The sequence below is a fragment of the Devosia lacusdianchii genome (genome assembly GCF_022429625.1).
GTDB classification, from domain to species: domain Bacteria; phylum Pseudomonadota; class Alphaproteobacteria; order Rhizobiales; family Devosiaceae; genus Devosia; species Devosia lacusdianchii.
This window is the reverse complement of record NZ_CP092483.1, coordinates 2,322,138-2,377,622: the sequence shown is the minus strand read 5'-3', so window position 1 is coordinate 2,377,622 and position 55,485 is coordinate 2,322,138. Positions and strand designations below refer to the sequence as shown.

At 62.2% G+C, this 55,485-nt stretch carries 58 protein-coding genes and 2 tRNA genes (2 of these 60 running past the window's edge); 21 read left to right on the top strand and 39 right to left on the bottom strand.

Translation table 11 applies throughout. The annotated features are described in order from the left end of the window. The 3 genes in view from MF606_RS11655 to MF606_RS11645 are tightly spaced (at most 48 nt apart) and all read left to right on the top strand, a layout consistent with a single transcriptional unit that may run on beyond the window. Window positions 1–159, top strand: partial view of a TetR/AcrR family transcriptional regulator gene (locus tag MF606_RS11655; protein WP_240229406.1) — the 3' portion only. The gene continues 450 nt to the left of window position 1, outside the view; 159 of the gene's 609 nt are visible here — the last part of the coding sequence; the start codon falls outside the window, past its left edge; it ends in the stop codon at window positions 157–159. Window positions 160–182: 23 nt separating this feature from the next. Beyond that, the gene (locus MF606_RS11650; protein WP_240229405.1) at window positions 183–911 is read left to right on the top strand and encodes an alpha/beta fold hydrolase; all 729 of its coding nucleotides are present in this window, start codon (window positions 183–185) and stop codon (window positions 909–911) included. A gap of 48 nt (window positions 912–959) precedes the next feature. After that, the gene (locus tag MF606_RS11645) at window positions 960–1,955 is read left to right on the top strand and encodes a methyltransferase family protein (protein ID WP_240229404.1); all 996 of its coding nucleotides are present in this window, start codon (window positions 960–962) and stop codon (window positions 1,953–1,955) included. Window positions 1,956–1,990: 35 nt separating this feature from the next. Here MF606_RS11645 and MF606_RS11640 read toward each other — a convergent pair whose 3' ends face one another. Further along, window positions 1,991–3,400 (bottom strand): amidohydrolase, encoded by a 1,410-nt coding sequence (locus MF606_RS11640; protein WP_240229403.1) that lies wholly within the window; start codon window positions 3,398–3,400, stop codon window positions 1,991–1,993. Window positions 3,401–3,586: 186 nt separating this feature from the next. Between MF606_RS11640 and MF606_RS11635 the strand changes: the two genes are divergently transcribed. Genes MF606_RS11635 through MF606_RS11625 form a run of 3 tightly spaced genes read left to right on the top strand, consistent with a single transcriptional unit; the run spans window position 3,587 to window position 5,583 of the window. Beyond that, the gene (locus tag MF606_RS11635) at window positions 3,587–4,375 is read left to right on the top strand and encodes an SDR family NAD(P)-dependent oxidoreductase (protein ID WP_240229402.1); all 789 of its coding nucleotides are present in this window, start codon (window positions 3,587–3,589) and stop codon (window positions 4,373–4,375) included. A 17-nt stretch (window positions 4,376–4,392) separates the two neighbouring features. After that, complete coding sequence (locus MF606_RS11630) at window positions 4,393–5,181, top strand: MoaF C-terminal domain-containing protein (RefSeq protein ID WP_240229401.1); 789 nt, start codon at window positions 4,393–4,395, stop codon at window positions 5,179–5,181. 12 nt (window positions 5,182–5,193) lie between these two features. Then, entirely contained in the window at window positions 5,194–5,583 is a 390-nt protein-coding gene (locus MF606_RS11625) for a nuclear transport factor 2 family protein (protein WP_240229400.1), read from the top strand. A gap of 13 nt (window positions 5,584–5,596) precedes the next feature. On the opposite strand, the gene MF606_RS11620 is transcribed toward MF606_RS11625, so the two are convergent. The 8 genes from MF606_RS11620 to MF606_RS11585 all read right to left on the bottom strand — a co-directional run bounded on the left by MF606_RS11620 (window position 5,597) and on the right by MF606_RS11585 (window position 15,107). Further along, complete coding sequence (locus tag MF606_RS11620) at window positions 5,597–6,535, bottom strand: AraC family transcriptional regulator (protein WP_240229399.1); 939 nt, start codon at window positions 6,533–6,535, stop codon at window positions 5,597–5,599. A gap of 17 nt (window positions 6,536–6,552) precedes the next feature. Further along, the gene (locus MF606_RS11615) at window positions 6,553–8,148 is read right to left on the bottom strand and encodes a GMC family oxidoreductase (RefSeq protein WP_240229398.1); all 1,596 of its coding nucleotides are present in this window, start codon (window positions 8,146–8,148) and stop codon (window positions 6,553–6,555) included. A 2-nt stretch (window positions 8,149–8,150) separates the two neighbouring features. Continuing rightward, the gene (locus MF606_RS11610) at window positions 8,151–9,557 is read right to left on the bottom strand and encodes an aldehyde dehydrogenase family protein (protein ID WP_240229397.1); all 1,407 of its coding nucleotides are present in this window, start codon (window positions 9,555–9,557) and stop codon (window positions 8,151–8,153) included. Window positions 9,558–9,658: 101 nt separating this feature from the next. Continuing rightward, complete coding sequence (locus MF606_RS11605) at window positions 9,659–10,612, bottom strand: helix-turn-helix domain-containing protein (protein ID WP_240229396.1); 954 nt, start codon at window positions 10,610–10,612, stop codon at window positions 9,659–9,661. A gap of 64 nt (window positions 10,613–10,676) precedes the next feature. Next, window positions 10,677–11,450 (bottom strand): SDR family NAD(P)-dependent oxidoreductase, encoded by a 774-nt coding sequence (locus MF606_RS11600; RefSeq protein WP_240229395.1) that lies wholly within the window; start codon window positions 11,448–11,450, stop codon window positions 10,677–10,679. Beyond that, window positions 11,447–12,241 carry an SDR family oxidoreductase gene (locus tag MF606_RS11595; protein ID WP_240229394.1) on the bottom strand — a complete coding sequence of 265 codons (795 nt, stop codon included), beginning with the start codon at window positions 12,239–12,241 and terminating at the stop codon, window positions 11,447–11,449. Before MF606_RS11595 ends, MF606_RS11600 begins: the two co-directional genes overlap by 4 nt. Next, entirely contained in the window at window positions 12,241–13,626 is a 1,386-nt protein-coding gene (locus tag MF606_RS11590; RefSeq protein ID WP_240229393.1) for a transaminase, read from the bottom strand. The genes MF606_RS11595 and MF606_RS11590 overlap by 1 nt, the downstream gene beginning before the upstream one ends. Next, window positions 13,623–15,107 (bottom strand): aldehyde dehydrogenase, encoded by a 1,485-nt coding sequence (locus tag MF606_RS11585; RefSeq protein WP_240229392.1) that lies wholly within the window; start codon window positions 15,105–15,107, stop codon window positions 13,623–13,625. Before MF606_RS11585 ends, MF606_RS11590 begins: the two co-directional genes overlap by 4 nt. 182 nt (window positions 15,108–15,289) lie before the next feature. On the opposite strand from MF606_RS11585, the gene MF606_RS11580 reads away from it, so the two are divergent. The 4 genes from MF606_RS11580 to MF606_RS11565 are packed head-to-tail and all read left to right on the top strand — an operon-like array spanning window position 15,290 to window position 19,335. Further along, the gene (locus MF606_RS11580; RefSeq protein WP_240229391.1) at window positions 15,290–16,060 is read left to right on the top strand and encodes an IclR family transcriptional regulator; all 771 of its coding nucleotides are present in this window, start codon (window positions 15,290–15,292) and stop codon (window positions 16,058–16,060) included. Beyond that, a complete protein-coding gene (locus MF606_RS11575; protein ID WP_240229390.1) occupies window positions 16,057–17,313 on the top strand; it encodes a Tm-1-like ATP-binding domain-containing protein in 1,257 nt (418 codons plus the stop codon). The genes MF606_RS11580 and MF606_RS11575 overlap by 4 nt, the downstream gene beginning before the upstream one ends. Further along, the gene (locus tag MF606_RS11570; protein ID WP_240229389.1) at window positions 17,310–17,975 is read left to right on the top strand and encodes an HAD-IA family hydrolase; all 666 of its coding nucleotides are present in this window, start codon (window positions 17,310–17,312) and stop codon (window positions 17,973–17,975) included. The genes MF606_RS11575 and MF606_RS11570 overlap by 4 nt, the downstream gene beginning before the upstream one ends. Before the next feature lie 10 nt (window positions 17,976–17,985). Further along, window positions 17,986–19,335 carry an aminotransferase class III-fold pyridoxal phosphate-dependent enzyme gene (locus MF606_RS11565; RefSeq protein ID WP_240229388.1) on the top strand — a complete coding sequence of 450 codons (1,350 nt, stop codon included), beginning with the start codon at window positions 17,986–17,988 and terminating at the stop codon, window positions 19,333–19,335. A 68-nt stretch (window positions 19,336–19,403) separates the two neighbouring features. Here the strand turns inward: MF606_RS11565 and MF606_RS11560 are convergent, their stop codons facing one another. The 13 genes from MF606_RS11560 to MF606_RS11500 form a co-directional block, all read right to left on the bottom strand. After that, window positions 19,404–20,132: an ABC transporter ATP-binding protein gene (locus MF606_RS11560; RefSeq protein ID WP_240229387.1), complete on the bottom strand. Its 729-nt coding sequence runs from the start codon at window positions 20,130–20,132 to the stop codon at window positions 19,404–19,406. Next, window positions 20,129–21,844: a branched-chain amino acid ABC transporter ATP-binding protein/permease gene (locus MF606_RS11555; protein WP_240229386.1), complete on the bottom strand. Its 1,716-nt coding sequence runs from the start codon at window positions 21,842–21,844 to the stop codon at window positions 20,129–20,131. The genes MF606_RS11560 and MF606_RS11555 overlap by 4 nt, the downstream gene beginning before the upstream one ends. After that, the gene (locus MF606_RS11550) at window positions 21,831–22,700 is read right to left on the bottom strand and encodes a branched-chain amino acid ABC transporter permease (protein ID WP_240229385.1); all 870 of its coding nucleotides are present in this window, start codon (window positions 22,698–22,700) and stop codon (window positions 21,831–21,833) included. Before MF606_RS11550 ends, MF606_RS11555 begins: the two co-directional genes overlap by 14 nt. Before the next feature lie 83 nt (window positions 22,701–22,783). Continuing rightward, window positions 22,784–23,959 (bottom strand): ABC transporter substrate-binding protein, encoded by a 1,176-nt coding sequence (locus tag MF606_RS11545; protein WP_240229384.1) that lies wholly within the window; start codon window positions 23,957–23,959, stop codon window positions 22,784–22,786. A gap of 34 nt (window positions 23,960–23,993) precedes the next feature. Further along, window positions 23,994–25,028, bottom strand: a complete 1,035-nt coding sequence (locus tag MF606_RS11540) for a CobW family GTP-binding protein (protein WP_240229383.1) — start codon at window positions 25,026–25,028, stop codon at window positions 23,994–23,996. Window positions 25,029–25,031: 3 nt separating this feature from the next. Beyond that, the gene (locus tag MF606_RS11535; protein WP_240229382.1) at window positions 25,032–26,690 is read right to left on the bottom strand and encodes an amidohydrolase; all 1,659 of its coding nucleotides are present in this window, start codon (window positions 26,688–26,690) and stop codon (window positions 25,032–25,034) included. A gap of 134 nt (window positions 26,691–26,824) precedes the next feature. Continuing rightward, on the bottom strand, window positions 26,825–27,628 hold the full coding sequence (gene hpaI / locus MF606_RS11530) for a 4-hydroxy-2-oxoheptanedioate aldolase (RefSeq protein ID WP_240229381.1): 804 nt from the start codon (window positions 27,626–27,628) through the stop codon (window positions 26,825–26,827). A 10-nt stretch (window positions 27,629–27,638) separates the two neighbouring features. Further along, window positions 27,639–28,439, bottom strand: coding sequence for a 2-oxo-hept-4-ene-1,7-dioate hydratase (gene hpaH / locus MF606_RS11525; protein WP_240229380.1), 801 nt, complete (start codon window positions 28,437–28,439; stop codon window positions 27,639–27,641). Further along, window positions 28,436–29,314, bottom strand: a complete 879-nt coding sequence (locus tag MF606_RS11520; protein WP_240229379.1) for a fumarylacetoacetate hydrolase family protein — start codon at window positions 29,312–29,314, stop codon at window positions 28,436–28,438. Before MF606_RS11520 ends, hpaH begins: the two co-directional genes overlap by 4 nt. Continuing rightward, the gene (gene gabD, locus MF606_RS11515) at window positions 29,314–30,783 is read right to left on the bottom strand and encodes an NADP-dependent succinate-semialdehyde dehydrogenase (protein ID WP_240229378.1); all 1,470 of its coding nucleotides are present in this window, start codon (window positions 30,781–30,783) and stop codon (window positions 29,314–29,316) included. The genes MF606_RS11520 and gabD overlap by 1 nt, the downstream gene beginning before the upstream one ends. Before the next feature lie 9 nt (window positions 30,784–30,792). Beyond that, window positions 30,793–31,773: a 3,4-dihydroxyphenylacetate 2,3-dioxygenase gene (gene hpaD / locus MF606_RS11510; protein WP_240229377.1), complete on the bottom strand. Its 981-nt coding sequence runs from the start codon at window positions 31,771–31,773 to the stop codon at window positions 30,793–30,795. Window positions 31,774–31,847: 74 nt separating this feature from the next. After that, entirely contained in the window at window positions 31,848–33,365 is a 1,518-nt protein-coding gene (gene hpaE / locus MF606_RS11505; RefSeq protein WP_240229376.1) for a 5-carboxymethyl-2-hydroxymuconate semialdehyde dehydrogenase, read from the bottom strand. Window positions 33,366–33,375: 10 nt separating this feature from the next. Further along, complete coding sequence (locus MF606_RS11500) at window positions 33,376–33,762, bottom strand: 5-carboxymethyl-2-hydroxymuconate Delta-isomerase (protein WP_240229375.1); 387 nt, start codon at window positions 33,760–33,762, stop codon at window positions 33,376–33,378. A gap of 181 nt (window positions 33,763–33,943) precedes the next feature. On the opposite strand from MF606_RS11500, the gene hpaR reads away from it, so the two are divergent. After that, window positions 33,944–34,393, top strand: a complete 450-nt coding sequence (hpaR, locus tag MF606_RS11495) for a homoprotocatechuate degradation operon regulator HpaR (protein ID WP_240229374.1) — start codon at window positions 33,944–33,946, stop codon at window positions 34,391–34,393. Window positions 34,394–34,447: 54 nt separating this feature from the next. Here the strand turns inward: hpaR and ugpC are convergent, their stop codons facing one another. From ugpC to MF606_RS11465, 6 genes are all read right to left on the bottom strand, one after another. Further along, entirely contained in the window at window positions 34,448–35,575 is a 1,128-nt protein-coding gene (gene ugpC / locus MF606_RS11490; RefSeq protein WP_240229373.1) for a sn-glycerol-3-phosphate ABC transporter ATP-binding protein UgpC, read from the bottom strand. 2 nt (window positions 35,576–35,577) lie between these two features. Then, window positions 35,578–36,312 (bottom strand): tyrosine-protein phosphatase, encoded by a 735-nt coding sequence (locus tag MF606_RS11485; RefSeq protein WP_240229372.1) that lies wholly within the window; start codon window positions 36,310–36,312, stop codon window positions 35,578–35,580. Next, window positions 36,312–37,187: a carbohydrate ABC transporter permease gene (locus tag MF606_RS11480; protein WP_240229371.1), complete on the bottom strand. Its 876-nt coding sequence runs from the start codon at window positions 37,185–37,187 to the stop codon at window positions 36,312–36,314. Before MF606_RS11480 ends, MF606_RS11485 begins: the two co-directional genes overlap by 1 nt. Next, window positions 37,177–38,058, bottom strand: a complete 882-nt coding sequence (locus MF606_RS11475) for a carbohydrate ABC transporter permease (RefSeq protein WP_240229370.1) — start codon at window positions 38,056–38,058, stop codon at window positions 37,177–37,179. The genes MF606_RS11480 and MF606_RS11475 overlap by 11 nt, the downstream gene beginning before the upstream one ends. Before the next feature lie 101 nt (window positions 38,059–38,159). Continuing rightward, window positions 38,160–39,449: an ABC transporter substrate-binding protein gene (locus tag MF606_RS11470; RefSeq protein ID WP_240229369.1), complete on the bottom strand. Its 1,290-nt coding sequence runs from the start codon at window positions 39,447–39,449 to the stop codon at window positions 38,160–38,162. Window positions 39,450–39,466: 17 nt separating this feature from the next. Further along, entirely contained in the window at window positions 39,467–40,342 is an 876-nt protein-coding gene (locus MF606_RS11465; protein WP_240229368.1) for a metallophosphoesterase, read from the bottom strand. A 148-nt stretch (window positions 40,343–40,490) separates the two neighbouring features. Here MF606_RS11465 and MF606_RS11460 point away from each other — a divergent pair, with 148 nt between their 5' ends. Next, the gene (locus MF606_RS11460) at window positions 40,491–41,060 is read left to right on the top strand and encodes a TetR/AcrR family transcriptional regulator (RefSeq protein ID WP_240229367.1); all 570 of its coding nucleotides are present in this window, start codon (window positions 40,491–40,493) and stop codon (window positions 41,058–41,060) included. A gap of 5 nt (window positions 41,061–41,065) precedes the next feature. Here MF606_RS11460 and MF606_RS11455 read toward each other — a convergent pair whose 3' ends face one another. From MF606_RS11455 to MF606_RS11430, 6 genes are all read right to left on the bottom strand, one after another. After that, window positions 41,066–41,800, bottom strand: coding sequence for a tyrosine-protein phosphatase (locus tag MF606_RS11455; protein WP_240229366.1), 735 nt, complete (start codon window positions 41,798–41,800; stop codon window positions 41,066–41,068). 55 nt (window positions 41,801–41,855) lie between these two features. Next, window positions 41,856–43,154 carry an ABC transporter substrate-binding protein gene (locus MF606_RS11450; RefSeq protein WP_240229365.1) on the bottom strand — a complete coding sequence of 433 codons (1,299 nt, stop codon included), beginning with the start codon at window positions 43,152–43,154 and terminating at the stop codon, window positions 41,856–41,858. 17 nt (window positions 43,155–43,171) lie between these two features. After that, a complete protein-coding gene (locus MF606_RS11445; protein ID WP_240229364.1) occupies window positions 43,172–44,026 on the bottom strand; it encodes a metallophosphoesterase in 855 nt (284 codons plus the stop codon). Window positions 44,027–44,070: 44 nt separating this feature from the next. Then, window positions 44,071–44,754, bottom strand: coding sequence for a TetR/AcrR family transcriptional regulator (locus MF606_RS11440; protein WP_240229363.1), 684 nt, complete (start codon window positions 44,752–44,754; stop codon window positions 44,071–44,073). A 108-nt stretch (window positions 44,755–44,862) separates the two neighbouring features. Next, window positions 44,863–44,936, bottom strand: a tRNA-Gly gene (locus tag MF606_RS11435). 82 nt (window positions 44,937–45,018) lie between these two features. Next, entirely contained in the window at window positions 45,019–45,606 is a 588-nt protein-coding gene (locus MF606_RS11430; RefSeq protein ID WP_240229362.1) for a HupE/UreJ family protein, read from the bottom strand. A gap of 200 nt (window positions 45,607–45,806) precedes the next feature. On the opposite strand from MF606_RS11430, the gene MF606_RS11425 reads away from it, so the two are divergent. After that, entirely contained in the window at window positions 45,807–46,199 is a 393-nt protein-coding gene (locus MF606_RS11425) for an MAPEG family protein (RefSeq protein ID WP_240229361.1), read from the top strand. 57 nt (window positions 46,200–46,256) lie between these two features. Beyond that, window positions 46,257–46,332, top strand: a tRNA-Trp gene (locus MF606_RS11420). A 40-nt stretch (window positions 46,333–46,372) separates the two neighbouring features. On the opposite strand, the gene MF606_RS11415 is transcribed toward MF606_RS11420, so the two are convergent. From MF606_RS11415 to MF606_RS11395, 5 genes are all read right to left on the bottom strand, one after another. Further along, on the bottom strand, window positions 46,373–46,732 hold the full coding sequence (locus MF606_RS11415) for a hypothetical protein (protein WP_240229360.1): 360 nt from the start codon (window positions 46,730–46,732) through the stop codon (window positions 46,373–46,375). A gap of 459 nt (window positions 46,733–47,191) precedes the next feature. Further along, window positions 47,192–47,419: a hypothetical protein gene (locus MF606_RS11410; RefSeq protein WP_240229359.1), complete on the bottom strand. Its 228-nt coding sequence runs from the start codon at window positions 47,417–47,419 to the stop codon at window positions 47,192–47,194. Window positions 47,420–47,490: 71 nt separating this feature from the next. Then, complete coding sequence (locus MF606_RS11405) at window positions 47,491–48,756, bottom strand: serine hydrolase domain-containing protein (protein ID WP_240229358.1); 1,266 nt, start codon at window positions 48,754–48,756, stop codon at window positions 47,491–47,493. 145 nt (window positions 48,757–48,901) lie between these two features. Beyond that, window positions 48,902–49,162, bottom strand: a complete 261-nt coding sequence (locus MF606_RS11400; RefSeq protein WP_240229357.1) for a hypothetical protein — start codon at window positions 49,160–49,162, stop codon at window positions 48,902–48,904. Window positions 49,163–49,226: 64 nt separating this feature from the next. Continuing rightward, the gene (locus MF606_RS11395) at window positions 49,227–49,508 is read right to left on the bottom strand and encodes a hypothetical protein (protein WP_240229356.1); all 282 of its coding nucleotides are present in this window, start codon (window positions 49,506–49,508) and stop codon (window positions 49,227–49,229) included. Between the two features lie 257 nt (window positions 49,509–49,765). Between MF606_RS11395 and secE the strand changes: the two genes are divergently transcribed. From secE to rpoB, 7 genes are all read left to right on the top strand, one after another. After that, entirely contained in the window at window positions 49,766–49,963 is a 198-nt protein-coding gene (gene secE, locus MF606_RS11390; RefSeq protein ID WP_240229355.1) for a preprotein translocase subunit SecE, read from the top strand. A 38-nt stretch (window positions 49,964–50,001) separates the two neighbouring features. After that, window positions 50,002–50,532, top strand: coding sequence for a transcription termination/antitermination protein NusG (gene nusG, locus MF606_RS11385; protein ID WP_108459080.1), 531 nt, complete (start codon window positions 50,002–50,004; stop codon window positions 50,530–50,532). Between the two features lie 197 nt (window positions 50,533–50,729). Beyond that, entirely contained in the window at window positions 50,730–51,158 is a 429-nt protein-coding gene (gene rplK / locus MF606_RS11380; protein ID WP_137152205.1) for a 50S ribosomal protein L11, read from the top strand. Between the two features lie 4 nt (window positions 51,159–51,162). Further along, the gene (gene rplA / locus MF606_RS11375) at window positions 51,163–51,855 is read left to right on the top strand and encodes a 50S ribosomal protein L1 (RefSeq protein WP_240229354.1); all 693 of its coding nucleotides are present in this window, start codon (window positions 51,163–51,165) and stop codon (window positions 51,853–51,855) included. 309 nt (window positions 51,856–52,164) lie between these two features. Further along, window positions 52,165–52,686: a 50S ribosomal protein L10 gene (gene rplJ / locus MF606_RS11370; protein ID WP_240229353.1), complete on the top strand. Its 522-nt coding sequence runs from the start codon at window positions 52,165–52,167 to the stop codon at window positions 52,684–52,686. Between the two features lie 65 nt (window positions 52,687–52,751). Beyond that, window positions 52,752–53,129, top strand: a complete 378-nt coding sequence (rplL, locus tag MF606_RS11365; RefSeq protein ID WP_240229352.1) for a 50S ribosomal protein L7/L12 — start codon at window positions 52,752–52,754, stop codon at window positions 53,127–53,129. Window positions 53,130–53,478: 349 nt separating this feature from the next. After that, window positions 53,479–55,485: the 5' end (the start) of a DNA-directed RNA polymerase subunit beta gene (gene rpoB, locus MF606_RS11360; protein WP_240229351.1), read on the top strand. 2,136 nt of this gene lie beyond the right edge of the window; 2,007 of the gene's 4,143 nt are visible here — the first part of the coding sequence; the start codon lies at window positions 53,479–53,481; its stop codon lies off the right edge, out of view.

Below are 55,485 nucleotides of genomic sequence, written 5' to 3'. Positions count from 1 at the left end.
GCGCTAAGCCAGGCCGATCTGACCCGCTATGCGCTTGAAATCCGTTCCATGGTCATCGGCGCCAATGTGGTCAACCTAATGCATCCCGACGGGCAGCACATCGCCACTTACGGCGCCTATCTCGACGACATCATCCGGCGCGTCACCAGTCCGACCTAGCGCCTTCCACTGAGAGAACCACCTTGCCCACACAAGCAAATCTTCTCGCCTTCCAGCACTTCCGCAGCGCCGCGCCAAAATATGCTCCCGTCCTACTCCTGCATGGTTTCATGTCGAGCGGCGCGACCGATTGGCCCGAGGCTGTCTGGGGGGCCTCGTTGCTGGCCGCGGGGCGCGATGTGATCGTGGTCGATCTGCCCGGCCATGGCGCCAGTGCGCGGGTCGAGAATGTCGAGGCCGCGCGCCCCTCGCGCATCGTCGATGGCCTGGCCGATATTCTGGCGGCAACGGTCACACCGGTTGATGTCATCGGCTATTCCTTGGGCGCCCGCATCGCCTGGTCATTGGCCGCGCAGCGCGCAGACCTCGTGGGCAAACTCGTTCTCGGTGGTCTTGCTCCTAATGAACCATTTGCCGCGCTCGATTTCTCGGCGGCGCGCCGGCTGGTGGACGAGGGTATCGCCCCGGCCGACCCACTGACCGGCTTCATCGCCGCCATGGTCGCGCGTGCGCCCGATCCACATTCGCTGCTCAATCTTGCGGAAGGCCTTGCCGCCGAGGCGTTCGACCCGGCGAAGGAAGCGCCAGCCAAAAACGTTCTCTTCCTGGCCGGCACCGAAGATCCCATGGCCGGCGCCGTAGATGCGCTCGAGCCGTTCATTCCTGGATCTCGCACCCTGCGCGTGCCCGGCGATCACATGGGGGCGCTCGGCTCCGAGGCGTTTCGCCGCGAGGCTCTGGCCTTCCTCTGAAGGCCCAGCCCGATCCTTCCAAGACAGCCAACCCAGAGAGGGAATCCCATGTCTGTTTCCACCCCGGCCACTGCCGATCCCAGCCGCATTCTCGATATCGCCACCGGCTATATGGGCGCGCAGCAATTGTTCGCCGCCAGCCGCATTGGCCTCTTTGCCGCGCTTGCCGAGGGCGACCGCAAGGCTGCCGATCTTGCCAAGACCACCGGCGTCAGTGAGCGGATGGCGCGCATCCTGGCCGACGCCATGGCAGGCCTTGGCCTGCTGACGCGCCGCGACGGCTCCTATTCATTGACGTCCAGTTCAGCCGCCTATCTCACCGGTGGCAAGGCTCAGCTCGATCTCGCACCCTTTCTGACCTTCCTTGCCGAGATCAGCTATCCGCACTGGCTGCAATTCCCCAAAACGGTCGATACCGACCAGCCGGGCGATCTGGGCATGACCGAGGCACGCTGGGCGACCTTCATGGCCGGCGTCATGACCTATAACAAGCTCCATGCCGACATGTTCGTCGGCGCACTGGATTTCTCCGCCTATCGGAAGGCGCTCGATCTTGGCGGCCTCGCGCCCAATTTCGCCATTCGGGCCATGGAAGCCAGTCCCAACCTGCGCACCACCTTCGTCTATGCGCCTGACTTCATCGAATCCGTGCGTCAGGCCGTAACCGGTGCGGGTCTCGCCGACCGCGTCGAACTGATTGGGGCGGCAACCGAAACGGCCGAGCCCAGGGGCGCGTTCGATCTGGTTTTCGTCAACCACGTCGTCCACCGCTTCACCGCGGAACAGAACCGCGCCATCTTCCGGCATGCTCGCGCAGCCGCCGTGCCGGGGGCGCGTCTCGCCGTGCTCGATTTCTATCTCGATGACAATGCCGAACAGCGCGCCATCGACGCGCTCCATGCCGCAGAATATCTGGTGATCGACGGTACGGTCGTATTCCCCGAAGCCGAGGTCCGGTCCTGGCTGGCTGAGGCCGGTTGGCGTCCGCTTGAAACCGTGGCTCTGCCCGGCAGTCCGCGCGTACTGCTCGCTGAAGCAGTCTAGCCAGATAGCGAGGGCCCTGCGGCCCTTGCACTTTTTCAGGCGATGACACTGTCAGTTTGATCAGCCGATGCACCAGACCTGTCAAAGACCACTCGACCGTCGACAACCGTCAGGTCGATATCGATCTCGGGCAGGTTGGCAGCGCCGAGAGCATATGGGTTGGCGCTCAGCACGCATAGGTCGCCGACCTTGCCTGCTTCGAGCGTGCCCTTCCAGCGTTCGGCACCATCCTGCTCGGCCGGAATGCTCGTATACATGCGCAGCAAACGGGTGAGTTCCGCTTCGCCCACGGTGACGTCGCGCTGTTCCAGCAATGCCGCGGCTGACGCGATGACGCGGCGCCAGTCGAAGCTCGCGATCGGCGCATCCGAGCTCAAGACGGCGCGCAGGCCGTCTTCGAGCATCAGATGGATCGGCCAGGCTGATGCGGCCGTTTCCGGGCTTACCGCCCCAGCGAGCCAGCTGGCCGTGTGGTCGGCAATGAGCGGTTGTAGCGCCAGGCCAATGCCGGCTGCGGTCATGCGGCACAATTGCTCGCCTGAGACCAGATCGGCGTGGATGAGGTAATGCCGCCGGTCACCTGCGCCGCCGAGCTTTTCTACGATGCGGACAAATTCCTCGATTGTTCGATCGCCCGTGGCGTGGACACCAATTTGCAGGTCCATGCTATGGGCCAGTTCGACCATGGCGGTGAACTCAGCGAGCCGTTCGGCTTCATCACCCGTGCCCGTCATCAACCCGCCGTGGCCGCCCTTGGGGTAGGGCGTGCGGGTCCAGGCGCTGTGCATAGGCGGAATGCCGTCGGCGAAAATCTTCACCCCGGGAACAGCAAGCCAGCGCGGATCGGTTTTTGGGGCAGGGGCGCTCAGGCCGCCGCGCATGTCGGCAAAAGTGCTGGCGCCATCGAGAAAACCGAAAAGCCGCAGCATGGTCACCCGCGCTGTCTGCGCAGGCGTGCCGGCCAGCTCGGCATAAGTGTCGAGCATGGCGGTGCCAAAACAGCCGGTTTCACCCTGGTCCTCGCCCGGCCCGATACCCGGCTCGGTATAGCTGGTAATGCCATGGGCCGCGAGCAGTGCCCAGGTCTTTCGCAGGGCGGTGCGACGCTCTTCGACGCTATTCAGCAGAAGGCCATCATGTCCGTTATCGCCGCCGCCGAAGAACAGGCGCGGCCAGCGCGCGCCCAGCCAACTGCCATGCAGATGCGCGTCATTGATTCCCGGAAGAACGGCCCGTCCGTCAAGTTCGACCACCTCTGTCTTCGACCCCTTGAGCGCCGAAATATCCGCCGCGCTGCCGACCGCTATGATCTCGCCACCTCGGATCGCCAGCGCCTCCACCACGCTATTGGCCGCATCGAGCGTGATGATCGGACCGCCGCGCAGGATCAGGTCGGCCGGCCCCCCGATGGGAACGCTGCGTGTCGCTTGCGGGGCGGTGGTCATGGTCAAATCCTGAAGTGTGTTCTATATTCCACCAATGTAGAAGAAAAAATCCGACTGGGATAGGGAGCAATGCCAAAAGCTGGCGCGAAGGCGGGGTGAGTTCGCTTTCAGTCAAGTTTCAATTCGCTCCCAGACGAGACAAGCGAGCCGTTTGCGGCCACCTTTTGCATAACCAGGGAGGGTTTCATGCGTTTCGCAGGTAAGACGGCGTTGATAACGGGCGGGGGCACGGGTATTGGCGCTGCCGTGGCGCGGCGGATCAGGAGCGAAGGGGGCGATGTCGCCCTGGTCGGCCGCCGCCGCGAACCCTTGCAGGCCGTGGCCGATGAAATCGGCGCTGCGGTCTTTGCCGCCGATGCTTCCGATGGCGCCAGCATGAAGGCCGCAGTGGCGGGCATTATCGAACAATTTGGTGGGCTCGATATTCTCATCGCCAATGCCGGCGGGCATGGCGTCGGTCCAACCATTTCCATGAGCGATGAGACCTGGGCGTTGGCAGTGCAGCTCAATCTCAACACGGCCTTTGTCAGCGCGCGAGAATCCTTGCCCGCTCTTATCGAGCGCAAGGGCAATATCGTCGTGTTGGCCTCGATTGCCGGGCTTTTTGCCGGGCCGGATGCTGCCGGCTACGTCACCATGAAACATGGCTGTATCGGCCTCGCGAAATCCCTGGCCCGCGACTATGGCCGTTTTGGTGTGCGTACCAATACGGTCTGTCCCGGCTGGGTCACGACGGCCATGGCCGACGACCAGATGGCGGCCCTCGCCAAGATGCGCGGCCTTGCCAGTATCGAAGAGGCTTATGCTCTCGTGACCAAGGACGTGCCGCTCGGCCGCCCGGCCGACGCCGAAGACGTATCCAATGTCGTGTGCTTTCTCGCCTCGGGCGAGGCGGCAATGGTCAATGGCGCGGTGGTGACGGTGGATGGCGGTGCGGGCACCGTCGATCTGCCCACGCTCGCCTTCGTTCAATAAGTCTGGAGGAGATAATTATGGCGGTCGAAAACCCCAAGGATTGGAAAACCTACGATCAGTTCGCCTATGGCATCGACACCAATCGGTTGCCGGCGAGCGACGCGCTGGTTGGCGCCAGCCATACAGTGACCTTCGAGGATGGGCGCGTGCTCAGCCTCGGCTTTGCCAAGGGCAAGGTCACATGGTCCGATGGCGGCGCGAGCGCCGAGGATACCTGCGAAGTCGTCGCGGTCGCTCCAAGCACCTATTTCGTCGAGATCATCTTCGCCGCCCGCCCCACCGAGGCGGAAACCATTGTCATCAACACCGCTTCACGCCGCGCGCTGTCGATCTATTCCATCGTGCGCGACAAGGATGCTTCCGTTGGCGAGCCTCAGGTGGCGCAGGTTTTTCGCGCCGGCACTGTCGGTGACACGTCGGTCCCTCCGACTGGACCGGTACCGGCGGAAACGCGCGACCTCATCGGACTGCGCGCGCATTTCACCTATAGCCCCAATCATGTCTATGAGCACACCTATCTGTCCTCGCAACGCTATTGTTGGCAGTGCCTGGTGGGGGTGCAGCGCGGCCATGGCGATGTCGATCTGACCACAACCTACAAGTTCGACGAAGACCAATACGTCTTCACCTTCCGCGAGTTCAAGATCGCGGTCGCTTCGACCTTCTTCTACAATTTCAAAGATATGCGCTCTACCGGCAAGTTCCTCGGCATTACCGGGGATGGTCGCATCCAGAACAGCCCGGCCGGCGCCCTTATCCGCAGAGCTTCAACCACCTTCTACCTGCCGGGCCAGGACCCGGTCTGAGGATTTTCAGTGATGCGCAGCACCTATGAACTCGCTAGAGCCCATTACGACGCCAATCTGCGTCATGACCTCGAGGGCATGCTGGCCGATATAGCGCCCGACTGCCGCTGGACGGAAATGGATGGTTTTCCCTGCGCTGGCACTTATGTCGGCAAGGACGAAATCTTCAAAAATGTCTTCGAGGTGCTTGGCCAGCAATTCGATGGCTATACCTTCACGCTCGAACGCCTACTCGATGCCGGTGACGATGCCGTGGCCATCGGCACCTATACGGCCAAGCACAAGGGCACCGGCAAGACTTTCAATGCCCGTGTCGTCCATGTCTGGGGCGCCAATGGTGGCCTGCTAAGGCGTTTTGAACAGTTCACCGATACGCTGCGGGTCGCCGAGGCGATGCGCTAGCCGGGTAAAATCCTCAGCGACCTTCCGCCTCTCGGCGGAGGTCGCGGGGGGCCATATCGTAGCGGCTGCGGAAAGCGCGAGAAAAATGCGCGCTGGAGGAATAGCCGACGCCAAAGGCAATCTCCGAAATGGATTGACCGGCATATTGGACGGAGAGCAGGCGCTGATGCGCCGCTTCGAGCCGAAGGTTCCAGAGATAGTCCGAAGGCGTCGTGGCCTCTGCAGCGAAGGCGCGAAACACATAGCGCGGCGTGCAGCCCATGCGGCGGGCCACCTCGGCAATGGAGAGATCGCTGCGGTCAAGATTGGCCCGAAAATAGGCTTCCACGCGGCGGCGCAGCAAGTCGAGGCCTGTCGTGTCATTCTCCTCGCTCATGGGATCAGCCTCAAGCATTGTGCGCACGAGGCCAGCCATGGTCTGGCCGATACTGGCGCGGGCAACAGCATCGAGCCGTTCAACCTCGTTGAAGGTCGAGCGCATCAGGGAAAGCAGCACGGCTTGCAGGCCCAATTGGCTTGGGCCGGCGGTGCGCGGTTGAGCAAGGCCCGCGACCGTTTCCGCGGGCAGGGCGGCGCGGGGGATTTGCAGCAGTAGCAATTCCACCGGCTCGGGATTGGCGAGCATATAGGGTCGTGTCGGGTCGTAGATGATGGCCGCATCCCGGCTGATGAGCGCTTTTCGTCCGCCCTGCACAATTTCCGAAAGGCCGCGCGACTGGATGATCAGTTTGATCGCATCCGGGGCATAGGAATGGCGCGCGACATCCTCACCAAAGACGAGGTGGGCGCCCGCCGAGAGCCGGGATAGCCGGCACTCGCCGAGGCGCACCGAAGTCAGGTCGCTGTCGGCATCGCTGCCGCCCAGAAAATCGAGGCGCACATTGCCGAAGAGGTTTTGGGCGACCCGGCCAAAATCCCGGCCGGTGCCACGCTCGAGCAGGGTTTCGGCCAAGGTTGTGTCTCTCCGTTTCAGTGCGCCATGGCTTTGCCGGTCATGAAGGCGGCGGCTCGCGCTGCGATCATCATAACCGGGGCGTTGGTATTGCCCGAGACCAGGGTGGGCATCACCGAGGCGTCGCAAACGCGCAGGCCTTCGATGCCATGAACCTTGAGGTCCGGTCCCACCACAGCCATGCGGTCTTCGCGAGCGCCCATGCGGGCGGTTCCCGAGGGATGGAACACGGTCTTGGCCGTTTGCCTGATATAGTCGCGTAGGGCTTGCGGATCGCTTTCGATGCCGGACTTGGGCAGGACGCGGCGCTTCAGGATGCGTTTCAGGGCGGGCGCTTCCAGAATGTGGATGCTGAGCTTCACCGCGCGCACCAGCGTTTCCACATCCGCCGGGTCCGAGAGCGCATTGGCATTGAACAGCGGCTTTTCGCGCGGATCGGCCGAGCGCAGCTTGATCGTGCCGCGCGAGTGCGGACGCAGGAAGCAGGGATTGATCGAGAGCCCATGCCCGGGCTCGGGTTCGCGATCGACAAAGCCGATCAGCGTCGGCAGCACGTGGAATTGCACATCCGGCTGGCCTGTGCCCGATGTGTCAACAAAGCCGCCGCATTCCACGACATTGGAGGTGAGCAGGCCCCGGCGCCGCACCAGGTAGTTGAGCATGTGGAGGGCGGCGGTAATTCCCTTGTCGTGACCGAGGATGGAGAGCGGGTCGCGCGTCTCACCCTGCACGGGCACTTCCAGATGATCCTGATAATTCTCGCCCACGCCAGGCAGATCGGCCGCCACCGCAATGCCGAGGGCCGACAGCTCCTCCCCATTACCGATGCCGGAAAGCTGCAAGATGCGCGGCGTGGCGATAGCGCCGGCCGTGAGCGCGATCTCGCGCCGCGCCTCGTGCCTTGTGCCATCCTGCAATTCCACTGCAACGGCGCGTTTGTCGACGATGACAATGCGCTGTACCCTGGCTTCGGTAAGAATGGTCAGGTTTTTTCGTTGCTCGGCCTCGCGCAAAAAGGCCTGAGCTGAGCTCCAGCGCCGGCCATTGTGCGTGGTGCTTTGATAGAAGCCGGCGCCGGCCTGGTTCTCGCCGTTGAAATCGGCATTGGCGGGAATGCCGGCCTCGGTGGCGGCGGTGACAAAGGCCTGGCTCAGCGGGTGGCGGTGGCGCGGGTTGGAGACGAAGAGGCTGCCCTTGCGCCCATGGAAAGGCCCATCGAGCGTTTCGTTGTTCTCGAGCGATTTGAAGGCCGGCAGCACATCGTCATAGGACCAGCCCTTGCAGCCCTGTTCGGCCCAAAGGTCATAGTCGTTGCGATGGCCGCGAATATAGATCATCGCGTTCACCGAACTGCCGCCGCCCAGCACATTGCCCTGCGGTACGATACTGGGCCTTCCATTGAGGCCCGGCTCGGGCTCGGAAGCATAGGGGTGGATGGCTTCGCCCTTGCCGATAACCTTGAAGAATGTCGCCGGGATGTGGATCCAGGGATCGCTGTCGCGCTTGCCGGATTCAATCAGCAGGACGCTATGCGCGGGGTTTTCCGAGAGCCGGTTTGCCAGCACGCAACCGGCCGATCCGCCACCGACGATGACATAGTCGAACTGGGCCATGGTCAGCTCAGCACCGCCTGGGGAATGGTGAATTCCTTCAACCCGTCCGCGCCGAATTCGACGCCGAAGCCGGATTGCTTGACCCCGCCAAAGGGTGCATTGGGCTGGATGGCGCCATGCTTGTTGATCCAGACCGAGCCGCATTCGAGCTGGGTGGCATAGTGCTTGGCCTTGGCGGCATCGGCCGACCAGATCGAACCGCCGAGCCCCGCCGGATTGGCATTGGCGCGGGCAATGACCTCGTCGACATCGCTATAGCGGATGATCGGTAGCACCGGCCCGAACTGCTCGTCGTCCACGAGCCACACGCCATGATCGACATCGGCCACAAGCGTAATGGGATAAAAGTAGCCGGGCCCATTGCCCGGCGTGCCGCCGAGAAGAACGCGCCCGCCCTTGGCCCTGGCGTCCTCCACCATGTCGCGCACCTTGTTGAACTGCATTTCGTTCTGCACCGGCCCCAGCAGATTGGCTTCGTCCTGCCCATCGCCCACCGGCACGGTGCGTGCAAAGTCAACCAGCGCCTCGCAGACCGCGTCATAGATGCTGTCATGCACATAGAGGCGCTTCAGCGCCGCACAGGTCTGGCCATTGTTGATGAAGGCGCCCCAGAACAGTCCCTCGGCAATCGCCTTGGGGTCGGCATCGGGCAACACGATGCCGGCATCATTGCCACCGAGTTCAAGCGTCAGGCGTTTCAGCGTCGCAACGGCCGAAGACATGATCTTCTTGCCGGTCTCGGTCGAGCCGGTAAAGGTCATCTTGGCAATATCGGGATGGGCCGAAAGCGCTGCCCCGATGCTGTTATCGCCGGTGACTACATTGACGACGCCCGGCGGCAAGACCTGGTTGATCAGCTCGACAAGCCGAATGGTGGAAAGCGGCGTCAAAGGAGATGGCTTGATCACCACGGTATTGCCCGCGCGCACTGCCGGGATGATGTGCCAGCAGGCGATCATCACCGGCCAATTCCACGGCGTGATCGAGCCGACAACGCCGATGGGCTTGCGGTGCAGTTCCACCCTTCCGTCCGGGCTATCCTGCAAAACCTCCACGGGCAGGACGAGATCAGCGGTGGCGCGCGTCCAGGCGTAGGCGCCTCCCATTTCAAAGCGCGAGCCCAGGCCATTGAGCGGCTTGCCCTGTTCGCGGGTCAGAAGCTGGGCAATGTCTTCGGAATTGGCCTGGATCAGATCTGCGATGGCGTGGCAGGCGCGTTGCCGCGCCGCGTCATCGGTCTTGCTCCAGCTCTTAAAGGCCTCGCGTGCGGCAGCGACGGCCTCGTCGAGTTGCGCGGTGCTCGCCAACGGCATCAGGCCGACGACTTCCCCCGTCGACGGATTTTTGACTTCGGCATGCTGGGCCGTCGGCACAGACCGGCCGCCAATGAAGAGGTTGTAAGAATTCATGTCCGGTTTCTCCCCCGAATTTTGGGAGCACTATGGGACGGTGAATTGGCCCCGTCTTGGAAACGGGCGCGGCTCGATTTGGACAAAAGCGCGGTGGAGGCTCAGCGCAGCAGCTCCCGCGGGGCGCAGTCAAACATCTCCTTAAAACTGCGGTTGAAATAGGAGATGTCGTTGAACCCGGTGGAATAGGCCACTTCGGCAATGGTCAGGTTGGATTGCCCGCTGCGGATCTGCTCGATCTTTTCCCGCGCGAGGCGGAGCCGCTTGTCGCGGATGACGGTGGTGCAGGTCACCCCGAGCCCTTGAAAATCTTCCTGCAGGGTCCTGATCGAAACACCAACCTGCGTCGCAAGCCACTTGGCCCCGAGTTCGCTGTCAGTCAGGTGTCGGTCGATCAGCACATCGACGATTTCGAGGCGCCTGGTCGCGCCATCATTGACGCCAACCGGTTCCGGTTCACCCTCGGAAATGAAGGCCTGGCGCGTGGCATTGAAGATCAATTCGCGCAAATGCGACGAGCCGGCGCTGGAGGCTGGGGCCGACATGATCTTGGCGATGAGGGCGCGCAGCATAATCGCCATGGGATCGCCGGAACTCAGCTTCCGTGCAATGTCGAAGTCGATCCGCACATCGGAATACATCACCTGGCGCGGCAAATGCATGGAGAGGTGGTTGGAAAACTGCCCCTCGAAATGGAAGGTCGTGGGCCTGGTTGAATCCACCAGGATGCAGTCGCCGACCTCCAGCCGGTTCTGCCGTCCAAAATGCTCCACCCCGCACCAGCCCTCTATCTGGACGATCAGGAACAGGTGCTCATTGCTGTCGCGCCTGATGTCCTCCATCGAGCGATGGACGCGATCGAGATTGTTGGAGACATGGGCAAAGCTCATGCCTCCCACATCGATACCCCTCGCGGCCCCGAAAACCTTGTCCCCACGGGCCATGGTGACCGGGTTGAAGTGGCCGCAGATCGAATGGAGATCGTCGGCCCATTGCTCATAGGGCGTCGCGGTCCAGTTCTGCCGGACAAGGCTCTGATTATGCAACAGTTCCAACTCCGCCTCCCACAGCCGTTGGACAGGATCAGACAGAACAGCGCCCGATCGCTCGGGTCAAGTCCTACACCGCCCGATGGCTCACCGGCGCGCGCCCGCCGCCATCGGCCAGCAGAACTGCACCGGTTACGAACGAAGCCTCGTCGCTGGCGAGAAACAGGCAGCAAGCAGCTATTTCGGGAGCATCGGCGATGCGCTTGAGGCCGATGCGCTGGCGCACCAACTCGAATTCTTCCTCGCGGCTCGTCCCATTGCGGTGGGCCAGTTCGTCCATTTCCATCTCGCTCATCGGCGTCCTGACCCAGCCCGGCGCGAGCACATTGGCGCGGACGCCCTCGGCCCCATGGGCATTGGCGATGGAGCGGGTATAGGCCACCAGGGCCGCCTTGCTCGCGGCATAGCTAGCCATGCCGGGGCCGCTATTGAAGGCCGCGACCGAGGCGATATTGACGATGGCGCCGCCCCGCTGCCGGAGCAGCGGCAGCGCCGCGCGGCATACATTCATGGCGCCCGTCGTGTTAACGGCAAAGGTGCGTTCCCAGCCTTCATCGGTCACTGTTTCGGGATCATCGGCGAGGATAATGCCCGCCGCGTTGACTACGATGTCGAGTCTGCCCGTGCAGCCCGCAACGGCTGCCTCCACCTCTGCCCGTTTGGTGACATCGCCATGCACCGCCCGCCCTTTGGTTATGTGTGCCACGTCATCGAGCAGCGCGCCGCCGAGCCCGAACAGCGCGACATTGGCGCCTTCCGCGGCAAAGCGCTCGGCGGTGGCGCGGCCCATGCCGGTCGCCGCGCCGACGATCAGGGCTGTCTTGCCGTCGAGGCGACCACTCATTGCTGCTCTCCCCAGAGCGCTTCCACGGCAAAGCCGGTTTCAGGAAGGGTTGAGCCGCCATCGACCACGATGGTCTGGCCGGTCATGTATTTGGCTTCGTCCGAAGCCAGAAAGAGCATGGCATAGGCAATGTCATCGGGCTCGCCCATATGCCCCAGGGGTATGGCCGCGCCAAGTTTTGTCATCATTTCCGGCGTCCCCATCTTGCCCCGTCCCGGCTTGGCGATGAAGCCGGGCTCGACGCCATTGACCGTGATGCCGGTGCGCGCCAGTTCTAGCGCCGCGCCTCTGATAAAGGCATTTACGCCGGCCTTGGCCGCCGAATAATGCGCGCCGCCGCCCATGGCGACGCGCGCCGAGACCGATGAGGTGACGAGGATACGCCCGTGCTCCTGCCGCTTCATGTGCGGAATGGCGGCTTGCGCCAGCCAGAACGTCGCCTTGAGGTTGATGTCGAGCGCGGCGTCGAGTTTTTCCTCGTCAAGCTCTTCAAGGCTGGCCCAGGGGCAGCCTCCGGCATTGTGGACCAGAATGTCGAGCCGCCCATGCTTTTCGGCAATGGCATCGACAAGCTGGGTCAGTTCAGCGCGGCCGGTGCCGGGCAGGGGGAGGGGCTCTGCGTCGAGCCCGCGCGCGCTCAGCGCGTCCGCCAGATCCTCGGCATGTTCCACCGTCCGGTTCGCCACGATCACCTTGGCGCCAGCCTCGGCAAAGCGCGTGACGATCGCCGCGCCTATGCCGCGACCACCACCGGTAACCAGCGCTACCTTGCCCGCCAGCGCAAAGGCCATCACAGCACGCCCGCAGCGGAAGCGCGCTGCACGAACTTCTCGAACACGCGCGTGTGGTGGTCGACGTCCTCCGCTGTCGTTGCCGGGCACATCAGGAACATGGTGTGGAACGGGGTCACCAGAATGCCCTCGTTCATGTAAAAGGCGTGCAGCAGCGTTTCGAGGTCGCCGCGCCGCGTGGCGATGACATCGGCGCCATTGTGCGGCGGCTCGGGCGTGAACATGATTTCGGCCCGCGCGCCGATCTGGGTGACATGCCAGGGGAGGTCGTATTTGGCGATGATGCCGCGTGCACCCTCGGCAAGCCGCTGCGCATTGGCGATCATCACCTCGAAATTAGCCTCGGTGAGAATGGATTCGAGCACGGCCCGCATGGTGGCGATGGTCAGCGCATTGCCGGCCAGCGTGCCGCCAATGCCCAGATGCGCCGATTGGCGCTGGCGCGGATTGACATAGGGCACGGCCTGCCAGATGCGCTCGGCGGTTTCCTGCGAAACGCCGAATATGCCGGCTGGAATGCCCCCGGCAATCGCCTTGCCGGCGACGAAGAAGTCCGGTTCAAGGCCATGGCTACGTGTATAGCCGCCGGGGCCGCTCGATATGGTGTGGGTCTCGTCGATGATGAGAAGCGTGCCCGTCTTTCGCGTCTCTTCCCGCACGAGGTCATGAAAGCCCTCCGCCACCGGGATCATGCCGAAATTGGTCATCAGCGGTTCCATCAGCACCACCGCGACGTCGCGGTCCGCCAGCGCCGCTTTCAGCCCTTCTGCGTCGTTGAATTCGACCACTTTCGAGACCCTGGCATGATCGACGCCATTGGGATGGATCATGTTGCGAAGGCCAACCTTGCCGTCGCGGATCTCGACATGGGCCTCTTCGACCCCGCCATGATAGCAGCCGGAAAAAACCAACACCTTGTCGCGGCCGGTGACCATGCGAGCGAAGCGGATGGCGCCGCGATTGGCGTCCGTCGCCGAGGTGGTCAGGGTCCAATAGGGCAGGCCGAAGCGGCGCGCCAGTTCCTTGCCCACCCATAGGCTGTCTTCGGTGGGCAGCATGGTTGTGGTGCCGCGCTGCAATTGGGCCACCGCCGCCGCCGTGACCGCCTCGGGCGCATGGCCACACATGCCGCCGGTATCGCCGAGGCAGAAATCGACATAGGCCTTGCCATCGACATCAGTAAGGCGCGCGCCCTTGGCGCTCTCGACATAGACGGGAAAACCGCCGGCCCAGCGCCGCATCCAGTGCGAGGGGCCGCCATAGAGAAAGTGCTCCTTGCCTTCCTCCCACAGCGCCCGCGAGCGGGGGTGGTTATCGGCAAAGCGCTGCTGCTCGATGTCGATCAGGTCGTCGATGCTGGTCCTGTTGGAAGCGGCAATGCTCATTTGAGATCGATCCAGGCGGTCTTGAGGTCGGTATATTTGTCGAGGGCATGCAAGGACTTGTCGCGCCCGAACCCGGATTGCTTGAACCCGCCCAGCGGCACGGTCATGTCGGAGCCGCCATAGGTGTTGACGTGCACAATGCCGGCATTGATGGCGCGAACCATGGAGTGCGCCGTCGGCAGGCTTGAGGTCCAGACCGCAGAAGCGAGCCCATAGACGGTGGAATTGGCAATGCGCACCGCATCTTCCGCTGTCTTGAACCGGGTCACGGCCAGCACCGGGCCAAAGACCTCCTCGCGCGACAGGGTCATATCGGGCGTGACATCGGCAACGATGGTGGGCGCCATATAGAAGCCGCCGCTTTCCGCGTTTACCTGCGCGCCACCCGTCACAACCGTGCCGCCTTCGGCCTGGGCCGTCTCGACGAAGCTGAGGTCCTTTTGCAATTGATCGGCGCTGGCGACGGCACCGATGTCGCTTGCAAGATCAAGCGGATTGCCGACCTTCATCTTGCCGGTCGCCGCCACCAGCTTTTCCATGAAGGCATCATAAATGCCCTCCTGCACGATGAGGCGGGAGCCGGCGACGCAGACCTGGCCTGAATTGCGAAAAATCCCGGCCGCGCTCACCTTCACTGCCCTGTCGATGTCAGCGACATCGTCAAAGACCACATTCGGCGACTTGCCTCCCAACTCGAGAAACACCCGCTTGATGTTCGATTGGGCCGAATATTCCAGTAGCTTTCGGCCCACCGGACCCGAGCCGGTAAAGGCGAGCGCATCGACGTCCATATGCAGGCCCAGCGCCTTGCCGGCCGTCGTGCCGCGCCCGGTGACAATGTTGAAAACGCCCGGAGGTAACCCTGCTTCCAGCGCCAATTCGCCCAGCCGCAACAGGCTGAGCGAGGCGATCTCGGCGGGTTTGAGCACCACGCAATTACCTGCTGCCAGCGCCGGAGCGATCTTCCAGGCCCCGATCATCAGCGGAAAATTCCAGGGCACTATGGCGCCCACAACGCCCAAGGGCTCGCGATGGATCAGCGCCAGCACATCCGGCGAAGTCGGGGCGATCTGGTCATAGATCTTGTCGATGGCCTCGGCGTAATAGCGGAAGCTGCCCGCCGCCGAGAGCGGTTCGGCCTTGTAGGCCATGCTGATCTCGGTGCCATTGTCGCGCACGCCGAGCACAGCCAGTTCGAGGGCATGCTCTTCAATAAGGTCGGCCAGTCGCTGCAGCACCTGCTTGCGAAAGGCCGGCGCCGAGCGCGACCAGGTTCCTTTGGCATAGGCCGCCCGAGCCGCCGCGACGGCCCGGTCCACATCGGCCGTGCTGGCATCGGCAATCGAGGTGATAACCTTGCCATCAATCGGGCTGACGACGTCGAGACGCTGTTCCGCGCTCACGCGGACGCCATTGATCAGGTGCTCCTGCGGCGCAATCGGGGCGCTGGCGAGCCTGTCGATGACTATCTGATCGAGCATGTCGTCCTCCGTGAAAACCGCCTTGGCCTGGTTCGTTAGTTGAACCTCGATTTCAACATTAGCCTTGCAAACTTCGCTACGGGGTGTCAATATATTTCACACGTTAAATAATCAAGCGTGCTAGATCCCCGTTTTCGGGTGCAGTCTTGGGGCTTGCAAAGGCACGTTTTGAAGGACCGAAAATGAGTACAGTTGGCAAGGCCATTACCCTCTTGGAAGCCTTCAATGTACATCGGCCGCAATTGGGGCTGACCGAGCTGGCGCGCCTCACCGGCTTTGACAAGGCCACGACAAGACGCCTGCTGCTATCGTTGGCCGGCCATGGCCTGATCGAGCAGAACGAGGTGACGCGGCTCTATCGGCTCGGCCCGGCGCTTGTCCGCTTTGCGCGCATCCGGGAAGCGCATTTCCCGTTTCTCGAAAGCGCCCGCTCCTTTGTCGTCGCCCTTGCCGAGGAGACTGGCGAGACCGCGCACCTCTCCGAATTCGACGCCGATTATCTCACCTCCATCTATGTGGAGGAATCGACTCAGGCCAACCGGGTATCGGTATCGATCGGCGACCGCTTTCCGCTCCATGCCACCGCCTCGGGTCTGGTTTTTCTGGCTTTCGCACGGCCCGATTATGTCGAGGCCTATCTCAACAAGCCGCTTGAGCGACATACGCCCTTTACCCTTACCGAGCCCGATCTGCTGCGTCGGCATCTCGGCGAGATCCGCCTGCGCGGTTACTCCATCAGCGATCAGGGCCGCGCATCAGGCGTATTCAGTGTGGGCGCCGCAATTCTCGACCGCGAAGGCCTGCCAATCGGTGCTCTGGCCGTTGCCTCGCCAACCGTTCGCGCCACGGGCGATGTGGTCGCCAATCACGGTCGCGCCGTGATGACGGCCGCCGGCAAGATCTCGGCCCGCCTCAATGGCGGGGCCGCCAACTCAAAAGACAGGACAAGATGAGCCGTCCCAGAATTCTCGTCATCGGCACGGGTGACACCAAGGCCGACGAACTGCGCTTTATCGCCGATTGCATCCGGGAGGCAGGCGGCGAGCCCCTCGCCATGGATGTGAGCATTTTGGGCGATCCGCCCTACCGGCCCGATTTCGACAAGCACGCCGTGCTAGCCGCTGCGGACACTTCCATTGCCGTCGCGACCGCTGGTGGTGACGAGCTTTCGGCTATGACCCTTATGGCGGAGGGAGCGGCCAAGCTCACCAGAACTCTGCATGCCGAAGGCCGTATCGATGGCTTCATTGCTCTCGGCGGCACCATGGGGACCGATCTGGCGCTCGATGTCGCTCTGGCCCTACCGCTGGGCGTGCCCAAATTCGTGGTTTCGACCATTGCCTATTCCCACTTGCTGCCGCCCGACCGCATTGCCACCGACCTGATGATGATCCTCTGGGCCGGCGGGCTCTACGGGCTCAATAGCGTGTGTAAGGCTGTGCTGTCACAGGCCGCCGGCGCTGTGGTGGGCGCCGCCCGTGCTGTCGTCGCGCCGGTACGAACCCGGCCCGTCATCGGCATGAGCTCACTTGGAAAGGCCTGCCTCACCTATATGGTCGACCTCAAGCCGGCGCTCGAAAAGCGCGGCTATGAGCTGGTGGTTTTTCACACGACCGGCATGGGTGGGCGGGCGCTCGAAGCCATCGCGGCCCAGAACGGCTTTGCCGCGGTCATGGATTTTTCCCTGCAGGAGCTGGCCAATTTCCACAATGGCTCGGTGGTCAATTCGGGGCCGGATCGGCTCGAAAATGCCGGACTTGCTGGCATTCCGCAAATCGTTGCGCCCGGCGCCATCGACATGATCGACATGCCTGCCTGGCAGCCGCCGCCGGCCCATCTTAGGGATCGCACCTATTATGCCCACAATCGCCTCATCGGCATGGTCACGGCGGACGCGGAGGTTCGGCAGGCCGTTGCCCGCAAGATCGGCGCGAAACTGTCCATGGCCAAGGCCCCCGTGGCGGTCATCCTGCCCTCGGCCGGCATTGAGCAGTGGGATCAGGAAGGCGAGCCTTTCCATGATCCCCAAGCGCTCGATGCTTTTGTTGACGAGATGAAAAAGTCCATCATCGAACCGGCCACCCTCCACGTCATCGACGCCCATATCAACAGCACGCTCTTTGTCGAAAAGGCGCTCGAAATTCTCGACCGCTGGATTGCTGAAGGCATTGTCCCCGCCGGCCAACCTGACGAGGCGGCAGCATGAGCGCGTTCGGCGCCAAGGCGCTTGTTCTCGATTTCGGCGGGGTCATTTCCAAGACGCTGTTTGAAACCCATGACCTCACCGAAGCTAGCCTCGGTCTGCGCTCCGGTACGCTTAGCTGGCGCGGGCCGTTCGACACCGGTTCCGATCCTCTCTGGCAGAGCATGCAGCGCGACGAGATTTCCGAGCGCGATTACTGGCACCGCCGCACCCATGAAGTCGGCCAGCTAGTAGGCGAGGATTGGAGGGACATGCAGACCTTCGTCATCCGCGCCCGTGGTGCCGATCCCGATGCGGTGATCCGCCCCGAAGCCCGCCGCGCCATCAAGGCCGTACATGCCGCCGGCTATCGCCTCGCCATTCTTTCCAACGAGCTTGACCTCTTCTACGGCGCCGGTTTCCGCAGCAAGCTGCCGCTCCTGAACCACTTCGAGCTGGTGGTTGACGCCACCTATACCGGCATTCTGAAACCTGATCCGCGCGCCTATGGCCTTGTGACCGACGCGCTCGGCCTGTCGGCCGAGGCCTGCGTCTTCGTCGACGATCAGATGCGCAATGTCGATGGCGCGCGCCGCGTGGGCATGAAGAGCGTGCATTTCGACGTCACCAATCCATCCCAATCCTATGGCGAGGCGCTGGCCTATTTCGGCCTCGCCATCAAATGAGGGCATTTTCATGCGCGACGACAATTTCCTGATCGAGCAGAACGCACGCGCGATCTGGCACCCCATGGCCCATCCGGCCGACATGCACGCCAATCCGCCCAAGATCATCACTGGAGGCAAGGGCACGCGCGTTACCGATATTCATGGGCGGGAACTGCTCGACGCCGTTGGTGGGCTTTGGAACGTCAATCTCGGCTATAGCTCGGCGCCGATCAAAGCCGCTATTGCCAATCAGCTCGACGCCTTGCCCTATTATTCGGGCTTTCGTGGCACCTCTACGGCGCCCTCTATCGAACTCGCCTATGAACTGAGCCAGTTCTTTGCTCCCGAGGGCATGGTGCGCGCTTTCTTCACCTCGGGCGGTTCTGATTCGGTTGAAACGGCGCTGCGTCTTGCCCGGCAATACTGGAAGATCCGCGGCCAGGCTGATCGCACCAAATTCCTGGCGCTGAAAAAGGGCTATCACGGCACCCATTTCGGCGGCGCCTCGGCCAATGGCAATGCCAATTTCCGCCGCAACTACGAGCCCCTGATGCCGGGCTTCTTCCATGCGCCGGCTCCCTGGACCTATCGCAATCCCTTCAACGAAACCGATCCGGCCAGGCTGACCCAACTGGTCGTCGCCGCCATCGAGGATGAGATCGCCTTCCAGGGCGCCGATACCATTGCCGCCTTGATCATGGAGCCGGTGCTGGGGGCAGGTGGCGTCATCGTTCCGCACGAAACCTTCATGCCGGCGATCCGCGCCATTTGCGACAAGCACGATATTCTGCTCATCGCCGATGAAGTGGTGACCGGTTTTGGGCGCACCGGCGCCTGGTCGGGTTCGCGTCTCTGGGGTGTAAAGCCGGACATGATGTGCATCGCCAAGGCCATAACCTCGGGCTATTTCCCGCTCGGCGCCACGCTGATCGGCCAGAAAATGGCCGATGCCTTCGAGACCGACAAAACCAGTTTCGGTGCGATCGGCCATGGCTATACCTATTCCGGCCATCCCGTCGGCTGTGCCGCCGGCCTTGCGGCTCTGGCTGAAACGCAGCGGCTCGACCTGGCCGGCAATGCCGGGCGTCGCGGCGTCGAACTTGCTGCCGGCCTGCAGGACCTGATGGGCCGGCATGACGTCATTGGCGACATACGGTCGAAGGGGTTGATGGCGGCCATCGAGCTCGTCGCCGATCGCGCGAGCAAGAAATCGGCCGACAAGAAGGTCATGGCCCGGGTTGCCGAGGCGGCCTATGAAGAGGGCGTGATGATCCGCATTTCCGGTCCCAATATCATCCTCTCCCCGCCGCTGATCCTGACATCGGACGAAGTCCGCACCATCATCGCCGCACTCGATACGGCCCTCGCGAGCCTCTGAAAGGAACGGGAGGGCTAAGCCCTCCCGTTCCTTTGTCCGGAGTCCGCAGGGCGTCTTTGTCTTAGGCCTCAGGCGTGTTGCCTCGTTTCCTCGGCGCCCGTCTCCCCGGCATCGCCGAGATAGAGGTGGTGCAACCGGGCCGGGTCCTTGGCCAATTCGGCGCAGCCACCTTCAAACACCATCTGCCCGCGCCGCAGCACATAGGCGCGATTGCCGATGGCGAGGGCCAGCGCAGCAAACTGCTCCACCAGCACTACGGCCACACCGCTATCGGCCAATTTGCGCACCGCGCTCATCAACCGCCCGACAACGACCGGAGCGAGCCCGGCCGACATTTCATCGATCAGCACCACCTTGGGTAGACCCACCAGCGAGCGGGCAATGACCAGCATCTGCTGCTCGCCGCCCGAGAGCATGCCGGCCAGCACCGTGCGCCGCTGCACCAGTTCAGGAAAGAGCGCATAGGCCTGGTCGAGGCTGGCATTGGGATGGAGCGCCACGCGAAGGTTTTCCTCGGTGGTCATCTCGCCAAACACGGTGCGTCCCTGCTCGACATGGCTGAGCCCGGCGCGGGCGCGGTGGCCAGCCAGGCTGCGGGTGAGGTCCACCCCATCGAGCGCAATGCGCCCATTGGCGGGAATGACACCCGAAATGCCCTCGAGCAGCGTGGTCTTGCCGGCGCCATTCGAGCCGAGCAGCACACTGATTTCGCCGGCCTTGGCGATGAGATTGACGCCCCGCATCACCGGAATGCCGGCGCGATTGACGACAAGGTTCTCGATAGCGAGCGCGCTCATGCGACCGCTCCTTCCGGCTCGATGCCCATATAGGCTTTCTGGACGATGGGCAGGGCGAGCACCAGTTGCGGTGGTCCCGAGGCGATGACGCGGCCGAAATCGAACACGGTTACGCTCGAGCAGGCGCGGCGCACCAGGTCCATATCATGTTCGATCAGCAGCACGGCCGAACCGAATTTCTCCGGGATTTCGGCAATGCGCGCCCCAAGCCGGATCGCTTCGGCATAGGATTGGCCGGCAGCGGGCTCATCGAGCAGGATAACGGGCGGACGCGCCGCCACCACGCCAGCCACGTCGAGCAGACGGCGGGTACCGGCATCGACAGAGGCAATCGGCGTGTCCGGTCCGGGGCACCCGATCCAGTCGAGCACCGCGGTCAGTTCGGTATGGCTGATGGGACCGGCTGCGAGCCTGATATATTCGCCCACGGTCAGTTCAGCCGCAATTCGCGTTGTCTGCCAGGTGCGACGAATGCCCAACAGGGCCCGCGCCGTTGCCGACTTGCCCTCAAGGGCCGTGCCATGCAGCAGGACCGAGCCCCTATAGGATGGGAAAAATCCGGTAATCGCATCGACTATGGTCGACTTGCCAGCGCCATTGGGACCGATGAGCCCGACGACTTTTCCCGCCGGCACCGTGAGATTGACCCCGTCAAGCGCTACCACATTGCCATAGCGGACCGTAACGTCCTTCACCTCGAGGGCAATGCCCGTGGCGTGCCTGGTCGCCGGCGCGAGCCCGCTGGCCGCGCCGGTCAGGTCGGCCCCCTTGCGCCGGGGCACCACCTTGCGGAACAGACGGGCCCAGGTTTCCGCGATGGTTTCGCCTGTCGAAAGCGCCTGCACCGCGCCGAGGGCGAAGAACACGCTGCCCACGTCCTGCGGCAGGTTGAGCCGGCGCAGGAGTTCGGGGAAGAGCGTGACCAGCGCCCCGCCGATAATGGCGCCCTGTGTCAGATGTGCGCCGGCCATGGTTGCCACGGCAAACAGGGCCAGGGACTGCATCATGTTGAAGTTGTCCGCCACTAGCGTGCCGAGGTAGCCGGCGAGCAGACCGCCGGAGACACCGGCGATGAAGGCGGAGAGGGCAAAGGCGGAAAGCTTGGCCTTGGGTACGGAAACCCCCAGCGCGGCGGCTGCGCGTTCCGAATGGCGGACGGCGAGCCAGGAAGCGCCTAGCCGCGAGCGGCTGACATACTCTAGCGTCACGGCGATGGTGATGTAGACCAGAACCACCAGGACAAAATAACCATAGTCGCCCTTGAACCAGGCCGGCTGCGCCACTTTGAGGAAAGCCGTCTGGCCGGGATAGGTGATGGTGCCGAGCACCGAGTCGAAGGCGGCCGCAAAGCCCAGCGTGACGATGGCGAGATTGATCCCGCGCAGGCGCAGTGCCGGAAGGCCGATGGCAATGCCGACCGGCACGGCCGCAAGGCCGCCGATGATCATCCAGGCGATGAGCCCTCCGGGGAACTGGGCGACGTTGAGATAGCCCGTGACCCAGGCGCCGACGCCGGCAAAGGACATCTGCGCCAGAGAGATCATGCCGGTGCGGCCGGTCACGAGCCCGAGGCTTTGCAGTGTAACGCCGACGATGAAGACCGGCGTGATGATATAGACCCAGTATTTGGGCAGGAGGAAATAGATCAGTGCGGCGACAACCGCGATGGATATGGCGGTCGAAAGGGCCGCCCGAGTGCTAGCGTGCGGCATCCCAGCGGGCTCCACGTTGCGACCACAGAAGAACGATCAGGATGACGAGGAAGGGCACAACGCCGCGGAAGCGCGCCCCGAATTCGAGTGCCGACACCATGCCCTCGACAATGCCGATCAGCACGCCACCCAGAAGAGCAGCACGGAACGAGCGGAAGGCGCCGATCAGCGCAGCGGCCAGCGCCGGCACGACCAGAAGGCTCAATGACATGAAATCGGGCGAGCGCAGCGGGGCGATGATCATCATGGCAAAGGCGGTGACCGCCCCCATGATGCCCCAGACGGCGAGGGCCAGGACGCGCACCCGGATGCCGATCAACTCGGCCGCCATGGGGCGTTCGGAGAGCGCCCGCATCTGCAGGCCCGTCCGGGTCCGCGCCAGGAACAGATCCGAGGCAATGGTCAGGCCCACGGCCAGTGTCACCGTCAGCACCGAGCCCCAGGTCACCTCGACGCCGGCGAAGCGGAAGGCCGAGCCGGAAACGAGATCGGGGAAGAGATGCGGGCGCTGTCCACCGGTGAGGCGCAGGCCGAGCGCGATGATGCCAACCAGCAGCGCCGCGGTGACGGCCGCCTTGGTGGTGGCGGAAGCGCCGGAAAACCACTTGGTCATCACGCCGCCAATGGCCATGCCCACAAGCGCACCGGCCAGAATGCCGATGATGACGGCTGGAAAGAGCGGCATGCTGTGTTCGGTCAGGGCGACCATGACGAAGGTGCCGGCAGCACCGATTGCAGCGCCGGTGAAGTTCACCACGGCGACGAGCCGGTAGGTGAAGATGGCGCAGACGCCGAGGATGGCATAAGCGCCGCCGGCCGACAGGCCGGCCACGGCGGGTGTCAGGAGCGAGTTCATCGCGTCTCCAGATGGCTAGGTTCTGCAGGTGGCCCCGACTGCATTGAGCGCGGGGCCACCTGTTCAGTAGGGGCGATCAGCCCTCAGGGCAGAATAACCCAGTCGGGCGTGTTCAGCGTCCAGGCACCGGCCTCGAGTTGCATGACCTTGGTCGCCTGCATGGAAGAGTGCGACGGCGCATCACCGAACTTATAGGCCGAACCGATGATCGGATAGGACATCTCGACGCCCTCCTTGAGCTTTGCCGTAACCGATTCACGGGTCACGGGGCCCTCGATCGACTTGATCACGTCGGCCATGATGGTGGCTGCGAGATAACCGCCCTGGGTGAAGGCGGTTTTCTTCATGCCAGCGGCGTCCATGGCTGCGGCCCAGTCCTTGTTGGCGTCGGACGCCTCGGTATAGGGCTCCCACTCGGTGCCGACATAGATCGGCTGCTGGCTGCTGGCGAGGGCCGATGCCACGCCTTCAGAATAGCCGGGAGCGAGGAACAGCCAGTCGATGCCTTCGAGTTTTTGGGCATCAATGGTGTTGATCCACTGCACGATCTGCGGCTCGACCTGGTTGGTCAGCACGGCGTCGCAACCGGCATCACGAGCCTTGAGCGCATAGGCGGTCAGGTCGCCCTGCACCGGCAAGGTGAGGTCGAGCACGTGGATGGTCTTGCCCGAAATCTCTTCCCAGCGCTTGATGGCATTGGAATAAGCCTCGGCCGTGCCTCCAGCGATGTAGAAGAAGGCGCAGAGCTTTTCGTCCTTGAGCTGCGTATCGGCGAATTGCAGCATGGCCGTTGTCAGCGTGAAGGGGCCGACATTGACCGGGGAGACCGAGGGGCTGGCAAAGCAGGCGGCATCGACGCCGAGGCCCTGCACGGCCATCACATTATTGTCGGCATAGGTGCCGGCATTCACAGCGCATTCGAGCAGCGAGCCGGCGCCCACCATGGCGACGACGCCCTTGTTGTCGATCAGGTCGCGAGCGGCCTGGGCGGCAACCTGCGGGTCACCCTTGTCGTCGGCAATGGTATATTCGATCTTGCAACCATTGATGCCGCCATTGGCATTGATCTGGTCGAACGTGGCCTTGGCTGCGTCCGGCACTTCGGCAAACACCACCGGACCCGTAACCGAGGACACACCACCCAGCTGGATGACGCCGCCGTCACAAGTCGGACCGGCAGCGGCAGCGCCGCTCGTCATGGCCGCAAGACCGAGGCAGGTCGAGCCGGCCAGTACGGAAAGCGTAATAAGGCGTTTCATGTTTTTCCCTTCCCTTTACTCAGTGCGCCGCTTCCTAGGCGGCACTTCTGATCTCAACCGGCGAGACCCCGACGAACTTCTTGAGGGTTCGTTCGATGGTCTCACGCGGAATATTTCGTGTGATGAACACCAGCCGCGTACGCCTGTCGGCCGAAGGCCAGGCAGCAAGCTTTTGCGGCGGGTGAAAGATGTGCTGCACCCCGTGCAGCACCAGCGGTGCTTCGGGGTGCTCGGCAATGGCGACCAGCCCTTTCATGCGCAGCATGTCGGCGCCCTTGAGCGCGGCGAAATGGTCGAGCCATTGCCGCAGGCGCGCCCATTCCACGGGCGCGTCGATGATGAAGGCGTGGCTGACAATATCGGAGAGGTGGTGAGCGTGCCCGGCATGGTTGCAGGCGGGATCGGTGCAGGTGTGCCCAGCCTCGCTTGTCGAGGCAAGCGCATGGTCGAGATGGCGCGGATTGCCCGCACCCAGAACCTCGTCCATCCGCACCGCGCCATGCTCGGCCGCCCGGCGGATCGCCGTGCCATTGATACCGGCTAGCGCCGTATGCAGCGCGACAATCGCTTCGGGTGTCGCAATATCGGCCTTGGTGAGGAGCAGCAGGTCCGCCACGGCAGCCTGCTTGCGCGCTTCGGCGTGGCGGGCAAGCGTGTCGAGGCCATTGACGGCGTCTACCGTAGTCACCACGCCATCGATGCGATAGGCGGCGGCCAGCTCCGGCTCGGCCATCAGCGCATGGAGGATCGGCGCTGGATCCGCGAGGCCCGTGGTCTCGATGATGACGCGGGTTAGCGATTGCCGCTCGGGCAGGCGTTTCAGCGTTTTCACCAGATCGTCGCGTACCGTGCAGCAGACACAGCCATTGTCGAGCAGGGCAAAGCGCTCCTCGGTCACTTCTACCAAAAGGTGATCGAGCCCGATGGCGCCGAATTCATTGATGATGGCAACGGTGCCATCGAGCGCCGGCTCGGAGAGCAGGCGGTTGAGCAGCGTGGTTTTGCCGCTGCCCAGAAAGCCGGTAACCAACGTCACTGGAACGAGCGGTTTGCCGGTCACCTCCACCATGGCTCAAGCCCGCTCAAACACGGCGCGACCTTCAAAATAGGTCGTGAGCACCTGGGTGCGGGAAATCCGGTTGGCCGCAACCTCGAAAATATTCTGGTCGAGCACGATGATGTCGGCCGATTTGCCCGGTGTCAGTGACCCGGTCAGCGCCTCGATGCCGATGGCCTTGGCTGAATTGATGGTGAAGATGGCAACCGCTGTCGCAACGTCGACCGCCTGTTCCTTCCACAGCGCCTGGCCAGCAAAAGCCCCAGAGGGATTTTCGCGCGTAACAAGCCCCTCGATGCCGTTCCACGGATCTGGGTTGGGAATGACAGGCCAGTCCGAACCGCCCGCGAGCAGGGCACCCGCCTTGATGAGATCTGCATTGGGCCAGAATTTTTCGGCGCGCTCCGAGCCCATCACCGCCCGATGCCCTTCAAGAAAGGTCGTCGGATACCAGATCATCGGCGAGAGATCGGCGGCAACGCCCAGCTCAGCGAAGCGTGGATAGTCGTCGGGATGGATGTAGGAGGCATGGGCGATGTGATGGACGAGATCGGTCGGCCCATTGAAGCTGCGCACCACATCGATGGCATCAAGCGCCTGCGACACGGCCGCATCACCCGCGCAGTGGATTTTCACCGCCAGCCCCTGGGCCTCGCACTTGCCCAGCCAGCGCACGAGGTCGGGATAGGTCACCATGGTTTTGCCGCGGAAGCAGCAGCCATGGATCGGGTCTTCGAGATAAGCTTCGTGAAAGGCCGCCGTCCGCGCACCGGGCACGCCATCGAGGAATATCTTGACGAAATCGGGTTTTACATGCGCGCCGCGATAGTTTTCGCGCAGGGCAAAAAGTTCGTCGCCGGCAAGACCAAACAGGAAGTTCGGCTCAATGGCCGGCATGGCCATCACGGCCCAGGCGCTGAGCGCATTGCGCTGGTCGAGCCCATGCACCGCCGCCATGACCGATTGCATTGATGCGGCCTCGAGAAAGCCGGTGACGCCATAGGAATTGAGCGTCTTGATCGCCTGCGCAGCGGCGGCAATGCCCATATCTTCGGTAAAATGCGTGCTCGCCACCCGCTCGACAATGCCGGAGGCGGCTTCGATCATCATGCCGGTGAGCCTGCCGGTCGTGGCATCGCGGCCGAACGAGCCCATATCCGGGTCGGGCGTCGTTTCGTTAATGCCGGAAAGGCGCATTGCCTCGCTATTGACCCAGCGATTATGCGCCGTCTCGTCGCGGAGACACACCGGGTGCCCGAGGCTTGCCGCATCGAGCGCGGCGAGCGCAGTCGAGTTATCCAACTCCGCAATGGCGTCGGCGCCCCAGGCAGCGCCCAGAATCCACTGGCCGGGCTCGGCCTTTTCCGCGGCCTCCCGCACCAGTGCAATGATCGTGTCGAGCCGGGCATCGCGGGGCAAAGCGAGCTCAAAAAGCTCCGATTGCCCGCCCATGACGACGTGATTGTGCACGTCGACAATGCCGGGCAACGCGAGACGGCCATCGAGGTCGACAATGCTGGTAGCCGCGCCAGCCAGTTTGCTCATTTCCGTCGCGCTGCCGCGCGCCAGAATGCGTCCGTCGGCAATGGCGATAGCCTCGACCCACGGCTCGGCCGCGTCGACGGTATAGATCCGTCCATTGGTCAGAATGAGGTCCGCAGGCTTGGTCGACATCGGTAACGTCCTCTAATGGTTCACTATTTGAACCAGCCTCCAAACAGTAGCTTCTACTTGGTGGAGTGGGCTGTCAATATATTTCACACGTTAAGTAATAGGGCAAGCAGTACTCTTCCCCGGGGAGATGCCGCTCAGTAGCCGCTTGTGGCCTTGGATAAGCCCGCGCCTGCGGTCTTGAACTTGGCGGCTAGAGCCGAGGTCGCCTGCGAGAACAGAGTGACATCGGTGCCGACAGCTACGAAGCTCGCGCCCAGTTCGAGATAGCGCGCGGCAAGTGTTGTATCCGCGGTCAGGATGCCCGCCGGCTTGCCGGCTTTGAGAATACGGGCAATGCCGTCTTCCACCGCCGCCTGCACTGCCGGTTCGCCCGGCCGGCCGAGATAGCCCATATCGGCGGCCAGGTCGGAAGGGCCGATGAAAATCCCTTCTACGCCTTCGACGGCGGCGATCTCTTCGAGCGCGGTGAGCCCCACCTGGCTTTCGAGCTGGACCACCAGGCACACTTCGTCATTGGCGGTGGTGAGATAATCAGGGATGCGGTTGAAAGCCGAGGCGCGCGCCATGGCCGCGCCGACACCGCGAATACCCATGGGTGGGTAATTCACCGCTCTTACCAGTTCACGCGCTTGCGCGGCACTCTCCACCATGGGCACCAGAATGGTCTGGGCCCCAATATCGAGCAATTGCTTGATGATCCAGGTTTCCCCGATGGGCGCACGCACCACTGGCCTCACGCCTGACGCTGCTATTGCCTGCAATTGCGCGACCATTATCGGCAGGTCGTTAGGCGCATGTTCCCCATCGACGACCAGCCAATCAAAGCCCGCACCCGCGCAAATCTCGGCGGTGTAGGCATTGGCAAGGCCAAGCCAGAGGCCGATCTGCTTTTCATGTTTTTGCAGGGCGCTTTTGAAGGCGTTCCGGGGAGCCGGCATCCTGGTTCTCCTAGGCGAAATAGACGCTGACAGTGCCATAGGGGCCGAAATCGGCGGTGATCGTATCGCCATGCCGGGCCTCGACCGGGCGGATGAACGAGCCCGACAGCACGACATCACCGGCTGCAATGGAAGAACCATATTGCGCCAGCCGATTGGCGAGCCAGGCAATCCCGGCGGCCGGATGGTTGAGCACGCCGGCCCCGAGCCCCGTTTCCTCGATTTCGGCATTGCGCGAGACAATAGCGCCGATCCAGCGCATATCGGCGTCGAGCGGCCGGGCAGGGCGCCCACCCATGACGATCCCGCCATTGGCGGCATTGTCGGAGATGGTGTCGAAAATGGTCCGCGCCTTCTTGGTCTCGGGGTCGACCCGCTGCACGCGCGTATCGAGGATTTCGAGCGCTGGCGTGATATAGTCGGTGGCGTTGAGCACGTCGAAAATGGTGACGTCGGGCCCCTCGAGCGGCGCTTTCATCACAAAGGCGATTTCGGCCTCCACCCGTGGCTGGATGAAGCGATCCGCCGGGATTGTCGCGCTGTCGGGGAAGAACATGTCATCAAGCAAGACCCCGGAATCGGGAATGTCGATATTGAGCGCATATTGCATGGCCTTCGAGGTCAGCCCGATCTTCCAACCCTTGGCCTTGCGGCCCGCGGCGAGCTTGCGCCGGATCAGCGCCGCCTGCACCGCGTAGGCGTCGTCCATATTGGCCTCGGGAAATTCGAGGCTGAGCACCCTGGTCTGGGTCCGCGTCCGCTCGGCCTCGAACAGGCGTTCGGCAAGGCCTTCGATCTCTTCCGGCGTCATGCCAATACCTCGTCGGCAATCGGATTGCGCAGCGTGCCGAGTCCGGTCGCCGAAACCTCGACGACATCGCCCGGCTTGAGCCAGATCGGTGGCTCGAACCGCGCACCCGCTCCGGTCGGCGTGCCGGTGACGATCATGTCGCCGGGTACGAGGGTGGCGAAGGTCGAGATATAGTTGATCAGCTTGCGGAACCCGAAGATCATGCGGCTGGTGCGGTCGTCCTGGCGCAACTCGCCATTGACGCGCGTCGTGAGCGCAATATCGGCAATCTGGCTTTCCTCGACATAGGGTACGAGCCACGGCCCGATAGCGCCCGTGCCGTCGAAGTTCTTGCCTTGCGTCACGTTAAACTTGGCGTGACGCACCCAGTCGCGGATCGTGCCCTCGTTGCAAAGGCTAAGTGCCGCGACATGGTCGAGAGCGTCTATCTCGGCAATGCGCCGACCGCCCTTGCCGATCACCAGAACCACCTCGCCCTCGTAGTCGAGCTGCGGGGATTCAGGCGGCCGGTTGAGCGGCACGCCATGGCCGACAAACGAGCGAGGAAAGCGCGGAAACAGAGACGGATTGGAGGGCGCCGCCTGGCCGTCCTTATATTCCTCATTGCGGTCGGGATAGTTGACCCCCACGCAAATGATCTTTTCCGGGCTTGGAATGGGGATTTGGTAGGTCACGGCATCAAGGACAAAATCGGTCGACAGGGACCGCCCCGCCTCGACCAGCTGCCCCAGGGCACCTGCCTCGATCACCTCGCGCAAGCTTGACCATTGCTGGCCGAACCGGGCGCTGAGATCGACAAAGCCATCATCCCTGACGAGGCCATAGCGGGTTGCGCCGCCAGCAGTCACCGTGGCGAGGCGTCCATAGTCGGGCATCAGTTCGTCCCCCCAATGCCGCCGAGGCAGACATATTTGATCTCGCAGAATTCCTCGATGCCGTATTTGGAACCTTCGCGCCCGAGACCCGAGGATTTGATGCCCCCAAAGGGCGCTTCGGCAGTGGAGATGAGCCCGGTATTGACCCCGACCATGCCATATTCGAGCGCCTCGGCGACGCGCCAGACGCGGGCGAGGTCATTGGCGTAGAAATAGGAGGCGAGGCCAAATTCGGTGTCATTGGCCTGGGCGATGACATCGGCCTCGTCCTTGAAGGAAAAAAGCGGCGCCAGCGGCCCGAACGTTTCTTCGCGGGCGACGGCCATGTCCGTCGTCACCCCAGTAAGGATGGTGGTTTCAAAGAAAGTGCCGCCCAGAGCATGCGGCTTGCCGCCAAGCGCCACGCTCGCACCCTTGGCGACAGCATCGGCAATATGCTCCTCGACCTTCGCAACGGCCTTCTTGTCGATCAACGGCCCGAGGATCACACCGTCTTCAAGTCCATTGCCGATCTTGAGTTTTGCCACGGCCGTTTTCAGCCTCTCGGCAAAGGCGTCATAAACCCCTTCCTGCACATAGATGCGGTTGGCGCAGACGCAGGTCTGTCCATTGTTGCGGAATTTGGCGATCAGTGCCCCTTCCACAGCGGCGTCGAGGTCGGCATCGTCAAAGACGATAAAAGGTGCGTTGCCACCCAGCTCCAGTCCCAGCTTCTTGATGCTGGGAGCGCTCTGGGCCATCAATTGCGCGCCGATCTCGGTCGAGCCGGTAAAGGTGATCTTGCGCACCACCGGGTTCGACGTCATCTCGGCGCCGATTTCAGCGGCCGAACCCGTCAGCACGCTGAAAAGACCCGGCGGCAATCCGGCCCGTTCGGCCAGCACCGCCAGGGCAATGGCCGAAAAAGGCGTCTGTGAAGCGGGCTTCAGCACCATGGCGCAGCCTGCGGCCAGTGCCGGCCCGGCCTTTCGCGTGATCATGGCATTGGGAAAATTCCACGGTGTAATTGCCCCAACCACGCCGATGGGCTGCTTCATGATCATGATGCGCTTGTCGCGCTGGTGGCCGGGCACAAGGTCGCCATAGATGCGCCGGGCTTCCTCGGCAAACCACTCTATGAAGCTTGCGCCATAGGCAATCTCGCCCCTGGCCTCGGCCAGCGGCTTGCCTTGCTCGAGCGTCAGGATCAGGCCGAGATCGTCCTGGCTCTGCATCATCAGCTCGAACCAGCGCCGCAATATCCCCGAGCGCTCCTTGGCCGTGCGTTGGGCCCATTCGATCTGCGCCAGGCGCGCCGCCTCGATGGCCTCGCGCGCTTCCTTGGCGCCGAGTTTGGGCACGAGGCCAACCAGTTCGCCCGTCGCCGGATTGTTGACGGCAACGGCATTGTCTTTGGCGGCCTCGATCCAGATGCCGCCCACCAGGGCGGCCTGTCGTAAGAGGCTGGGATCAGCGAGAGTTTTGCTCATCTTACTTGCTCATGGCGCAATAATGGGCTGGGCATCCAGCACTGCCGGTACGATTTCGGCCCCGGCAAAGCCGCTGCCTTCCTCGAACCAGGACCGCGGGGCCGGCGCCCCCCACAGCGTCTGGCGCTGCGGGTCCTTGAGGTCCCAGCGAATGGGTTCGAGATCGGGGTCGACCGTCTGGTAATCGGAGCAATAGATTTCGATGCGGTGCCCGTCGGGATCGCGGACATAGAGGAAGAAGGCATTGGAAATGCCATGCCGGCCCGGGCCACGCTCGATATTGGCGAGCCACCCGGTCGTCGCCATCAGGTCGAGCAGGTCGATGATATTGAGCGGTGTCGGCACCCAGAAGGCGACATGGTGCAGCCGCGGGCCCCGGCCATTGGTAAAGGCAATGTCGTGCACGCCGCCCTTGCGATGGGTCCAGGCAGCCCAGAGCTTCTTGCTGACCTCGTCCTCTGTATATTCGGTCACCCGGAAGCCGAGTTCATTGTAAAAGGCCACCGATGCGTCGACATCGGGCGAGAAGCAGTTGAAGTGGTCGATGCGAAGCGGTTTGACCCCCTTGTAGAGCGCATACTTCTGATGGATCGGCGGCAGCCGTTCCATCTTGGCGTAGAATTCAAGCGGAATCCCGTGCGGGTCACGAGTACGGAACGTGCGCGATTGATGCGGGCGCTCGACCCATTCGACCGGCAATTCCTTGCCCTTGAAAAAATGCGCCGCCTTGTCGAGATCGTCTTCACTGAACACTTTGAAGCCGAGGTCGCGGGCTTCGGCCTGTTCGGCCTTCGTGAGCACGATGCAGTGGTGACCGCGTTCTTCAAGAGCCCGCAGATAAATGGTGTCGGCGGTCTCGTCAGTCACCTGCAGGCCGAGCGTGTCGACATAGAAGGCGCGCGATTTGGCAAGATCGGTCACGGCCAGTTCGACATGGCTGAGGCGGATGATATTGAAGGCGGGGTAGAGATTGGGTGTCGGTAGCGGCACGCTTTCCTCCTTGCGGGGCAAGATACTTGCCTTGCCCCGGTGCGCTCTGATTGCAGCTGAACGGGCGGCCGGGTCTAGCCGCCGAGCTTCTGGATCGCGTGGGGCGCGGTCGCAAAGGCAACGTTCTTGGTTTCCATGTAAAAGTCGAACGACCAGTCGCCGCCATCGCGGCCGATGCCGGAATTCTTGACCCCGCCAAACGGCGTCGGCAGATGGCGGACATTTTCTGAGTTGACCCAGATCATGCCCGCATCGAGCGCGTCGGTAAAGCGCAGCGCGCGCGTCACATCCGCGGTCCAGAGATAGCCAGTCAGCCCGTACGGCACGTCATTGGCTATTGCGAGCGCCTCGGCCTCATCAGCAAAGGGAATAGCGCTGAGTACCGGCCCAAAGATCTCCTCTTGGGCAATGCGCATGTCGTTGCGCACCTGGGTAAAGAGCGTTGGCGTCACATAGCAGCCGCCGCCCGGTCCCGCCTGCTTTTCACCCCCGGCCGCCAGGGTCGCGCCCTCGGCCTGGCCGACGGCGATATAGTCGAGCACCTTCTTTTCGTGCTCGGGATGAATCAGCGGACCCACAACAGTCTTGGGGTCGAGCGGATGGCCGACCGGAATGCGCCGGGCCTTTTCCGCCACCATGGCGGTAAACCGCTCATAGATCGAGGCTTCGACCAGAAGACGCGAAGACGAGGTGCAGCGCTCGCCATTGAGCGAGTAGATCATGAACACGGCGGCATCGGCGGCGTGTTCGAGGTCGGCATCGGCAAAGACGATAACCGGGTTCTTGCCACCCAGTTCAAAATGCACGCGCTTGAGGGTATCGGCGCCCTGCTTCATGATCAGCGAGCCGGTGCGGCTCTCGCCGACAAAGCCGATCGCCTTGATATCCTTGTGCTCGGTCAGTGCCTTGCCGGCGTCTTCGCCGAAACCGTTGACGAGGTTCCACACACCCTTGGGCAGACCCGCTTCCTCGGCGATTTCCACCAGCAGCCGCGCTGTCAGCGGCGAAAATTCCGCCGGCTTGTGCACCACGGTGCAGCCCGCAGCCAAAGCCGGCGCGATCTTCCAGGTCGAGAGCATGAACGGGGTGTTCCAGGGCGTGATGATGCCGACGGGGCCGATCGGGCTGCGGCTCGTCACATTGAGCTGGCCGGGTCCGCGGATCGCGGCACCATCGCGTGCCTCGGGCGCACGGTCAGCAAAGAAGCGGAAATTTTCCGCACCGCGCAAGGCTGCCTTGGCCATGAATCTGATCGACTGGCCGGTATCCATGCATTCGACCAAGGCGATTTCCTCGGCCCGCGCCTCAATGGCATCGGCAATTTTGTGCAGCAGCGCCTTGCGCGCTACCCCGCTCATTGTCGCCCAGGCGGGAAAAGCCGCTTTGGCTGCCTTGGCCGCGCGATCGATATCAGCCGCCTTGCCCAGGGCGACCTTCGCGAGCGGCTGTAAATCGACCGGCGAAATCGTCTCGAAAACCGCGCCGTCGAGCGCCGGCACCGCTTCGCCATTGATATGGTTGAGCACAGCTTTAGCCTTGAACCGCGCAAGGTAGCGCTCGGCCTTCTTCAGATTTTCCGCAAAATCAGACATTTGGTTTCCGTTATTTTCCGCGCAGCCGCGGATGAATGGCATTCTTCTTCCAGCTCAGCGCCGCGTCGATTTCCCGAATTTCGAGCGAGAGAGCGAAATGAGGTGTGGTAAAAAGAGGGGCGAGAAAGTTGCTGGCAGCGGCAAAGATCGCCGCGCCCACGCGCTCCTTCTCTTCCGCCGTTCGGCCCTGGCCGATGCGGAAGGACATATCGAGAAAGCCGTTCTCCGGCAGTTCGTCGGCAACCGCCCAGGCATCCGCTCTGAAGGCCCGTACGCGCACGGCGCCGATTTCAAACGGGCCGTTTTCCAGGATGGTCTTCCTGATGAGCGGGCAAAAGGCGTTCATCTCGACATGGCCGTCTAGATTGGCAGAATATTCGATGGAGAGATGCGGCATCGCGCCCTCCTCAGGTTCGGTTGCAATCAATCTATTTAACGTGTTAAATAATTGGCGAGCAGAGGTCAAGCATGGATTTTTGGCCTCTGGCAGGCATCTGGGGCAGGGTGGCCCCGTTGCCTTGGCAGGGCCGATAGCGCTATAGCCGCAAGGGGGCAGTCCTGCCTTCCAGCCGCCCGACATGCCGGAGGTCGTCTTGCTGCCGCACAATACGCGCCGTTCCCTGCCCATGTCGCTCCTGCGGGCGCGCGAAGCCGTGATGTCAAGATTCCGGCCCATGCTGGCGCGGCACGATGTAACCGAGCAGCAATGGCGCGTCATCCGTGTGCTCGGCGAATCGAGCCCGCTCGATGCGACGGAAGTCGCCGAGCGCGCCTCTATCCTGGCGCCCAGCCTGACGCGCATCATCAAGGCGCTGGAGGATCGCGGCTTTATCACGCGCGGCAAGTTCGAGGACGATGGTCGGCGGGTTCAGCTGGCCATTGCTCCGGCCGGCATGGCGTTGATCGAGGAAGTCTCGCCCGAGCGCCGCGCCATCTATACCGAGCTCGAAGCGCGGTATGGCCATGCGGAAATGGAAAAGCTGCTCGACATGCTCGAGGCCCTGATCAAGAGCCAGAGCGACGCGTGACCTTCAAAGTATGGGTGGTCCCGGCTGTTGATTGCCGCCGGGAGCCGTCGGCGGTTACGCGGACTCGTGCGTTTCGCGCGCGTTGGTAAACCTGTTCGATGGGTCGGCGAACCGCACGTCGATGCGCTCGCCGGTGACGCGGTCGAAGGCATGCAGCGCCTGGCTGCGGAGGGTAAGCCAAACGGTCTTGCCTTCGTAGTCCTCGTCGCCTGGCGGCAGTACGACGGCCACCTCCTTACCTGAGAGTTTGCAATAGGCCACGCGGGAGCCACCGAGCTCTTCGACGAGTTCGACGCTGGCGGCAAGGCCCTGGTTCGCCTGCGGCGAGAGAGCGATGTCTTCGGGGCGAATGCCAAGGGTGATCAGGCTGCCCTGGGCTAGGGGTGCGCGTCCGATCGGGGCGTTGGCGGCGAGCAGGTCGAGCGTGACGTCGCCATCATTGCTCACGGTGGCGGGCAGCAGGTTCATGGCAGGAGCGCCCATGAAGCCGGCGACGAAGACTGAGGCAGGCCTGCGGTAGATTTCGGCGGGGGAGCCGATTTGCTCGACCCGGCCACCATTCATGACGATGAGCGTATCGGCCAGGGTCATGGCTTCGACCTGGTCGTGGGTGACAAAGATCGAGGTGGCGTTGAGGCGCTTGTGCAGGCGCTTGATCTCGATGCGCATCTGCACGCGCAGCAGAGCGTCGAGGTTGCTGAGGGGCTCGTCGAAGAGGAACACGTCGGGTTCACGCACGATGGCGCGGCCCATGGCGACGCGCTGGCGCTGGCCACCCGAAAGCTGAGCCGGACGGCGGTCAAGATACTCCGTGAGGTCGAGGATTTTGACGGCCTGTTCCACGCGTTTGTCCCGCTCAGCGGCGGGCAGTTTCGCGATGCGCAGGGGATAGGCGATGTTCTGGCGTACGGTCATGTGCGGGTAGAGCGCGTAGTTCTGGAACACCATGGCGCAGCCGCGATCGGATGGCTCGATGTCGTTCATTACCGTGCCACCGATCGCGATGGTGCCCGAGGTGATGTCCTCAAGTCCGGCAATCATGCGGAGGAGGGTTGACTTGCCGCAGCCGGAGGGACCGACGATGACGGCGAAATGACCGTCCGGGATGGTCACGTCGATGCCGTGGAGGACGGGCTTGCCGTCATAGCTCTTCTTGACGTCCGTGATGGCGAGATTGGCCATGGTCATTCTCCCAACAGACGGTTTCGCAGGCGATCAATGGTGGCGTCGTCGAGACCGATCCGGCCGAGATAGGCAGGCATCGAGCCGAACTCGGCGTCGATGAAGGCCAGGGTGGCCGCCATGGTTTCGGGTTCGGAGGCGAGAAAGCGCTTGAAGCTCTCGGGATCGGCTCCGCGCGCCACAGCACCGGCGGTTATATCGGCGACGATGGGCGCGATGAGGCCAGCGGTGAGCGCATAGTCGTCGATGATCAAACCGGCTTCGACCCCGGCAACGCCAAGCAGGAGCGCTGCGACGATGCCTGTGCGGTCTTTGCCTGCGGTGCAGTGGAACAGCACGGCCCCGGGCGGGGCCTCCGCTATGATACGCAACACCTCAGCCAGAGCCGGCTGACGCTGCAGCAGGGCCATCTTGTAGAGCCCGAGCAGCAGGTCGCCCTCGTCCATCAGGTTTGGCGACAGGCCCTCGAGCAAAGACACGTTGTGGTAGGAGACCGTGGCGTGACCATGGAAGGGGTTTGGCTGGTGGGCCAGTTCGTCGCCATGGCGAAGATCGATGACGGTGCTGACGCCGGACGCGACCAGTTCGCCGATCCCGGCCTCATCAAGGCGATGGAGGGCATCGGCGCGCAGGAGGCGTCGCCACTGCGTGTGGCCGCCGGCAGCGGGGTAGCCGCCGAGGTCGCGGACATTGTGCGTGCCGGGGATTGGCAGGTGGCGGGTTTGCGGGGTTTGCATCAGCGAATTCCGGATTTCATGAAGGACTGGACGACCTGCCGTTGCAGGACGACGTAGATGACGAGGACCGGCAGGCTGGCCAGGGTAGAGGCTGCCATTAGCGGCCCCCATTGGTTGCCCTCTGCGGTCATGAACATTTGAATGCCGATCTGGATGACGCTGTTTTCGGCGGTGCGGCTCAGCAGCAGCGGCCAGAAATACTCGTTCCAGGTCGAAATAAAGATGAGGATGGCGAGCGAGGCGATGGTGCCGCTGAGATTTGGGACCAGCACTTCCCACAGGATGCGCCAGTTGCCGGCGCCATCCATGCGCGCCGCCTCGATGACTTCACGCGGGAAGCCGCGCATGGCCTGGGCCAGCAGCATGATGGCCAGTGCTGAAGCCAGATTGGGCAGGATCAGTGCCATGACGCTGTCGAGCAGACCCATCTGCGCGATGAGCAGGTAATTGGGGATCATCACAACCTGGAAGGGGACCAGCCAGGTGAGGGCGACGGCGGTATAGACCAGCTTCTCGAAGCGGAATTTCCAGCGGGCGAAGGCGAAGGCGGCCAGAATCCCGGTCAGCAGTTGAAGCAATGTCGAGACGGCCGAGAAGACCAGCGTATTGGCCAGCATCCGGGCAATCGGGATGGCGTCGATGGCCGTGGTGTAATTGTCGAGCGACGCCTGCGTCGGCCAGAGGCTGGTTTCAAACAGCGTATTGGCCGGCCGGAAGGAGCTGACCAGCATCCAGTAAACCGGAAACAGGCAGAAGATCGACAGCAGCACCATCAGCACATGACCGGCGGCGGTGTTAAGGCCGGACTGGGCGGAAATCCGGCGCAGGGTGGCCGGCCGGCGCAGCGCGGGGCGGGCGAGCGCATCAGTTGTCATGGAAGGAATACCTGTCGATCAGGCGAAACAGCACGAAGGCTATGAGGCCGAAGCCAAGGAAAAGGATGACCGCCGAGGCCGAGCCCCAACCCACCGACATAGTAGAGAAGCCGAAATCCCAGAGCAGGTAGTAGATGTTGGTGGTCGCGCCCAAGGGGCCGCCACCGGTCAGCACGTTGATGTAGGTGAAGCTCCACTGCGCGCCGAGCAGGATGGTCATCACCACGAGGAACAGCACCGTCGAGCTCAGCAAGGGCAAGCGCACGTCGCGAATGACTTCCCACTTGCTGGCGCCGTCCATTCGGGCGGCTTCGATCAGCGAGGGATTTATGTTGGCATTGGCGGCGGCGAGGATCAGGGTCGAAAAGCCCATCAGCTTCCAGCCGGTGATGACGATGACGGTCCAGATGGCGATACGGGGGTCGCTGAGGAATTTGACTGGGTCGAGCCCCATACCCTTGAGTATCTGGTTGGCAAGGCCGTAGCCGGGATCGAGCAACCAACGCCATACGGCGGCGGCAACGACGGGGGCGATGATCATCGGCACGAAGATGATAGCGCGGTAGATGTTACGCGAGCGCTTGGGCAGGTCGTGGGTGTAGATGGCGATGACCAACGGGATCAGTACCGCCAGGGGCAGCAGCCCGAGGATATAGACACCGGTATTGCGCAGAGCCTGCCAGAATTTGGGCAGCGAGAAGATGCGTTGGTAATTCTCCCAGCCGACAAACAGCTGCGGCGAGTTGGGCAGCATGTTCCACTGGTAGAAGCTCAGCCGAACGGCGTCGACCAGGGGCCAATAGATCCAGACCACAAGGGTGATGAGCGCGGGCGCCAGATAAATCCAGGGCGCCACGCGCGACTGGGTCATGCGCCGAAGTCTGGGTTGAGTAGCCGAAGCCGGCGCCATGGCGCGCTCCTTTCGGAAGTGAGAGTTTGGTCCGCCATTCCGTGCAGTGGCGGACCAAGAGGTTACGGCATCAGCGCCTGGGCATTGGCCTGCGCATCGGCCAGGGTTGCCGCAACATCGGCACCGCCGAAGACCGACATTTCCACCGCATCCATCATTGTCTTGACGATCTGGCGGTAGTTCGGGCCCGGCATCGGGTCCCAGGGCTCGAGACGGTCGAGCTGCTCGAGATTGGGCGCGACGAGCGGGTGCTCGGCGATCCAGCCAGCGAGATATTTCGGATCGTTGACGATGGCTGGGCGCAAGGGCAGGTAGCCGATTTCCGAGGTGATGACGGTATAGCCGTGCTCGGAGGTCAGGAACTTCATCAGCTCCCAGGCAGCGCGCTGCTTGACCGGGTCAGTGGTGTGGATGGTGAGAGCCGAACCCGAATTGTTGGGGCGGGTCGGCTTGTCGCCGAACTGCGGCATGGTGGACGAGCGCAGCTCGAAATTGCCGGCAGCACCGGCCACGAGACCGCCCTGGAGCGCGCTGGTCTGGAGATACATGGCGAGCTTGCCGGCCGACATGGCTTCGACGGCGCCGAGGCCTTCATAGGTTTCATAGACGCCTGCATCGCCGAGGTCGCGCAGCATCTGCACTGCCTCGACGGCTTCCGGTTCGGCGAACTTCAACGTCGTGCGGTCGCGCGAGATGACTTCGCCGCCGTTGGAGCGAACGACGCCCTGGAACAGCCAATCAGCGGCACCGACGCCGAGGATGCCCCCAGAAAAGCCTTCGGCGTCAGTCTTGCCCTCGATGGCAAGAGCTGCCTCCTTGACAGCTGCCCAGGTCTTGGGTGGGCTATCGGGATCAAGCCCGGCCCGACGGAACAGGTCCGCGTTGTAGAACAGCACAGGCGTGGAGAAGGTGTAGGCCAGGCCGTAGGTCTTGCCGTTGAGCACGCCCAGCTTGGTGCCGTTTGGATGCATGCCTTCGAGATGAGCCGCCAGCTCGCCGGTCGGAACGATGTCCTCGAGCGCCTGCGCGCCGAAGTTGCTGACCGAGAAATCGAGATCGCTGAACACGGTCTGGACCAGATCGACCTGCTGACCAGCGGCCATGTCGGCCTGGATGCGGCTGGCATCGGCGCTGGAATAGCCAACGCCTTCAACGGTGACATTTGGGTTGGCGGCCATGAATTCGTTGATCAACTTCTGCGTCGCCTCGGCGCCGAGACCGGCAGTGGCGAGGTTGTAGTTGTAGAATCGGATCGTGACGGGCTGGTCGACCGCCGCGGCCATGGTCTGGGCTAGCACTGGCGCAGCCGCAGACAGGGCCAGCAAGCCGGCAAGGATTGTCGTGCGAAGCATGTTGAAAGGTTTCCTGTTCATTCGGCGGCCGCAACGGCGGCGGTGTCGGCTTGGTATTTCTTCAGCATTTCTGCCATGCCGGCCCAGGTGAAGCTGTTGAGCTCGCGACGTTCGGCCGGCTGCGGCGCAAAGGTGATAGAGAGGCCCGACGGGCGCAGCATGCCGATGGCATAGGAGGCGCCCGACAGCATGCGCAGGCCTTCATGCAGCCAGGTTACGTCAGTGGCGGCATGTTGGCCGATACCGACGACCACCGGAATGCCGTACCAATTGGAGACGCGGTCGAAATGGATGTGGCCGGAAAGAATGCCGATGACGTGCTTGCCTTCGACAGCCTGCCGCAGCGCCTCGGTGCCGGCGATCGACATCGATTCCCATTCCATCGCCGGGTCAGCATCGAGCGAGGGTGCGTGGTGCATGACGATCAGTTTGGGCAAGTCGGCATGGTTGCTGAGTTCGGCCTTGAGCCATTCGATCTGACCAGGTTCGAAATCGCCGCCGACTTTCTCAGGCACGCTGGAATCGAGCACGATGATATGGACGCCGGCGATGACTTGAGAGTGGTCGTAGGGTGCGCGGACGTTGTCGGTGCGGCCGAGCATGGCGGGGTAGAAGCCGTCGCGACGGTCGTGGTTGCCCAGCGCGAACAGCACTGGCATGTCGAGCTCGGCTTCGGCCAGAATGGCCTTGAGGTTGTCGTAGCTTGCCTGGTCGCCGCGATTGGTCAGGTCGCCGCTGGCGACAATGAATTTTGGCTGCGGCACCAACGTCTTGATCTCGCTGAGGATGGCCCGCAACGTGGCGCTAGTGTCGGAATAGAGATGATCATCCTGCACGGCCGGATTGCCGATATGCAGATCGGTGAGATGCACGAAAGTGATGGTTTCGGACACGAGCGTTCTCCTTGCTCCGGCAGCGGCCCAGACCGCTACTTCTGCTGTAACTGACTGTTTCGCCTTGATTTTCTAAAAGCGACTTGTGCGACGATGGAGACACAGCTAACGTGTCTCGATGACAGATGAATGAAGGTTCATTCAGTAGATGGATGCCGTTCTCGATAAGCGCGAGCGTATTCTGGCCGCGGCTGCGCGCCTGATCGTTCGCAACGGACTGCAGTGCTCGATGTCGGCGATTGCCGAAGAGGCGAGCGTAGCGACCGGCTCGCTCTACAATTACTTCGCGTCCAAGGAAGCCCTGGTTCTGGGCGTCTACGAACGCACGACCGCAGAGATGATCGAGAGCCTGATGACGCCGGCCGATCCTGCCAGCACGCCGGAAATGCGGGTCCGTCAGTATATCGGCGACTATATCGACTTCATCTGGCAGGACGCGCAGCGGGCGCGCCTGTTCGATTATCTCGACAACAATCCGCTGATAGCGCTGAATGACGCGATAACGGTGTTTGCGCCCTTCGTGGCCCACGGCATTGCCATGATCGAGCTGGCACAGGCCGACGGCGTGGTGCGCCCGGGTCCGGCGACGATGATCATCAGCTTTGTGCGTGGCTCGATCCGCAACACGCTGCGCCGACGCCGGCTGACGGCATCCACCCTGTCGAAGGATGACCGTGACCTTGTTGCCGCCATGTGCTGGGCGGCCATCGCGGCCTGAAGCGATCAGGCGCATAGCCGGTCACGCAGTTTGTCGACGTCGCCAGGCGCCAGGCCGATCTCCGCCAGGTAGCGGTGGATGCCGCCGTGGCGGACATCGAGGTGGTCGAGCATGGCCAGCATTGTCGCAGCATCGCTGGCCAGCATGCGGTCGACATGATCCGGTTCGCCACCCGCTGCCAAGGCCCGCGCGCGCAATGGCGCGATCAGGCCAGCGGCGGCGGCGGTGAGGGCATAGTCCTCGGCGACGTCGTTGCGCTCCACACCGGCAAGCAGCAGCAGCAGGGCGGCGACGATGCCGGTGCGATCCTTGCCGGCGGTGCAATGGAAGAGGATTACGCCGGGCGATGCAGTGATGATGGCGCGGAAGACCTCGGCCAGCCGTGGCCCACATTTGTCCAGCGCGTCGCGATAGCGCTGCGTCATGTCGAAGGGCGGTTTCGCCATGGCGATGGGGGACAGCACGTCGAACAGCGGAATGTTGCGGTAGGCGACGCCGGCATGATCGCGAAAGGGATGCTGCGTGTGGCCGGTTTCGTGCGGGCCGCGCAGATCGATCACTAGTGCAAGGTTCTGCGCGACGAGATGGTCGATGCTATCCTGGCTCAGGGGATGCAGCGCTTCGCCACGCAGCAGGCGGCCCCACTGGGTGTTCCCGCCACTCTTGCGAGCGTAGCCGCCGAGATCGCGAACATTGTGGGTGTCAGGCAAAGGCCAATGACGCATCGCTGCCATAGTCATGGCTGCCTCCAATTTGTCGGGAGGGTGGGCGCGGGAATACCCGCGCCCGGAACGATCAGGGCATCAGCCCCTGCGCGTTTTCCTGCGCGCTGGTGAGGACTTCGGCCACATCGCCCTCACCCAGCACGGCTTCGGTAACGGCGTCCTTCATCATTGCTTCGGCCTGGCGATAGTTGGGGCCGGGGAAGGCGACATTGGGGGTGAGGCGCGAGAGCTGTTCGAGATTGGGGCGGATCAGTGGGTGCTCGGCTGTCCAGGGGCCGAGGAATGCGGGATCGTCGACGATATCGAGACGCAGCGGCAGATAGCCGATCTTGCTGGTGATGATCGTGTAGCCGTATCTCGAGGTCAGGAACTTCATCAGCTCGTAGGAGGCGCGCTGCTTGATCGGATCCTTGGAGAAAGTATAGAGCGCGCTGCCCGAATTGGTGGGCGCGGTCGGCTTGTCGCCAAACGCGGGCATGGCGGCGACGCGCAACTCCCAATTGCCTTCCGAGGCGGTCGAAAGGCTGTTTTGCACTGCGCTGGTATAGAGGAACATGCCCAGTTGCCCGGCCGCCATGGCCTCGCTCGGATTGGCCGGGTCAATGCGGGCATGGGCGCCGCTATCGACCATGTCACGCAGCATCTGCACGGCCTCGATGCCCTCGGGATCGGCAAAGGTCAGCGTATTGCCATCACGGACCTTGCCGCCGTTGGACATCAAAATGGCCTGATAGACGAAGGTGCCGTCGGCCGGACCATAGGCGCCGGGGAAGAAGCCTTCCGCATCTGTGTTTTCGACGATGGCTTCCGCGGCGGTTTTGACCTCGGCCCAGGTCTTGGGTGGGTTTTCCGGGTCGAGACCGGCGGCGCGAAAGAGGTCGGCATTGTAATAGAGGATCGGGGTCGAGAAGGTATAGGCCAGGCCATAGGTCTTGTCGTCGACCTTGCCCAGGTCGAGCCCGCGCGGGATCATGCCGTCGGTGAGATCGGCATAGGCTTGGGGGCCGGCCATGTCCTCAAGCGCATTGGCGCCCAGGTCGCTGGCAATGTAGATCAGGTCGCGGAAAACCAGTTGGGCAATATCGGGTTGCTGGCCGGCGGCCATGTCGGCCTGGAGGCGCGTGACGATCTCGTTGGACGGAACGCCGATCGCTTCAACCTTGATATTGGGATTTTCTTCTTCGAACTGGGCGATCAGCTCGCGCGTGGCATCGGCGCCGGCACTCGCTGTGGCGAGGTTGTAGTTGTAAAACGTGATGGTCACCGGCTCGGTGATGGCATCGGCCATCTGGGCGAAGGCAACGCCGGAAAGGGCGGTGTAGCCCAGGCTGGCGGCGGCCAGCAGTTTGAGAAACGTGCGCTTGATCATGGGATTGGTCCTGGGTGTCAGCTGGCGGCGGCTTCGGCCAGGGCAGTTTCCTGCTTCTGTCGAAGGAGTTTGAGGTCGTAGCGGTTGAGCTCGGCACGCGTCTGCGGCAGCGGCACCAGCGCCATGGTGAGGCCGGAGCGACGGATGGTGCCGATGCCGAATGAGGCGCCCTCCACCATGCGCAAGACGTTGCTGGTCAGGATGTCGGTGGCCGCATGCTGACCCATGCCGACAATGACCGGGATGCCATGCCACACCGAGAACCGGTCGTGGTGGATGTGGCCAGAGAGGATCGCAAGAATATTGCGGCCCTTGAGCAGGGTGGCCAATTGCTGGGATTGTCCGAATTCGATCGTCCGCCAATGATCCCAGGGCGGAGTATCGCCGAGCGCGGGCGCGTGGTGGGCAACGATCAGCTTGGGTAGCGCGGGATGGGCATCGAGCGCCGCCTCCAGCCAGGCGAATTGTTCGGGTTCGAGACTGCCCCCGATCTGGCCGGGTGTGGTGGTATCGAGCGTGATAACGTGGATGCCGGCGACGATCCTGTCGTGATCATAGGGTGCATCGAGATCGGTGTTCCGTTCAAGAATCCCCTGGTAAAAGCCGGCGCGGGTATCGTGATTGCCGATGGCATAGATTACCGGCAGGTCGATCGACGCCATGATGGCCTTGAGCTGGAGGTAGCTGTCGACATCGCCGCGATTGGTCAGGTCGCCGCTGGCGATGATGAATTGCGGCGTCTGGTCCATCATGCCGATCATCTCGAGCACGCGCTCGAGGGTAGCCGAGGTATCGCTGAACAGGTGGTCATCGACCACTGCGGGATTGCCGACATGAAGGTCGGTCAGGTGAATGAAGGTCGTTTCGCCCATCGGTCTGGCTCCGTTGACGGAACAGGACCTAATCGGCCGTCGTCTCAGTGACGTGACGAGTTTGGAACGGTGTTCGACTTGGGCGCGGCGGGCGCGGTGAACATTGGCGCCGTCGCCGCCACCACTTGTGCCAGAACCAGTTCGGGATCGTCCAGGTCGAGGCGATGACCGGTCAGTTCATCAGTGCGATCGCGGCTGCGCGTCATCTGCGACCGGACGCCGAGCAGGCATGAGATGCGAAAGCCGATATCGACCTCATCCAGCCACGGCGCGATCTTGCGAAAATGCGGAATGAACAGCAGGTGGTGTTCCACATCCTCTATCATCGAGCGAAAGATCTCGGGGTGATCGCTGGCCTGGGCCAAGGTCGTCATGTGCCGCATGACGCTATACCTGGACGTGGAATCAAGGCTCCAGCGTATCGAGGGGCCGACGAGAGCGACAATCAGGTCTTCCAGCGGCACTGGTGCCGGATGTGCGCGCTGGACCGCCGCATGCAGCAGGGTCAGTCGCTCGGCGTTGAGGCGTAGATAGACCCGCTGCGCGACCGAAAAGATCAGCTGCTCGACGCTGCCGAAATGATAGCTGATCGCCCCGACGCTGGCTCCCGCGCGCCGGGCGATACTGCGGACGGTAACTTCATCGGGATGCGCAGCAATACGCAGCAGCTCTTCACAAGCTGCCTGCAAGTTTTCTGCGGTGGAGTTCTTCGCCGTCGCGCGCTGCACGGGAGGGAGTTTCTACCCGGGGTGTGACACACGCGTGACTGCGAATGCTGGCTGGCTTCGGACAGCCACTGCGCGTCATCGACGCCGTCTCACGTCAAAGCTGGAAATTGGAGCGGGTAGCGGGAATCGAACCCGCATATTCAGCTTGGAAGGCTGCTGCTCTACCACTGAGCTATACCCGCCCGGTCGAAACCGACGCGAAAGGCATTAGCGCGAGCCGGAGGGGCATGGCAACCCCTTCCGGATCGGTCTTCTCGTAGATAGCTAGAACCAGCCGGCCAGCACGCCCATGCCGCCCAGCGCAAATGCAGCGCCGCCAATCCGCGCGGCGAGCTTGCCATACTTTCCGATAATCTTGGCGACGCCAAAGGTGGCTGCGATTCCGATCAGATGGAGCAGGGCGGTGGCTGTCACGAAGCCTGCCGCGTAGGTTAGCCCACTGGTATCGGCGGGCATTTCTGCCCCGTGCGCATGGCCGTGAAAGATCGCGAACATGCCAACCAGCGCCATGGCCCCCGCGGTGGGCATAGGCCGACCCAGCGCCGCTGCCGCGCCGATAACGACGCTCGACAGAGCGATACCCAGTTCAACAAAGGGAATCTCGACCTGGGCGATGCCGAGGGCAAATCCGGCCACCATCATGGCAACGAAGGAAAGCGGCACCAGCCAGAGTGCCCGCCCGCCCATCACATAGGCGAAGACGCCGACGGCAACCATGGCCAGCACGTGGTCGATCCCGCCGATGGGGTGCTCGAAGCCGTGGAAGAACCCGGCTGTGTGCCCGACGCCGGTATGGGCGAAAGCCAGGGTGGGAGAGAGAACCAGAATGGCCAGAGCCAGCAGAAGACGCATTGATATCCTTCCGGGGCATTTGCCCCTGAGTGACCGTTGTCGGCGCCGCCGAAGCTTCCATGAACTCGCGTCACATTTATTGGCCACGGCTCACGGCTTGTAAATGGCGAACACGCCGCAGCGTCCAATGATCCTTTGCGCTACTCGACGCGATACCGGTCTGCTACCGGTTCTCCACCTGATTCATGGTGAGACTATTGATGCTGCTGATTATTCTGCTCGTACTCGCACTGCTCGTCGTCCAGGTGCAACTGCCGGGAAAGTACCTGGTCGATCAGGTTGGCGCCGCTGCCCAGATGGGCCCGCGCGACAATCTCCCCGCGCCCAGCCGCGAACTCGCCCGCTCACGGCGGGCGCTCGGAAACTTCCTAGAGACGCTGCCGATTTTCCTCGTGCTCGCCGTCCTCTCGATCGTCTACGGCGAGCAGGGCTGGTTATCTTTGGCCGGTGCGGGGCTCTATTTGCTCGCACGCTCCGGCCATCTGATCTGCTACATGAAGGGGCTCACACCATGGCGTTCGGTTTGCTACCTTCTCAGCCTGATCGGCAACGCGGTCATGGTCATTCCGCTGCTGCCTCACATCTGGAGCTAACGCCCCGGAAGGGTCTTGCGAAAGTCGGACTTTGCCATTAGACACACCCTCGCCTGAAGGGGTTTAGCTCAGTTGGTAGAGCATCGGTCTCCAAAACCGAGGGTCGTGGGTTCGAGTCCCCCAGCCCCTGCCAGGCACAATCAATTGAAATTGTTGATACTTGTCGCTCGCGATCAGCGATGGCTCGCGCTTTGCTCCGGGGCGCGCTGCTGGGCCGACCAGAGCATGATACCGCCGATTGGGGCAAACACGATCCAGGCGCCCCAAACCACGAGATAAACAAGCGCTCGCGGCACAAAGGCGATGAGCCCGGTCAGTTCTACAGGTGACCACAAAGCCGTTGCAACGACGAGCGACTCGGCGGGCAGGCGGGCGATTGGAAACAAGGCTGTGCCAGGCAGCAGATAAGCGAGCAGCACAAGCCTAATCGCCCAATGCCATTCCCATGTCAGCCATGTCGCAGCTGCCAGAAGTAGCGCGGCGATAGCGTAGCTGGTGGCCAGGTAGGTCTTTGTCAGTGGTGCTGTGCTCAATGACGTTGCTCTTATGCTGACGACGCTTCAGCACAAATATCGGCGGCGGGCCGTTTTATGTCCATGTCACTGGTGCAGCATCGGCGCATAATCAGCGCCAGTGCAGCCACCCATATGGCGGACCTTGTCTGGGGCCTCATCAAACGTAGCGTTGACGATGCGTGTGTATTGCGCCTCTAGCCGATTACGACTGCCTCTCAGACCGCAGCGAAAGCTCGAACAAGCCTTCGGGCGTTTTGACACTGGCGGGAAAGTCCCTTGGAACCCTGCAACAGGTACAGCACAAGAATTTCGCCGTTGAGCATTTCCCCTTTTGGTCAGAATTTCCTCAGCATGTCGCCCGAGCGACGCGCCCAGTTCCAAGTTCAGGTGCTCCGCCTTGTCCGCAAGCGGGTTCAGAGTTCTGCCCTGAACTCGGCGCTGGCCGCATACCGGGCGGCGCCTCTGTGCTGCCGGCGGCTACTGCACGTTTGTCGAACGCCACTTGCCGGTCAGAACCCTGTGGCCGCAGAAGCTCAGGAAAACCATAAAGACAAGCCAGAGCCCAATCAGCAAGGTTGCCACGAGCAGGTCGGGATTTCCGCCCTGCATGAAGGCTAGCATGATGCCGATGGCGCCGCCTCCACCGATGCCGACGGATAGGTTGCTGATGTAGCCTGACCAGTAGGTGCGCGACTTCGAGTTCATGTGTTCCCCCTGGCTCAACCCTCTAACGCTGACTCATTGAGAATCCGCGAATAGGCGAGAGCCTTAGGGTGTCACGGCCTCAGCGCCTCATTGTAGGCCGACAGCACGTGGTCTCGCAGGCTGGGCAGTTGCAGGCCCTGGCCCTTGTTGTCGCGCTTGTTGTTGGAGAGGATCGCCAATTCGCGGCGGCCCGGGAGCAAGGCCAGCATCGACACATGTCCTGCCGCGCCCGACCACGCGCCGTCGTGATAATTGATGGTGCCGCCATTGTCGGTTGCCATGGCAAAGCTGCCATAACCTTCCTTCTGCATGAGCCGGAGCTGGGTGCGGCTGATGACGGTGCCGCGACGAATATGATGCGCCGCCTGCAATAGCTCGTTGACGCTCAAGTGCCAGCCAACGGTTCCTGCGGAGCCGGTCATGTCTTCGGTGATGTCCTCGCCGATCGAGCTGGCGGTGAGCGGCAGGGGGTAGGACAGCGCGTTGTTGGCGATCTCCTGCAGTTGGTTGAACGGCGCGAGGCGGCGCAACCCCAGCAGTGAGCTCAGCCGGGCATGCCGAATGCCCATCTTGGACCACAAGTTGTCCTGCGCATATTGGTTGAAGTGCTTGCGCGTCAGCACGTCCCAGAACACGTCATTGAGCTGCGGCATGTTGAATGCCGCGCCATAATTGACGTTGCGGTCGAGTGTGCCGTTAATGACCGGGATCAGCAGGCGAGCCAGCGCATAATTGGTGTTGGAATAGTGCCATGGGATGGCGATGCCCATGGCGGTGATCTCAAGGTGACGCTTGATCTCGTCGTAGGTGATGTTGGATTCGAAAAAGGCGTTGTGGCCCAAGACCGAATGGAACGTCGCCCAGGTCGCCAGTTGGCCGAGCTTCCAGTGTGCGGGGAGGTAGTCGGCTATGCGCGCGGTCAGCGGAATGCCCTTACGGGCGAGCAGCGGCAAGATCATCGCCGCCGAGAAGAACTTGGATATGCTGGCAATGTGCTGGCGCGTATTGGAGTCCCAGGCGCGTTTGTCGTTTGCTGCAATTGCGGCATTACGGGCCCAACCCTGCGCCGCCGAATAGGCGTGGGCGCCATTATCGTTGATTTGCATGGCGAAGCCGACGCCGTCGTTTCTCAGCTTGCCCTCGAGCAACTTCCCCAGGCGATCGATCGGCGGCAGAATACGGAATCTGGAGCGGTCGATCTGGTCGCCGAGCAGGCCGGGATCAACGCGTATCTCGGTCGACACACGGTCGCCGTAGGACGGTTTGGCTCGGTAGAGCTGGAGGGCGTCGACATCGATATCCCGAGCGATGCGGGCCTTGATCGTCTTGCTGAGCATTGCGGATCTCCATGGTGGCCGACAGGTGTGGGCACTATGGAGACTGGGCGGGGACCGCCGCATCGTTCATATGGATGAGGTCCAGGAGCCGGGTTAGCGGCGCCTTAAATGGCAGGCTTAACTTGTGCGCATTGGCCCCAGCCGATCACGGAACCTCAAAGTTCAGTTGGTCGAACCGCCGGTCCAACTCCAGTTTCTGGATGGAGTTTTCGATCGTCAGCAGCTTCATCTCGAACTGCCGTTGCTCGGCCGCTTCGGCGATCTCGCGTTGCAGGCACAGGATGCGCTGCTCGTTTGCCCGGATAGCCTCAGCCGTCGAGCCGGGCACCGCCGCGGGGCAGGCGCCATGGGCCAGACTGGTTGAACCGACAATGATCCCCAGCGCGATCGCGAATAGTTTTGACATGGTGTGTCCTTCCATCCGCAGGCTGGGCCTTGCGGAGGAAAAGGGCAAATCAAAAGCGGTTGCGTTACTCGGCGGCTACCGGCAGCTTTTCGCTGTGCCGAGCCTTGAGGCGATTGAGCTGATGGGCGGCGTGCGCCAGCAGGGCCGTGCGTACTTCGGCCGAAGACACGCTGCCGACGTCGGCTTTCACCTTCAGATCGAGGTGGTAATTGCTGAGATTGCCCATGAAACGTTCTTCGATGCGGACCCGCACAACGCCGGTTACGCGGCCAGGAATGGTCGCGTGCGGTCCGTAGTACCGGACCTCGCAGGCTTTGACTTCAAAGGACGTTTCACCGAAAGCCATGGCACCGCCTCCCGCCGCCACCTTTTCGTCGCAATTTGATCAAATGCCATCACGAGCGGCAAGGCAAGACGGATTCGACGTTGTCTGCACTAATCGTTAACGTTTGATTCGCGGGTGCGTCTCGGCGGCATATCGGAATCTGGTTTGCCCCTGTTGCATTTGACCCGAAGATTCTCTAGATACCCACATTCCAGCCGTGCGGGATTCCTGCGCGGCCTTTGGTTTTGCACCAAAAACGCCAAAGAGTAGATTCGCCTATGGCCCGACCGAACCCCATCCAGTTCCTGCAGCAAGTGCGGCAGGAAACCTCAAAGGTCACTTGGCCGAGCCGCAACGAGGTCTTGATCTCGACGGTCATGGTCATCGTGCTGGTCATCGCGGCGAGCCTTTTCTTCCTGGCTGCCGATCAGGTTATTTCCTGGTTGGTTGGCTTGATGCTGTCGATCCGCGCGTAAGCGGTCTGGAACTAGAATATTAGGAGCGGCGACGCGGCATGGCCAAACGCTGGTATATCGTTCAGGCTTACTCGAACTTCGAGCGCAAGGTGGCGGAAGACATCCGCCAGAAGGTTGCTCAGAAGAAGCTCGAGCATTTGTTTGAAGACGTGATTGTACCGACCGAGAAGGTCGTCGAGATCCGTCGCGGCCGCAAGGTCGATGCCGAGCGCAAGTTTTTCCCGGGCTATGTCCTGGTCAAGATGGATATGACCGACGAGGCATTCCACCTGATCAAGAATACGCCCAAGGTCACCGGTTTCCTCGGTTCGGACAACAAGCCGATGCCGATCTCTGAAAAGGAAGCCATGGCCATTCTGCAGCAGGTGCAGGAAGGCGTGGAGCATCCAAAGCCTTCCGTCTCGTTCGAAGTGGGCGAGAATGTACGCGTGTCGGACGGTCCCTTCGCCAGCTTCAATGGCGTCGTGGAAGAGGTCGACGAGGAACGCGCCCGCCTCAAGGTGGAAGTGTCGATTTTCGGTCGCCCCACTCCGGTGGAGCTCGAATACGGTCAGGTCGAGAAGGTCTGATCAGCAATTCCTGCAGATTGCCCCAGGCATTCTGCAAGAAAACTGCCAGCACGCTGGCAGCAAATCTGTGGGAGAGGGCGGTTGCTGCCAAGCATCCGGACAACCTTCGGACCACAGCGTCAAACGGTCCGCATGACAGCGGGCAATTTTAGTCGGCGTTGCGCAAGCACGCCAACTTCACAAACTGAAAGACGATTATGGCAAAGAAAATCGTTGGCTACGTAAAGCTGCAGGTGCCCGCGGGCTCCGCGACGCCGTCCCCGCCGATCGGGCCGGCTCTCGGTCAGCGCGGCCTGAACATCATGGAATTCTGCAAGGCGTTCAACGCCGCCACGCAGGAAATGGAAAAGGGCTCGCCCATTCCAGTCGTGATCACCGCCTATGCCGACAAGAGCTTCACCTTCGAGATGAAGCAGCCGCCGGTCACCTACTTCATCAAGAAGGCCGTCAACCTCAAGTCGGGCAGCAAGCTGCCGGGCAAAGAATCGGCTGGTACGATCACCGTGGCTCAGCTGCGCGATATCGCCCAGAAGAAGATGAAGGATCTCAACGCCGACAATATCGACGCTGCTGTGTCGATGATCGCCGGCTCTGCCCGTTCCATGGGCATTCAGGTCGAGGGCTGATTGAATGGCACACGTCGGTAAGAAGATCACCAAGGCCCGTGAGGGCATCGACCGCAACAAGCTCTACAAGCTCGATGAAGCCGTGAAGATGGTGAAGGCTCGCGCCTCTGCCAAGTTCGACGAGACCATCGAGATCGCGATCAACCTCGGCGTTGATCCGCGTCACGCCGACCAGATGGTCCGCGGCGTCGTGAACCTGCCGAACGGCACGGGTAAGACCGTCCGCGTCGCCGTGTTCGCCAAGGATGCCAAGGCTGACGAAGCCCGCAAGGCTGGTGCTGACATCGTTGGCGCCGAAGACCTGATGGAACAGATCCAGGCTGGCAAGATCGACTTCGATCGTTGCATTGCTACTCCGGACATGATGCCGCTGGTCGGTCGCCTGGGTAAGATCCTGGGCCCGCGCAACCTGATGCCGAACCCCAAGGTTGGCACGGTTACCCCAGACGTCGCTGGTGCCGTCAAGGCTGCCAAGGGCGGCGCTGTCGAGTATCGTGTCGAAAAGGCCGGTATCCTGCATGCTGGCGTTGGCAAGGTCTCCTTCTCGGAAGAAGCCCTGCTGCAGAACATCAAGGCGTTCACCGACGCTGTTCTGAAGTCCAAGCCTGCTGGCGCCAAGGGCACCTATGTGAAGCGCGTTGCTGTGTCTTCGACCATGGGCCCGGGCGTGCATGTGGAGCCGGCTTCGGCTCTCTAAGAATTCCGGGCGGTTTCGACCGCCCGGTTTTGCCTTCCCTCGGGAGGGCATAAGTCCTGTCCGAGACTGCCGGTGCTGATCAATCTGGGTCAGCTTAATGTCTACCGACGCCAGCATAGATGGGGTGACAACCAGAATTTCCTGTCCGCCAGGGCAGGGTGATTGTGGTTCGAACCAGGCCAGTTGCCCTTTCGGGCAGCACGGTTGACAGGCGTTAAACCGTTGCTCCTCTCCTCCTTCGGGAGATCGGAGGGCAGCAATTGGCAATGGCCCGGCTGACTTTCGCCAGGCTTAATGTGGAGACTAGCAGTGGAAAGAGCGGAAAAGCGTGAGCTTGTCGCATCGCTTCAGTCAGCCCTCGCGGGTGCTGGGTCGATCGTGCTTGCGCAAAATACCGGTCTGACCGTGGCCAATCTGGAATCGCTTCGCCGTGAGGTGAAGGGTGCCGGTGGTCAGGTCAAGATCGCTAAAAACCGTCTTGCCAAGCTTGCTCTTAAGGAAACCGACCACGCGGACATCTCGGGCCTGTTCACCGGCCCGATCGTGATCGCTTACGCGGCCGACCCCATGACTGCGCCGAAGATTGCGGCAAAGTTTGCTGAAAAGAACACGAAATACGTCGTTCTTGGTGGCGCCATGGGCAAGACCGCGCTTGACGCGAACAGCGTCAAGGCGTTGGCGACCATGCCTTCGCTCAACGAACTGCGCGCCACGCTCGCCGGGATGCTCAAGCAGCCCGCGACCCGTATCGCTTCGGTCATCGTTGCGCCGGCTGGTGGCATCGCTCGTGTGTTGGCCGCTCACGCGGAAAAGAGCAACGAAGCAGCGTAACCCCATCGGTCCCTTCGGGGATCACATCTGGTTTGAACTGAACACCTAAAAGAGAGATTTATCAAATGGCTGATCTCGCCAAACTTGTAGACGACCTGTCTGCCCTGACCGTTCTGGAAGCTTCGGAACTGTCGAAGCTCCTGGAAGAAAAGTGGGGCGTTTCCGCCGCCGCTCCGGTTGCTGTTGCTGCTGCCGCTGGCGGTGGTGCTGCTGCCCCGGCTGCTGAAGAAAAGACTGAATTTGACGTGATCCTCGCCTCCTTCGGCGACAACAAGATCAACGTCATCAAGGAAGTCCGCGCCATCACTGGCCTGGGTCTCGGCGAAGCCAAGGCTCTGGTTGAGGCTGCTCCGAAGGCTGTCAAGGAAGGTGTCAACAAGGCTGAAGCCGAAGACATCAAGAAGAAGCTTGAGGCTGCCGGCGCCAAGGTCGAATTCAAGTAATTCGATTTTCTGCCTTGAAATTTGCGAAATGGCGCTCTATGTGCCATTTCGCATCCTGTCTTAACGGGATGATTCGCCGGACCGATTGGATGGGTTCCTGGCGCCAATTTGCGGAACATATGACGATTTCGATGTCTGAGGCACGCTGACGTCCACGGAACCTCATGGTTTTTGACCATGGGGTGTTTGACGTTGTCTTGCCTGTCCTTCCATTCGGCTCGGGAGGGTATCTAGGCGTCGCTGAGCCTAACTGTTTGAATTACAGGGCAAATATCCCGAGACCCGACGGCTGATAGTCGGATTTTTGGATATCTGCCTCCGAGACAAATCGCAAGAAACAGGAGCTTTCATGGCTACCACGTTCAACGGCCGCCGCAAGGTACGCAAGTCCTTCGGTTCCATTCGCGAAGTCACGGAGATGCCCAACCTGATCGAGGTTCAAAAGGCCTCCTATGATCAGTTCCTCCTCGTAGACGAGCCCAAAGGTGGCCGTCCCGATGAGGGGCTTCAGTCCGTGTTCCGTTCGGTTTTCCCGATCACCGACTTTTCGAACACCGCATCTCTCGAATTTGTGAAGTACGAATTCGAGCAGCCGAAGTACGACATCGATGAGTGCCGTGCGCGCGACATCACGTTCGCTGCCCCGCTCAAGGTGACGCTTCGCCTGATCGTCTTTGAAGTGGACGAAGAAACCGGCGCCCGCTCGGTCAAGGACATCAAGGAGCAGGACGTCTATATGGGCGACATGCCCTTCATGACGTCGAACGGCACCTTCATCGTCAACGGTACCGAGCGCGTTATCGTCTCGCAGATGCACCGTTCGCCGGGTGTGTTCTTCGATCACGACAAGGGCAAGACCCATTCGTCCGGCAAGCTGCTGTTTGCCGGCCGTATCATTCCGTATCGTGGTTCCTGGCTCGATATCGAATTCGACGCCAAGGACATCGTCTATGCGCGCATCGATCGCCGCCGCAAGATTCCGGTGACCTCGCTGCTCAAGGCGCTTGGCATGGATGCCGAGGAAATCCTCCGCACCTATTACAAGACGCTGAACTACGAAAAGACCGAGAAGGGCTGGCGCGTTCCTTACGATGCCGAGAAGTGGAAGGGCGCAAAGCCGAGCCACGACCTGATCGATGCCAAGACCGGTGACGTCGTCCATGAGGGCGGCAAGAAGCTGTCTGCTCGTCAGGCCAAGAAGCTTGCCGAGAACGGTCTGACGCACCTGCTGGCGGTCAACGAAGACCTCTATGGCATGTATGTCGCCGAAGACCTGATCAACATGAAGACCGGCGAGGTCTACATGGAGGCAGGCGACGAGCTCGACGAGAAGACCCTGACCAAGATGCTCGATCTTGGCTTCGACGAGCTGCCGATCCTCGACATCGACCACATCACCATCGGCGCCTACATCCGCAACACGCTGGCCGTGGACAAGAACGAGACGCGTGAAGACGCGCTGTTCGACATCTACCGCGTGATGCGTCCTGGCGAGCCGCCGACCGTCGATACCGCAGAAGCCATGTTCCAGTCGCTGTTCTTCGACAGCGAACGCTATGACCTGTCCGCTGTGGGCCGCGTCAAGATGAACATGCGCCTTGAGCTCGACGCGCCCGACACCATGCGCACCCTGCGCAAGGAAGACATCGTCGAAGTCGTCCGCACGCTGGTCGACCTGCGCGACGGTCGCGGCGAAATCGACGACATCGACAATCTCGGCAACCGTCGCGTTCGCTCGGTTGGCGAGCTGATGGAAAACTCCTATCGCCTTGGCCTGCTCCGCATGGAGCGCGCCATCAAGGAGCGTATGAGCTCGGTCGAAATCGACACTGTCATGCCGCAGGACCTGATCAACGCCAAGCCGGCTGCTGCCGCTGTGCGTGAATTCTTCGGCTCCTCGCAGCTGAGCCAGTTCATGGATCAGACCAACCCGCTCTCGGAAATCACCCACAAGCGTCGCCTGTCGGCGCTTGGGCCGGGTGGTCTCACCCGTGAGCGCGCGGGCTTCGAAGTCCGCGACGTGCATCCGACCCACTATGGCCGTATCTGCCCGATCGAGACCCCCGAAGGTCCGAATATCGGTCTGATCAACTCGCTGTCGACCTTTGCCCGCGTCAACAAGTACGGTTTCATCGAGACCCCGTACCGCAAGATCGTGGACGGCGTTCTGACCTCGGACGTCGTGTACCTCTCCGCCATGGAAGAGGCCAAGCACTACGTCGCCCAGGCCAATGTGCAGTTCAACAAGGACGGCACGCTGCAGGACGATCTGGTCGTGGCTCGCCACGCCGGCGACAACGGCCTGACGCCCAAGGAAAACGTCGACCTTATGGACGTTTCCCCCAAGCAGATGGTG

Coding starts and splice junctions, on each gene's coding strand:
- MF606_RS11645 (WP_240229404.1), top strand. CDS start 960: ATGTCTGTTTCCACCCCGGCCACTGCCGATCCCAGCCGCATTCTCGAT.
- MF606_RS11640 (WP_240229403.1), bottom strand. CDS start 3,400: ATGACCACCGCCCCGCAAGCGACACGCAGCGTTCCCATCGGGGGGCCG.
- MF606_RS11635 (WP_240229402.1), top strand. CDS start 3,587: ATGCGTTTCGCAGGTAAGACGGCGTTGATAACGGGCGGGGGCACGGGT.
- MF606_RS11630 (WP_240229401.1), top strand. CDS start 4,393: ATGGCGGTCGAAAACCCCAAGGATTGGAAAACCTACGATCAGTTCGCC.
- MF606_RS11625 (WP_240229400.1), top strand. CDS start 5,194: ATGCGCAGCACCTATGAACTCGCTAGAGCCCATTACGACGCCAATCTG.
- MF606_RS11615 (WP_240229398.1), bottom strand. CDS start 8,148: ATGGCCCAGTTCGACTATGTCATCGTCGGTGGCGGATCGGCCGGTTGC.
- MF606_RS11610 (WP_240229397.1), bottom strand. CDS start 9,557: ATGAATTCTTACAACCTCTTCATTGGCGGCCGGTCTGTGCCGACGGCC.
- MF606_RS11600 (WP_240229395.1), bottom strand. CDS start 11,450: ATGAGTGGTCGCCTCGACGGCAAGACAGCCCTGATCGTCGGCGCGGCG.
- MF606_RS11595 (WP_240229394.1), bottom strand. CDS start 12,241: ATGGCCTTTGCGCTGGCGGGCAAGGTAGCGCTGGTTACCGGTGGTGGT.
- MF606_RS11590 (WP_240229393.1), bottom strand. CDS start 13,626: ATGAGCATTGCCGCTTCCAACAGGACCAGCATCGACGACCTGATCGAC.
- MF606_RS11585 (WP_240229392.1), bottom strand. CDS start 15,107: ATGCTCGATCAGATAGTCATCGACAGGCTCGCCAGCGCCCCGATTGCG.
- MF606_RS11580 (WP_240229391.1), top strand. CDS start 15,290: ATGAGTACAGTTGGCAAGGCCATTACCCTCTTGGAAGCCTTCAATGTA.
- MF606_RS11575 (WP_240229390.1), top strand. CDS start 16,057: ATGAGCCGTCCCAGAATTCTCGTCATCGGCACGGGTGACACCAAGGCC.
- MF606_RS11570 (WP_240229389.1), top strand. CDS start 17,310: ATGAGCGCGTTCGGCGCCAAGGCGCTTGTTCTCGATTTCGGCGGGGTC.
- MF606_RS11565 (WP_240229388.1), top strand. CDS start 17,986: ATGCGCGACGACAATTTCCTGATCGAGCAGAACGCACGCGCGATCTGG.
- MF606_RS11560 (WP_240229387.1), bottom strand. CDS start 20,132: ATGAGCGCGCTCGCTATCGAGAACCTTGTCGTCAATCGCGCCGGCATT.
- MF606_RS11555 (WP_240229386.1), bottom strand. CDS start 21,844: ATGCCGCACGCTAGCACTCGGGCGGCCCTTTCGACCGCCATATCCATC.
- MF606_RS11550 (WP_240229385.1), bottom strand. CDS start 22,700: ATGAACTCGCTCCTGACACCCGCCGTGGCCGGCCTGTCGGCCGGCGGC.
- MF606_RS11545 (WP_240229384.1), bottom strand. CDS start 23,959: ATGAAACGCCTTATTACGCTTTCCGTACTGGCCGGCTCGACCTGCCTC.
- MF606_RS11540 (WP_240229383.1), bottom strand. CDS start 25,028: ATGGTGGAGGTGACCGGCAAACCGCTCGTTCCAGTGACGTTGGTTACC.
- MF606_RS11535 (WP_240229382.1), bottom strand. CDS start 26,690: ATGTCGACCAAGCCTGCGGACCTCATTCTGACCAATGGACGGATCTAT.
- hpaI (WP_240229381.1), bottom strand. CDS start 27,628: ATGCCGGCTCCCCGGAACGCCTTCAAAAGCGCCCTGCAAAAACATGAA.
- hpaH (WP_240229380.1), bottom strand. CDS start 28,439: ATGACGCCGGAAGAGATCGAAGGCCTTGCCGAACGCCTGTTCGAGGCC.
- MF606_RS11520 (WP_240229379.1), bottom strand. CDS start 29,314: ATGCCCGACTATGGACGCCTCGCCACGGTGACTGCTGGCGGCGCAACC.
- gabD (WP_240229378.1), bottom strand. CDS start 30,783: ATGAGCAAAACTCTCGCTGATCCCAGCCTCTTACGACAGGCCGCCCTG.
- hpaE (WP_240229376.1), bottom strand. CDS start 33,365: ATGTCTGATTTTGCGGAAAATCTGAAGAAGGCCGAGCGCTACCTTGCG.
- MF606_RS11500 (WP_240229375.1), bottom strand. CDS start 33,762: ATGCCGCATCTCTCCATCGAATATTCTGCCAATCTAGACGGCCATGTC.
- hpaR (WP_240229374.1), top strand. CDS start 33,944: ATGCCGGAGGTCGTCTTGCTGCCGCACAATACGCGCCGTTCCCTGCCC.
- ugpC (WP_240229373.1), bottom strand. CDS start 35,575: ATGGCCAATCTCGCCATCACGGACGTCAAGAAGAGCTATGACGGCAAG.
- MF606_RS11485 (WP_240229372.1), bottom strand. CDS start 36,312: ATGCAAACCCCGCAAACCCGCCACCTGCCAATCCCCGGCACGCACAAT.
- MF606_RS11480 (WP_240229371.1), bottom strand. CDS start 37,187: ATGACAACTGATGCGCTCGCCCGCCCCGCGCTGCGCCGGCCGGCCACC.
- MF606_RS11475 (WP_240229370.1), bottom strand. CDS start 38,058: ATGACCCAGTCGCGCGTGGCGCCCTGGATTTATCTGGCGCCCGCGCTC.
- MF606_RS11470 (WP_240229369.1), bottom strand. CDS start 39,449: ATGCTTCGCACGACAATCCTTGCCGGCTTGCTGGCCCTGTCTGCGGCT.
- MF606_RS11460 (WP_240229367.1), top strand. CDS start 40,491: ATGGATGCCGTTCTCGATAAGCGCGAGCGTATTCTGGCCGCGGCTGCG.
- MF606_RS11455 (WP_240229366.1), bottom strand. CDS start 41,800: ATGACTATGGCAGCGATGCGTCATTGGCCTTTGCCTGACACCCACAAT.
- MF606_RS11450 (WP_240229365.1), bottom strand. CDS start 43,154: ATGATCAAGCGCACGTTTCTCAAACTGCTGGCCGCCGCCAGCCTGGGC.
- MF606_RS11445 (WP_240229364.1), bottom strand. CDS start 44,026: ATGGGCGAAACGACCTTCATTCACCTGACCGACCTTCATGTCGGCAAT.
- MF606_RS11430 (WP_240229362.1), bottom strand. CDS start 45,606: ATGCGTCTTCTGCTGGCTCTGGCCATTCTGGTTCTCTCTCCCACCCTG.
- MF606_RS11425 (WP_240229361.1), top strand. CDS start 45,807: ATGCTGCTGATTATTCTGCTCGTACTCGCACTGCTCGTCGTCCAGGTG.
- MF606_RS11410 (WP_240229359.1), bottom strand. CDS start 47,419: ATGAACTCGAAGTCGCGCACCTACTGGTCAGGCTACATCAGCAACCTA.
- MF606_RS11405 (WP_240229358.1), bottom strand. CDS start 48,756: ATGCTCAGCAAGACGATCAAGGCCCGCATCGCTCGGGATATCGATGTC.
- MF606_RS11400 (WP_240229357.1), bottom strand. CDS start 49,162: ATGTCAAAACTATTCGCGATCGCGCTGGGGATCATTGTCGGTTCAACC.
- MF606_RS11395 (WP_240229356.1), bottom strand. CDS start 49,508: ATGGCTTTCGGTGAAACGTCCTTTGAAGTCAAAGCCTGCGAGGTCCGG.
- secE (WP_240229355.1), top strand. CDS start 49,766: ATGGCCCGACCGAACCCCATCCAGTTCCTGCAGCAAGTGCGGCAGGAA.
- nusG (WP_108459080.1), top strand. CDS start 50,002: ATGGCCAAACGCTGGTATATCGTTCAGGCTTACTCGAACTTCGAGCGC.
- rplK (WP_137152205.1), top strand. CDS start 50,730: ATGGCAAAGAAAATCGTTGGCTACGTAAAGCTGCAGGTGCCCGCGGGC.
- rplA (WP_240229354.1), top strand. CDS start 51,163: ATGGCACACGTCGGTAAGAAGATCACCAAGGCCCGTGAGGGCATCGAC.
- rplL (WP_240229352.1), top strand. CDS start 52,752: ATGGCTGATCTCGCCAAACTTGTAGACGACCTGTCTGCCCTGACCGTT.